The 57,671-nt window shown below is 69.5% G+C and carries 43 protein-coding genes, 3 tRNA genes and 1 pseudogene (2 of these 47 only partly in view); 21 read left to right on the plus strand and 26 right to left on the minus strand.

Going from position 1 to position 57,671, the window contains the following annotated elements:
* From OHA11_RS32245 to OHA11_RS32255, 3 genes are all read left to right on the plus strand, one after another.
* Nucleotides 1-15, plus strand: a tRNA-Asn gene (locus tag OHA11_RS32245); it begins 58 nt to the left of the window's first position.
* Nucleotides 16-21: 6 nt separating this feature from the next.
* A tRNA-Asn gene (locus OHA11_RS32250) sits at nt 22-97 on the plus strand.
* A 174-nt stretch (nt 98-271) separates the two neighbouring features.
* A tRNA-Ile gene (locus OHA11_RS32255) sits at nt 272-345 on the plus strand.
* A gap of 518 nt (nt 346-863) precedes the next feature.
* Here the strand turns inward: OHA11_RS32255 and OHA11_RS32260 are convergent.
* Genes OHA11_RS32260 through OHA11_RS32275 form a run of 4 tightly spaced genes read right to left on the minus strand, consistent with a single transcriptional unit; the run spans nt 864 to nt 5,733 of the window.
* A complete protein-coding gene (locus OHA11_RS32260; protein ID WP_266502384.1) occupies nt 864-2,525 on the minus strand; it encodes a glycoside hydrolase family 13 protein in 1,662 nt (553 codons plus the stop codon).
* A 38-nt stretch (nt 2,526-2,563) separates the two neighbouring features.
* On the minus strand, nt 2,564-3,406 hold the full coding sequence (locus OHA11_RS32265) for a carbohydrate ABC transporter permease (protein WP_266502386.1): 843 nt from the start codon (nt 3,404-3,406) through the stop codon (nt 2,564-2,566).
* Between the two features lie 3 nt (nt 3,407-3,409).
* Nucleotides 3,410-4,327, minus strand: a complete 918-nt coding sequence (locus tag OHA11_RS32270) for a carbohydrate ABC transporter permease (protein WP_266502387.1) — start codon at nt 4,325-4,327, stop codon at nt 3,410-3,412.
* Between the two features lie 5 nt (nt 4,328-4,332).
* Entirely contained in the window at nt 4,333-5,733 is a 1,401-nt protein-coding gene (locus OHA11_RS32275) for an ABC transporter substrate-binding protein (protein WP_266502389.1), read from the minus strand.
* A gap of 282 nt (nt 5,734-6,015) precedes the next feature.
* On the opposite strand from OHA11_RS32275, the gene OHA11_RS32280 reads away from it, so the two are divergent.
* Entirely contained in the window at nt 6,016-7,035 is a 1,020-nt protein-coding gene (locus OHA11_RS32280) for a LacI family DNA-binding transcriptional regulator (protein ID WP_266502391.1), read from the plus strand.
* Nucleotides 7,036-7,604: 569 nt separating this feature from the next.
* Here OHA11_RS32280 and OHA11_RS32285 read toward each other — a convergent pair.
* The gene (locus OHA11_RS32285) at nt 7,605-8,489 is read right to left on the minus strand and encodes a hypothetical protein (RefSeq protein WP_266502393.1); all 885 of its coding nucleotides are present in this window, start codon (nt 8,487-8,489) and stop codon (nt 7,605-7,607) included.
* Between the two features lie 990 nt (nt 8,490-9,479).
* Between OHA11_RS32285 and OHA11_RS32290 the strand changes: the two genes are divergently transcribed.
* The 3 genes from OHA11_RS32290 to OHA11_RS32300 all read left to right on the plus strand — a co-directional run bounded on the left by OHA11_RS32290 (nt 9,480) and on the right by OHA11_RS32300 (nt 13,424).
* Nucleotides 9,480-11,648, plus strand: a complete 2,169-nt coding sequence (locus OHA11_RS32290) for a xanthine dehydrogenase family protein molybdopterin-binding subunit (RefSeq protein ID WP_266507611.1) — start codon at nt 9,480-9,482, stop codon at nt 11,646-11,648.
* A gap of 30 nt (nt 11,649-11,678) precedes the next feature.
* A complete protein-coding gene (locus tag OHA11_RS32295; RefSeq protein WP_266502395.1) occupies nt 11,679-12,134 on the plus strand; it encodes a (2Fe-2S)-binding protein in 456 nt (151 codons plus the stop codon).
* A gap of 132 nt (nt 12,135-12,266) precedes the next feature.
* Complete coding sequence (locus OHA11_RS32300) at nt 12,267-13,424, plus strand: helix-turn-helix domain-containing protein (RefSeq protein WP_266502397.1); 1,158 nt, start codon at nt 12,267-12,269, stop codon at nt 13,422-13,424.
* 68 nt (nt 13,425-13,492) lie between these two features.
* Here the strand turns inward: OHA11_RS32300 and OHA11_RS48425 are convergent, their stop codons facing one another.
* The 5 genes from OHA11_RS48425 to OHA11_RS32330 all read right to left on the minus strand — a co-directional run bounded on the left by OHA11_RS48425 (nt 13,493) and on the right by OHA11_RS32330 (nt 17,518).
* Nucleotides 13,493-14,221: a D-Ala-D-Ala carboxypeptidase family metallohydrolase gene (locus tag OHA11_RS48425; protein WP_323186717.1), complete on the minus strand. Its 729-nt coding sequence runs from the start codon at nt 14,219-14,221 to the stop codon at nt 13,493-13,495.
* Nucleotides 14,222-14,278: 57 nt separating this feature from the next.
* Nucleotides 14,279-14,695 (minus strand): hypothetical protein, encoded by a 417-nt coding sequence (locus OHA11_RS32315; RefSeq protein ID WP_266502399.1) that lies wholly within the window; start codon nt 14,693-14,695, stop codon nt 14,279-14,281.
* 32 nt (nt 14,696-14,727) lie between these two features.
* Nucleotides 14,728-15,144 (minus strand): hypothetical protein, encoded by a 417-nt coding sequence (locus OHA11_RS32320; protein ID WP_266502401.1) that lies wholly within the window; start codon nt 15,142-15,144, stop codon nt 14,728-14,730.
* 61 nt (nt 15,145-15,205) lie between these two features.
* On the minus strand, nt 15,206-16,555 hold the full coding sequence (locus tag OHA11_RS32325; RefSeq protein ID WP_266502403.1) for a GH25 family lysozyme: 1,350 nt from the start codon (nt 16,553-16,555) through the stop codon (nt 15,206-15,208).
* 288 nt (nt 16,556-16,843) lie between these two features.
* Complete coding sequence (locus OHA11_RS32330; protein ID WP_266502405.1) at nt 16,844-17,518, minus strand: helix-turn-helix domain-containing protein; 675 nt, start codon at nt 17,516-17,518, stop codon at nt 16,844-16,846.
* 50 nt (nt 17,519-17,568) lie between these two features.
* On the opposite strand from OHA11_RS32330, the gene OHA11_RS32335 reads away from it, so the two are divergent.
* Entirely contained in the window at nt 17,569-17,850 is a 282-nt protein-coding gene (locus OHA11_RS32335; protein WP_266507613.1) for a hypothetical protein, read from the plus strand.
* A gap of 22 nt (nt 17,851-17,872) precedes the next feature.
* Here the strand turns inward: OHA11_RS32335 and OHA11_RS32340 are convergent, their stop codons facing one another.
* From OHA11_RS32340 to OHA11_RS32385, 10 genes are all read right to left on the minus strand, one after another.
* A complete protein-coding gene (locus OHA11_RS32340) occupies nt 17,873-19,342 on the minus strand; it encodes an aldehyde dehydrogenase family protein (RefSeq protein WP_266502407.1) in 1,470 nt (489 codons plus the stop codon).
* 30 nt (nt 19,343-19,372) lie between these two features.
* Nucleotides 19,373-20,383, minus strand: coding sequence for an ABC transporter ATP-binding protein (locus OHA11_RS32345; RefSeq protein WP_266502409.1), 1,011 nt, complete (start codon nt 20,381-20,383; stop codon nt 19,373-19,375).
* Entirely contained in the window at nt 20,380-21,432 is a 1,053-nt protein-coding gene (locus OHA11_RS32350; RefSeq protein WP_266502411.1) for an ABC transporter ATP-binding protein, read from the minus strand. Before OHA11_RS32350 ends, OHA11_RS32345 begins: the two co-directional genes overlap by 4 nt.
* 67 nt (nt 21,433-21,499) lie before the next feature.
* The gene (locus OHA11_RS32355) at nt 21,500-22,192 is read right to left on the minus strand and encodes a GntR family transcriptional regulator (RefSeq protein ID WP_266502413.1); all 693 of its coding nucleotides are present in this window, start codon (nt 22,190-22,192) and stop codon (nt 21,500-21,502) included.
* Nucleotides 22,182-23,087 (minus strand): ABC transporter permease, encoded by a 906-nt coding sequence (locus OHA11_RS32360; protein ID WP_266502416.1) that lies wholly within the window; start codon nt 23,085-23,087, stop codon nt 22,182-22,184. The genes OHA11_RS32355 and OHA11_RS32360 overlap by 11 nt, the downstream gene beginning before the upstream one ends.
* Nucleotides 23,074-24,021 (minus strand): ABC transporter permease, encoded by a 948-nt coding sequence (locus tag OHA11_RS32365; RefSeq protein WP_266502418.1) that lies wholly within the window; start codon nt 24,019-24,021, stop codon nt 23,074-23,076. Before OHA11_RS32365 ends, OHA11_RS32360 begins: the two co-directional genes overlap by 14 nt.
* 38 nt (nt 24,022-24,059) lie before the next feature.
* Nucleotides 24,060-25,346 (minus strand): FAD-binding oxidoreductase, encoded by a 1,287-nt coding sequence (locus OHA11_RS32370; protein WP_323186718.1) that lies wholly within the window; start codon nt 25,344-25,346, stop codon nt 24,060-24,062.
* Nucleotides 25,343-26,011 carry a haloacid dehalogenase type II gene (locus OHA11_RS32375; RefSeq protein WP_266502420.1) on the minus strand — a complete coding sequence of 223 codons (669 nt, stop codon included), beginning with the start codon at nt 26,009-26,011 and terminating at the stop codon, nt 25,343-25,345. Before OHA11_RS32375 ends, OHA11_RS32370 begins: the two co-directional genes overlap by 4 nt.
* 27 nt (nt 26,012-26,038) lie before the next feature.
* Nucleotides 26,039-27,556, minus strand: a complete 1,518-nt coding sequence (locus OHA11_RS32380; protein ID WP_266502422.1) for an ABC transporter substrate-binding protein — start codon at nt 27,554-27,556, stop codon at nt 26,039-26,041.
* 434 nt (nt 27,557-27,990) lie between these two features.
* Nucleotides 27,991-28,950, minus strand: a complete 960-nt coding sequence (locus OHA11_RS32385; RefSeq protein WP_266502424.1) for a cation diffusion facilitator family transporter — start codon at nt 28,948-28,950, stop codon at nt 27,991-27,993.
* 532 nt (nt 28,951-29,482) lie between these two features.
* On the opposite strand from OHA11_RS32385, the gene OHA11_RS32390 reads away from it, so the two are divergent.
* From OHA11_RS32390 to OHA11_RS32415, 6 genes are all read left to right on the plus strand, one after another.
* On the plus strand, nt 29,483-29,848 hold the full coding sequence (locus OHA11_RS32390; protein WP_266502426.1) for a metalloregulator ArsR/SmtB family transcription factor: 366 nt from the start codon (nt 29,483-29,485) through the stop codon (nt 29,846-29,848).
* A gap of 192 nt (nt 29,849-30,040) precedes the next feature.
* Complete coding sequence (locus tag OHA11_RS32395) at nt 30,041-31,657, plus strand: MFS transporter (RefSeq protein ID WP_266507616.1); 1,617 nt, start codon at nt 30,041-30,043, stop codon at nt 31,655-31,657.
* Between the two features lie 343 nt (nt 31,658-32,000).
* On the plus strand, nt 32,001-32,837 hold the full coding sequence (locus OHA11_RS32400; protein ID WP_266507617.1) for an SDR family oxidoreductase: 837 nt from the start codon (nt 32,001-32,003) through the stop codon (nt 32,835-32,837).
* A 6-nt stretch (nt 32,838-32,843) separates the two neighbouring features.
* Nucleotides 32,844-34,184: an NAD(P)/FAD-dependent oxidoreductase gene (locus tag OHA11_RS32405; RefSeq protein WP_266502428.1), complete on the plus strand. Its 1,341-nt coding sequence runs from the start codon at nt 32,844-32,846 to the stop codon at nt 34,182-34,184.
* Between the two features lie 94 nt (nt 34,185-34,278).
* Nucleotides 34,279-35,760 (plus strand): cytochrome ubiquinol oxidase subunit I, encoded by a 1,482-nt coding sequence (locus tag OHA11_RS32410; protein WP_266502430.1) that lies wholly within the window; start codon nt 34,279-34,281, stop codon nt 35,758-35,760.
* Nucleotides 35,761-35,762: 2 nt separating this feature from the next.
* Nucleotides 35,763-36,803, plus strand: coding sequence for a cytochrome d ubiquinol oxidase subunit II (locus OHA11_RS32415; protein ID WP_266502432.1), 1,041 nt, complete (start codon nt 35,763-35,765; stop codon nt 36,801-36,803).
* Between the two features lie 49 nt (nt 36,804-36,852).
* Here OHA11_RS32415 and OHA11_RS32420 read toward each other — a convergent pair whose 3' ends face one another.
* From OHA11_RS32420 to OHA11_RS32435, 4 genes are all read right to left on the minus strand, one after another.
* Nucleotides 36,853-38,433: a GMC oxidoreductase gene (locus OHA11_RS32420; protein ID WP_266502434.1), complete on the minus strand. Its 1,581-nt coding sequence runs from the start codon at nt 38,431-38,433 to the stop codon at nt 36,853-36,855.
* A 109-nt stretch (nt 38,434-38,542) separates the two neighbouring features.
* The gene (locus OHA11_RS32425; protein WP_266502436.1) at nt 38,543-39,058 is read right to left on the minus strand and encodes a gluconokinase; all 516 of its coding nucleotides are present in this window, start codon (nt 39,056-39,058) and stop codon (nt 38,543-38,545) included.
* The gene (locus OHA11_RS32430) at nt 39,055-39,999 is read right to left on the minus strand and encodes a cyclase family protein (RefSeq protein WP_266502438.1); all 945 of its coding nucleotides are present in this window, start codon (nt 39,997-39,999) and stop codon (nt 39,055-39,057) included. The genes OHA11_RS32425 and OHA11_RS32430 overlap by 4 nt, the downstream gene beginning before the upstream one ends.
* A 3-nt stretch (nt 40,000-40,002) precedes the next feature.
* Complete coding sequence (locus OHA11_RS32435; protein ID WP_266502440.1) at nt 40,003-41,823, minus strand: glycoside hydrolase family 15 protein; 1,821 nt, start codon at nt 41,821-41,823, stop codon at nt 40,003-40,005.
* Between the two features lie 197 nt (nt 41,824-42,020).
* On the opposite strand from OHA11_RS32435, the gene OHA11_RS32440 reads away from it, so the two are divergent.
* Both OHA11_RS32440 and OHA11_RS32445 read left to right on the plus strand, forming a co-directional pair.
* Nucleotides 42,021-42,974 carry a DUF389 domain-containing protein gene (locus OHA11_RS32440; protein ID WP_266502442.1) on the plus strand — a complete coding sequence of 318 codons (954 nt, stop codon included), beginning with the start codon at nt 42,021-42,023 and terminating at the stop codon, nt 42,972-42,974.
* A 135-nt stretch (nt 42,975-43,109) separates the two neighbouring features.
* Nucleotides 43,110-43,497: pseudogene (locus OHA11_RS32445) on the plus strand ((2Fe-2S)-binding protein).
* 115 nt (nt 43,498-43,612) lie between these two features.
* Here the strand turns inward: OHA11_RS32445 and OHA11_RS32450 are convergent.
* On the minus strand, nt 43,613-48,127 hold the full coding sequence (locus tag OHA11_RS32450; RefSeq protein ID WP_266502444.1) for a glycoside hydrolase family 2 TIM barrel-domain containing protein: 4,515 nt from the start codon (nt 48,125-48,127) through the stop codon (nt 43,613-43,615).
* Nucleotides 48,128-48,507: 380 nt separating this feature from the next.
* Between OHA11_RS32450 and OHA11_RS32455 the strand changes: the two genes are divergently transcribed.
* The 4 genes from OHA11_RS32455 to OHA11_RS32470 all read left to right on the plus strand — a co-directional run bounded on the left by OHA11_RS32455 (nt 48,508) and on the right by OHA11_RS32470 (nt 56,168).
* Nucleotides 48,508-51,369, plus strand: coding sequence for an AAA family ATPase (locus OHA11_RS32455; RefSeq protein ID WP_266502446.1), 2,862 nt, complete (start codon nt 48,508-48,510; stop codon nt 51,367-51,369).
* A gap of 192 nt (nt 51,370-51,561) precedes the next feature.
* Nucleotides 51,562-54,393 carry a LuxR family transcriptional regulator gene (locus OHA11_RS32460; protein WP_266507618.1) on the plus strand — a complete coding sequence of 944 codons (2,832 nt, stop codon included), beginning with the start codon at nt 51,562-51,564 and terminating at the stop codon, nt 54,391-54,393.
* 89 nt (nt 54,394-54,482) lie between these two features.
* Complete coding sequence (locus tag OHA11_RS32465; RefSeq protein WP_266507620.1) at nt 54,483-55,175, plus strand: alpha/beta fold hydrolase; 693 nt, start codon at nt 54,483-54,485, stop codon at nt 55,173-55,175.
* A gap of 150 nt (nt 55,176-55,325) precedes the next feature.
* Nucleotides 55,326-56,168 carry an alpha/beta fold hydrolase gene (locus OHA11_RS32470; RefSeq protein WP_266502448.1) on the plus strand — a complete coding sequence of 281 codons (843 nt, stop codon included), beginning with the start codon at nt 55,326-55,328 and terminating at the stop codon, nt 56,166-56,168.
* 124 nt (nt 56,169-56,292) lie between these two features.
* Here OHA11_RS32470 and OHA11_RS32475 read toward each other — a convergent pair whose 3' ends face one another.
* Nucleotides 56,293-56,436 (minus strand): hypothetical protein, encoded by a 144-nt coding sequence (locus OHA11_RS32475; RefSeq protein WP_266502450.1) that lies wholly within the window; start codon nt 56,434-56,436, stop codon nt 56,293-56,295.
* Between the two features lie 560 nt (nt 56,437-56,996).
* On the opposite strand from OHA11_RS32475, the gene OHA11_RS32480 reads away from it, so the two are divergent.
* Nucleotides 56,997-57,671: the 5' portion of a sensor histidine kinase gene (locus tag OHA11_RS32480; RefSeq protein ID WP_266502451.1), read on the plus strand. Its footprint extends 525 nt past the window's final position; 675 of the gene's 1,200 nt are visible here — the first part of the coding sequence; its start codon is at nt 56,997-56,999; its stop codon lies beyond the right edge, outside the window.

Consider the following 57,671-nt stretch of genomic DNA (forward strand, 5'->3'; position numbering starts at 1 on the left):
GTCCAGTCGGGGGAGCTTCGATCTTCCGTAGCTCAATTGGCAGAGCAGCCGGCTGTTAACCGGCAGGTTACTGGTTCGAGTCCAGTCGGGAGAGCCACCTGGAGCACCTGGACGAGGACCCCGTTGGGGTCCTTTTTCATGTCCCCGGGAACCGCTGCGCCCCAGGTGAGGTCCTTGAGGGCAGGCGAAGTCGACCATCCGAAGCAGGAGATCGTATGAGCGGCTATGCTGCGGCAGACGGCGCGCACAAATGTGCGCGACGCGCCGTAATGGGGCGGTAGCTCAGCCGGTTAGAGCAGCGGACTCATAATCCGTCGGCCGTGGGTTCGAGTCCCACCCGCCCCACTTCGCGCTACGCGGAGAGAATCGATCTGACCTGCGGCTTTTTCGTGTCCCGCGCTTGGATCCGATGGTGGCGCAGCGGCCTTCAAGGTGTGTATGCCGTCCCAGGGGCCAAGCCAGGGGCCAACTGATGTCAGATATCTACTGATTTCCATGCGGCCTTGTCAGGTCCGTGTCAGTGCCTTCACGGGTGTTCTGAAAGGCCTTGCCGGTGAGCTGCTCGCCAGGATGGCTGGCTTGCCTGACGGAAGTCGGCGGCGCGCGATGGGGTGTCTGTGCACTGGACCTGGTCACAGCAAGCCGGGCAGGGTGCGTGTCGGTCCGGCCCTGAAACGGCCCGAACTGAAAACGGTCCGGCGGGTACGCCGGACACGGCTTCAGATGTCAAGGACCGTTCGATCACCCCGCTGATGGACCAGGGCCTGTCCGGTCGGCGGGGAGGAACACCGGACAGGCCCTGGTGGATTCGGGCGGGAAGGGGCGTAGGAGGACGCCGGCGGGGATGGTCCCGTAGCCGTCCGTCAGTCCCGGTTCAGCAAGACCGTCGTGTCGGGCAGAAGCATGCCGTCCTTGCTGAGTGGTCCTGAGGCGAGGAGGGGGCTGGCGTCGGGAAGAGGGGTCGGCTGGTCGGAGAGGTTGACCGCGCAGAGCAGGCCGTTGCCTCGTTCGAAGAGGAGCGTGCCGTCCGGGCTGTCCAGCCAGCGGAAGTCCTCGCCCCGCAGGTTGGGGTTCGTGCGGCGCAGGCGCAGGGCGGAGCGGTAGAGCTGGAGCATGGAGGCGCGGTCGGCCTGGTTGGCTTCGGCGGTGTAGGACTTCCACTCCTCGGGCTGGGGCAGCCAGGGGGTGGCGGACACGGAGGTGCTGAAGCCGAAGGGCGGGGTGTCGCCGGTCCAGGGGAGGGGGACACGGCAGCCGTCGCGGCCTCGGATCGTGTGGCCGGAGCGTTCCCAGGTGGGGTCCTGGAGGGCCGACTCGGGGAGGTCTTCGACCTCGTAGAGGCCCAGTTCCTCGCCCTGGTAGATGTACGCGCTTCCCGGCAGGGCCAACATCAGCAGGGCCGCCGCTCGGGCACGGCGGGTGCCGAGAGCGAGGTCGCTGGGGTGGCCCTGGTCGCGCATCGGGGTGGTGACGCCGGTGTGGGCGCGGCCGTAGCGGGTGACGTGGCGGGTTTCGTCGTGGTTGGACAGGACCCAGGTGGCGGGGGCGCCGACGGTGGCGAGGTCGGTGATGGTGCGGTCAATGACCTCACGCAGCTTGTCGGCTTCCAGGGCGCACTTGAGGAAGTCGAAGTTGAAGGCGGTGTGGAGTTCGTCGGGGCGGAGGTAGTCGGGCATGCGGCCGGGGCGCACGTGGGCCTCGGCGACGAAGACACGGCGGTCCTCGTAACTGTCGGCGATCGCACGCCAGTTACGGAAGATGTCGTGGATTTCGGCGCGGTCCCAGTGGGGGTGGTTCTCCTGGCCTTCCGCCGCCAGGACCGAGAACTCCATCAGGCCCTGGTCCGGTAGGGCCGGGTCCTTGACCATGCCGTGGGCGACGTCGATGCGGAAGCCGTCGACGCCCAGGTCGAACCAGAAGCGCAGGACCGACTCGAACTCTGCCCGGACCTCGGGGTTGTCCCAGTTGAGGTCGGGCTGTTCGGGGGCGAAGAGGTGGAGGTACCACTGGCCGTCGGCGGTGCGGGTCCAGGTGGGGCCGCCGAAGGCGGCGTGCCAGTCGTTGGGGGGTAGGGATCCGTCCTCGCCCTTGCCGTCGCGGAAGATGAACCGCTCCCGCTCCGGGGAACCGGGCGCCGCCGCCAATGCCTCCTGGAACCAGGCGTGTTGGTCGGAGGTGTGGTTGGGGACGATGTCCAGGATCACCCGCAGGCCCAGCTCGTGGGCCTCGGTGATCAGCTTCCGGGCCTCGTCGAGGGTGCCGTATGTGGGGTGGATGCCTCGGTAGTCGGAGACGTCGTAGCCGCCGTCGGCCAGCGGGGACGGGTACCAGGGGTTGATCCAGATCGCGTCGATGCCGAGGTAGGCCAGGTACTGCAGGCGGGAGCGGAGACCGGCGATGTCGCCGGTTCCGTCGCCGTCGCCGTCGGCGAAGCTGCGTATGTAGACCTGGTAGATGGCGGCGGAGCGCCACCAGGAGTCACCGGCGGAGGTCGCGGTGTCGTTCGTGGGGGTCGGGTTGCTCATAACGCTCGGTCCTGACTGTTCTGGAGGTGGTGGGGGTGTCAGCCCTTGACCGAGCCCTGGAGCAGCGCCTTGACGAAGTGGCGTTGCAGGAACAGGAACACGAGGATCGTGGGGGCCATGATGAGCAGGGCGCCGGCGTTCAACAGGACTTGGTCGGTGCTGTATTTGGTGGTGAACGCCTGGAGGGCGCCGGCCATCGTTCGCTTGTTGGGGTCGTCGATCAGCACCAGGGCGAGCAGGAACTGGTTCCAGGTGGACAGGAACATCAGCAGCGCCAGCGAGGCGATCGCGGGGCGGGCGAGTGGCAGGTGGATGTGGAGCAGGGCCCGCCAGGGGCCGGCGCCGTCCATGCCCGCCGCTTCGGATAGCTCTCGGGGTACGCCGGCGAAGTGCGCCCGCATCCAGAACACCGCGAACGGCATGTTCATCCCGATGAGGGGGAGGACCAGCGCCCACTGGGTGCCCAACAGGCCCATGGCCCTGGTCTGTTCGTAGAGGGGGACGATCACGATCTCGTACGGCAGCGTCAGCGTCATGACCAGGACGATGTAGAAGACGCGGCCCAGCGGGATCTCCAGGACGGCGATCGCGTACGCGGCCATCGTGGAAATCAGGACCGCCACCGGGACCACGCCGAGCACGATGAGCGTGCTGGACTTCAGCAGCGTGGTGATGTTGGCGACGTTCCAGGCGTCGACGAAGTTGTGCCAGTGCGGGTCGGACGGCCAGCTCAGACCGGAGGGGAAGGATCCCTGGGGTGCGAGGGCCGCGCTGACCATGCTCAGCAGCGGTACGACCGAGTAGAGCGCGGCTGCTGTGATCAGTACGAGTCCGGGGGCGCGGCGGCGCAAAGTCCGTACGGTCTGCGTTCGTTCGGGCATAGGTCACTTCTCCCGGAACAGCCGCTGGAGCGGTACGACGACGGCGATCACGATCAGGGCGAGGACGACGGCGAGGGCGGAGGCCGCGCCGAGGCGGGCGTCGTTGAAGGCCAGGTTGTAGACGGCGACTCCCGGGACCATCGTCTGGGTTCCGGGGCCGCCCTGGGTGGAGAGGTAGACGACGTCGAAGCTGGCGAGCGCGGCGATGATCGTGATGGTGACGCAGACGCCGATCTCGTTGCGCAGGCCGGGCAGGGTCACGGCCAGGAACTGGCGGACCGGTCCGGCGCCGTCGATGCGGGCCGCCTCGTACAGGCTGTTGTCGATCTTTCCGATGCCGGACAGGAGCAGCATCGTGCACAGCCCGGTGGACAGCCAGGTGCCGATGAAGCCGACGGCAGTCAGGGCCCAGGTGAAGTCGGCGAGCCAGGGGCGGGCGAGGTCGTCGAGGCCGACGGCGCGCAGGAGCTGGTTGACCACGCCGTTGTCGGAGTACATCCAGGTCCAGGCGACGCCGGCGGCGGCTCCGGGGATGATCTGCGGGAGGAAGAGGAGGGTGCGGGCCAGGGCTCCGGTGAAGCGGCCCTGGAGCTGGCGTAGTACGGAGGCGGTGATCAGGGCGAGGGTCACCGGCAGAACGGTGAAGAAGAGGATCAGGTAGAAGGCGTGGAGCAGGGTGGTGAACTGCTCGGAGTCGGTGAAGACCGCCGTGTAGTTCTTCAGGCCCACCCAGGTGGAGGCGCCGATGCCGTCCCAGTCGTAGAAGGAGTACTGGATCGACAGCAGGACCGGGTAAAAGTTGAAGACGCCGTAGAAGGTGAGGGCGGGGAGGGCGAAGAGCCAGCCGGCCCACCGGTGCGCCCGGAGCCTGCGGCGGCCCCGGGCGGCGGCGCCCTTCCTGGTCGGTCGGGTCGAAGGCATGGTGCTCAGCTGCTCTTGAGGGCGTCGGCGTAGGCGGTCTGGAGGGTCTTCACCATCGCGGCCGGCTCGACCTTGCCGGAGACCAGGAGCTGGAGCTGCTGGGTCACCTTGGTGCCGACGGCGGGGGCGGAGTTCTGCAGCCAGCTGTCGAAGCCGTTGTCGGCGGCGATGGCTGCGTAGCCGGTCTGGATCTGCTCGGTCAGGGTGCCGGACAGGGACAGCTTGGCCGGGGCGGCCGTACCGGAGGTCAGCGCCGCGTACCCGTTGGCGACGGCGACCTTCGCTGCTTCGGGGGTGGTGAGGAAGTCGAGGAACAGGGCGGCGGCGTCCTTGTTCTTGGAGCGGGCTGCGATAGAGAAGGCGAGGGTGTTGCTGGTCATGCCGGCGTACTGGCCGCCCTCGGTGGCCGGGGGCATCGGGAAGACGCCGTACTTGCCCTTGAAGTTCTTGTCGATGGTCTGGGTGATCCAGCTGCCCTGGAAGAAGAACAGGCCCTTGCCGCCGGTGAACTGGCCGTACGACGCTTCCTGGTTGATGGCGTTGACGTCGGAGGCGAAGTAGCCGGCTTTGATCCACTTCTGCAGGGTCTCGGTGGCCTTGACCGCGGCCGGGGTGTCCAGGGTGGCGCCGGGCTTGTGGTAGACGATGTCGCTGAGCTTCTGGGCGCCCATGTAGTCGCCGAGCAGCAGGTTGTAGAGGTGGCCGATCAGACCGTCCTGGTTGGAGGCCACGATCGGGGTGATCCCGGCCTTCTTCGCCTTGGCCAGGTCCGCTTCGAGCTCGGCGACGGTCGAAGGCACGGTCTTCACGCCGATCTTGGCCGCCAGTTCCTTGTTGTAGAAGACGCCGACCAGGGGCCCGGCCGAGCCGCCCGCCTGATACAACGACCCGCCGCCGATCACGCCCATTGCCACCCGTCCCGGGGCCAGCGCGGAGGCGGGGACCTTCTCGCTCCAGCCGTACGCCTTGTCGTAGGCGTCGAGGTTGGTGAGCAGGTTGTCCTTGACGCCGCCGAGGAGGTCGTACGGCTGGACGATGTCGGGCGTGGAATCGGAAGCGAGGAGCCTCGGCAGGACCGTGTTGTAGTTGTTGTCCGCCTCGACGCGCAGCTTGACCTTGATCTTCGGGTACTCGGCCTGGAAGGCGTCCGCGAGGCCCTGCTCGTACGACTCCAGGCCGGCCGCGGAGAACAGCGTCAGGGTCGCCGGGGTGTCCGCGACCGCGGTGTTCACTGCGGTCGGGGTCGCGTTGGCCGGTGAGTCGGAGCCCGAGTCCGATCCGGGGGCGCTGCACGCCGCCAGTGTGACCAGCGCGGACGCGGCGGCGATGGCTGCCAGCGGGGTGCGCAGACGGGCAACGGCGCGGGTGCCCGGTCTGGCGGGGGAGGTGGGGTGCTGCTCAGGCATGATGCCTCCTCGCATTCATGCGTCTGCCGCTCACGGTCGGCAGACAGAGGTCGGTGCGCATTCCGGACCGGACCGCAGGAGGTGCGAAGGTTTCGGAAGCGTTTCCGTTGCCGAAAGACTGAGGTTGCCAAGCCGCCCTGTCAAGTAACGAAACCGCAACATGCATGTGACGTGCTGAAACGATCAGATGCACGGACGGGGCAGCATTCGGCACCGGTTGAGCCCTTGAAAACCCTTCCGGGAAACATGGAAGCGTTTCCGAAAGTGGGTTAGCCTTCCGGCATGCCGCAGAGCTCCCGAAAGATCAACATGGCGGACGTGGCCCGTGCGGCCGGCGTTTCGATGGCCACCGCCTCGCGCGCGCTCAACAACGAGAACGGCGTCGCCGAGGCCACCCGCCGCCGCGTCCTCGCGGTCGCAGATGAGCTCTCCTATGTCGTCTCCCCCGAGGCGTCCCGCCTGGCCGGAGGCGACACCGGCCGGATCGCGGTGGTGGTGCCGCACATCTCCCGCTGGTTCTTCGCGACCCTCCTGGAGGGGCTGGAGTCAGTGCTGCGCGCCGCCGACCTGGACGTGCTGCTCTACCACGTCGACGACATCGAGGACCGGCACGACTTCTTCCACCGGCTGCCCGCGCGGCGCAAAGTCGACGCGGTCGTCGTCCTGGCCTTCCCCGTCGGCGAGGAGGAGCAACGGCGCCTGGAGCTGATGAGCGTCACCGTCATCGCCGCAGGCGGCCAGCACGCGCCCTACCCCAACGTCTCCATCGACGACGAGACCGCCGGCCGCCAGGCCATGGACCACCTGCTCTTCCTCGGCCACCGACGCATCGCCATGATCGCCGCCGTCGACCCCGACCAGCCGGACGAGGTACAGCCGTCGGGCCGCTCGAACGCGTACCACGCCGCCCTGCGCGACGCAGGCATCCCCGTCGACGAACGACTCATCGTCACCGTCGACTGGGGCGGCGCCCAGGGAGCCGACGCCATGGCCAAACTCCTCAGCCAGCCCAAACCCCCCACCGCCGTCTACGCCCACTCCGACGAAGTCGCCCTCGGCGCGATCCGCACGCTCCGACGCGCCGGCCTGCGCATCCCCGACGACATGTCCGTCATCGGCATCGACGACCACCCCGTCGCCGAACTCACCGACCTCACCACTGTCCGCCAACCCGTCCGGGAGCAAGGTGAACTTGCCGGACGCATGCTCCTGAAGATCCTGCGCGGCGAAGAGACCGACCACGACGTCGTCGTTCCCACTCAGCTCGTCATCCGTGGGAGCACCGCGCCACCGCGTGGGTGACCGCAAACCGCGCTGGGAGAAGTGGACCTGAACCGGCGGCCGGATGGCTGTACCCCTGTGCCAGGAAGCGAGGCTGATGCGCGTTGGAAAGGCAATCCGCTGCACGAAGGTTCCGGCCCTCTTGCCGAGCTGGGCGGACGCCGGTTGCTGCAACTTCTGAGTGCCCTTCAAGGATGCTCAGGGGCCATCCAGGGGCCGCAAGGGCAGGAACGGATCGACAAGGACCGTGCGGGGCTGACATTGATCAACCCGTTTGACCTGCGAAAACGCCAAGGATCAGCATTGATCGGCAAGGACCGCCAAGATCCCCAATGGACTCATAATCCGTCGGCCGTGGGTTCGAGTCCCACCCGCCCCACTTGAGACGTGGCCTGACCTGCGGAAACGTTCCTCGTGAGGTGTTGGAGCGTCAACTTTCACTCAACGGACGCAATCCGCTGCCGACGTGGCCGTGCCGACGGTGTTCCCGGGCCGGTTCGTTGTCCCATGTGCTGGTCTGTGGGCATGGGGCTGTCATCCACTGGAGTTTGCTGAGCGCCGTCATGCCGTAGATCTCGCCGGTTCCTGGCCTATCGCACACCGGGCTGGAGCTCGATGCGCATGTCGTCGGCTTCCCGGAGGACGTAGACATGATCGGTTTTCGCCCTCCAACCGGTATGCACGACGTAGTAGCGGCCCTCGCGCGCCACGATGAGCCGGAGTCTTTCGTAGCGGTAGCGAAGGTAGACATCCTCGCCGAGGTCCGTAAATTTCGGAGCGCCTGGTTGTCGAGAGCTGAGGCCGAGCCGGTGGGCGCTGTAGACAACCAGGCCGGTCCGTGTCACTACCTCACGGCCGTCGTTCGTGGCATGTCGTTCTCCGAGCTGGCCGGCGGCCAGGGTGACAGTCCAGAGCAGGAAGAGTCCTGCGGCGAAGATCGGCACAGCTGTGTCGCGAAGTCCTCTGGGGCGATCCGCGTCGATGTGTCGCGCTTCACCGAGCAGCAGACCCATCGCGATGAGCAGCGGGCCGGCCCAGCGGTACGGCAGCAGCAACTGCCATTGCCACCAGAGGATGAGCAGGAGCAGACCTGCGGCCACGACGAGTAGGTAGCAGTCAGCCAGCATCGATGCGCCGTGCGCGGCGCCCCGCACAACGCCGTCCGGTAGCGCCTGTCGTGGTCGGCGCCCGCTGATGGCGACGACGATGAGTAGCACGACGGTTCCGACGAGGACCGGGAAGGTCATCAGGTGCAGGCTCTGCAGGACGAACTCGGCGAAGCCAAAGCCGAGAGAGAACGGGGAGAGGTGGAAGTGACCGTAGTACGCACTCGTGTAGATCACGCCCACGTAGAACATCAAGGCGGCGATGAACGACGCTTGAGCGACCACGATATTGATCAGCGTGGTCGAGGACGTCAGGTCCGGTCCCGTTCGCTTCGGCCACTGAGTGGGGCGAGACTCCGGTGTGCTCACGTACCGTCCGGCGCGGGCGGGGGAACCACGTCTCCGGGGGACGCTGGGCAATCGGGCCCGCCGGGACACTCCGGAGGAGTGAGCGTGGGTGTGACGCCCGTGCCCTCCTCGTTCGTGGGTCCTGTGTTGGACGGAACGGGCTCAGGCGGGGGGACTGGCTCGCCGCCGTAGGAAGGAGAGCCGTCGGACGGCGACGGATGCGGTGACGGTGACGAGTCGGTGGCGCTCGCTGTCGTCGCTGTGGGAGAGGGCGCGGAAGGGGATGCCTCGTCCCCGTCGGAGCCATCACCTGACCCGCAGGCTGCCACGAGTCCGAGGCAGGCGGCGAACACACCGATGCGGGCCATCCGGCTGAGGGCGTACCTCATGCGTGTTCTCCGTCTCTCCCGGGCGCGATCGGGGGAGAGCGTAACGACGTTCCTCCTGGTCACCGGGTGAACCTGACGGGAGTAGCTGCCTCGCACCACTCGATCGGATCAGTCCTGCGTGATGGCAAGCTCTCCCGGCAGCACAACGTCCGTCAGGGGGTGGTGGCCGGCAGTCGCGTGGGCACGGCGGGCAGCATGATGCCGTCGCCGATGGGCGCGGTGTGCGGCACGAGGGCCTGCGACCGGGCGGTGTGAAGCAGGTCCGGAAGCGCGTACGGTTCGGCGGCGTCGGGGCCGACCCGGGGCGGCCCTCGGCCTCACTGCTCGCCCGTGACGGTCAGCCCCGCCCGTCGCGCAGTCTCCCGGCGTGGACTTCATTCACCGACTCGGTAGAGCGCGACCGCGCTGTGGCCCCACGTTTCTGCCGCACAGACGCTCCGCATCGATGAGATGAGGGGCGACACCACCCGGGCTCGCCTCGGCACGCGATCCGGCAACTCGGCTCCCGCACGCAACCCCGAAGGGCGGTGACCCCTCATAGGAGTCGAAGCACAGGAGTCGAACCACCGGGATACTCGGAGAGGAACGTCCGTTGGCCCGTCAGTTGTCTCGCCGGAAGTTCGTGGTCTACTCGCTCGCGGCATCCACGTTGACCCTCGCCGCGCCGCTCGGCTGTGACGCGGCGCCGGCGGAAGGCGCCGAGCCCGGCGCGGCCGCGCCGCGCCGTCCGTCCGACGTCCTGGTGACCGGCACCGACGACGAGATGCTGGTCCTCGAAGTCACCGCGGCCAACAAGGTTGTCGTACGACTGCCGCGCGTCGAGGTCGGTCAGGGCGTCACCACCGCGGTCGCCATGATGATCGCCGAGGAGCTGGATGCACGGCTCGTCGACGTCGACATCCCGCTCGCCGACGCCCGTACCAAGGGCAACCAGTTCACCGGGGGTTCGAGCTCGGTGAGGTCGCTGTACGGTCCGGCCCGGAAGCTGGCCGCCCTGGCGCGTGCCAAGTTGGTGACCGCGGCGGCCAGGCGCTGGAACCTCCCCGCGCGGTCCCTGCGTACCCGGAACACGAAGGTGATCGCACCGGACGGGCGTTCGGCCACCTTCGGGTCGCTGACCGCGAGCGCCGCCGGGATCCGCCGGCCGGCCGTGTCGAGCAAACCCAAGCCGGCGGTCCGGCACCGGGTGATCGGGCGGCCGACGACCCGGATCGACGCCCGGGACATCGTCACCGGCAAGGCCAAGTACGCCGGGGACCTGGCGGTGGCCGGAGCGAAGCCGACCGTGGTGGCCCGGCCGCCGACGCTCGGCGGGAAGCTCGTCTCGGTCGACTCCCGGGTCGCGCGTGCGATGCCGGGCGTGCACGCCGTCGTCAAGGTCGCCGGTGGGGTCGCCGTGGTGGCGGAGTCCTTCCACCATGCCTTCAAGGCGAGGGACGCTCTGCGGATCACCTGGGCACCGGGCCCGATGGTGGCGCTGTCCGACACGGCGATCCGCTCGCGGCTGCGGGCCGCCGTGCCACGGCTGGGCAATCCGCCGCGCGGATCGACGCAGACGGAGGGTGAGTTCGAGTTCGCCTTCGTCAGCCACGCCCCGATGGAAGTGCTGACCGCGGTGGCGGACGTTCGTGCGAACGGTGCCGAGATCTGGTTCTCCTCCCAGGGGCCGATGGGCGCCCGGGAGGACATCGCCTCGGCGGTCGGGCTGCCCGGGGCGAAGGTAAAGGTCCATGTCGTGCGAGGCGGCGGCTCCTTCGGCCGGCGGCTGAACCACGACGCCGCGATCGAGGCGGCCCTCATCTCGAAGGCGGCACGCCTGCCGGTCAAACTGATGTGGAGCCGCGCCGACGACATCCGGCACGGCCGGATGCGCCCGGCCAGCCACCACCGCATCCGGGCCAGCCACGCACGGGGCAGGGTGGTGGCGTTCGCCCACGCGATGGCTTCGGTGAGCGAGTCGTACGAGGGCCAGGGTCTTTCCGCTCAGGGGTCTGCGCAGGGATCCGCTCTGGGGCCCGCTCTCGGATCCGCGCTGGGATCCGCGCTGGGATCCGCTCAGGGCGGGGTGACCCCGGCCGTCGCACGTGCTCCCGGCCCGCTGCCCAGCGACAGCGGCCTGTACAACTTCGGCCCTCTGTCCGGGAATTCGGGCTCGGTCGAACTGGCGATCCCCCTCGGTGCCTGGCGGTCGGTGGACTCCGGGACCATGCGGACCGCGGAGGAGATCGTCGTCGACGAGGTCGCGAGGAGCCTGGGCAAGGACCCGGTCGCCTTCCGGCGCACCACACTCAGGAGCAAGGCCGTCAAAGCCGTGCTCAACAAGGTCGCGGACGCCGGTCACTGGGGCCGGACCCTGCCGACCGGCCAGGCGCAGGGTGTCGCCGTCCACGAGGAGTACGGCTCGTGCGTGGCGTGCCTGGTCGAGATCGACGTCACCGATCCGAAGAACCCCCGGGTGACCAAGGTGGTGATGGCGGCCGACGTCGGAATGGCCGTCAACCCGCGTGGTCTTCAGGCCCAGCTCATGGGCACCGCGGTCGACGGCATCTCCACCGTTCTCCAGGCCGGCCTGCACATCGACCGGGGCGCCGTACGCGAGAGCAGCTACGCCGACTTCCACTATGCCCGCCAGCGGCACGCCCCGCTGCGGTTCGAGGCGCACATCATGCCCTCCCGGCGGGAACCGGGCGGGGCGGGCGAACTCGGCGTCCCGGCCGCGGCCGGCGCCGTCGCCAACGCCTATGCCCGTGCGACGGGTTCCAAGCCCCGCCGCTTTCCCCTCAACTTCTGAAACCTCTGACCCGACCCCGAGAAGGTGCCGATGCCCTCCTACTCCTTCGTCCTCAACGGGAAGCCGGTCACTGTCGAGGCCCCGTCCGACATGCCACTGCTGTGGGTCCTGCGGGATGTGCTGAACGTGACCGGTCCCAAGTACGGCTGTGGCGTCGGCGTCTGCCGTGCCTGTACGAGCCATCTCGACGGTGGGGAGATCCAGCCCTGTGTCGTGCCGGTCGCGGACTGCGCGGACCGCGAGGTCACCACGATCGAGGGCCTGGCCGACGGCGACAGGCTGCACCCCGTGCAACAGGCGTGGATCGACCGTGATGTCGCCCAGTGCGGCTTCTGCCAGCCGGGCCAGATCATGGCCGCGGCGGCCCTGCTGAAGAAGACGTCCCACCCGACCGACGCCGACATCGACCGCATCGAGAACGTCTGCCGCTGCGGTACGTACTCCCGGATCCGCGAAGCGATCAAGAAGGCCGCGGCGAACGACTGACAGCTGTCGGTGACCCTTTGTCAGAAAGCGTCGTCAGAAAGGCCGTTGATGGTCGCATTACGGTAGTGAAAGGGCGCACGCACTCCTTTCGTGGGGTGTAACTTCTACCCGTCAGTAGAGGCTTGAGCAAGGGTGGATCTTTTGGTTGCCTCTCCGCATACCGAAAGGTTCGCCGCGTACCTTCGGATGCTGAAGGACCGCAGTCGCCGGGGTTACGACCGCCTCGGCAAGGAGGCGGGCGTCAGTGGTTCCAGCCTGCATCGGTACTGCTCCGGCCTCAGCGTCCCCGTGGACTACCGGGTGGTGCACACCTTCGCCAAGGTGTGCGGCGCCAGTGCGGAGGAGCTCCGCGAACTCCACCGGCTGTGGGCGCTCGCGGACATCGACCGGGATCGGGATGTGTCGGCCGAGACGGCAGCCAAGGGCAACCCGGAACCGGAACTGGAACCGGAACTGGAACCGGAACCGGAACTGGAACCGGACGAACCCGCTGTGCCCGCGCAGGCGAGTCCCGGGCCCGACGGGTCTGCCGTGTCCGCCCAGGGGAGCCCCGGATCCGACGACGTCACCCCGTCGGAGATCACCCCCGACGAGACCGGGAAGCCGCGACGGTTCCGGGTGCCCGAGAAATTGTCCCCCCGTTTCGCGATACTGGCCGCCGTGGTCGCGGTGGTGCTGGTGGCCGGCTTCGTGTGGATGCCCGGCGGCAGCCTCGGCGGTGCCTCATCCGCGGCCGGCGACAGGCTGCTGTACTCCTCCGCATGCCAGTCGGTGAGGATGGGGCAGCACGACGAGTGCGTGCGCGAGGTCCAGAGGCTGTTGGTGCGGGCACAGGGCAAGCTCGCCGTCGACGGGGACTTCGGGCCGGAGACCCTGCGCCGACTGACCGCGTTCCAGGTGCTGGCGGGTGTGCCTGCCAGCAGCGTGGTCGACGAGGCCACCAGGAAGGCGCTCTACGCGCAGAAGGTGAGCATGTCGACCTGGTCGCCGGCCAAGGTGGCGAAGCGGATCCGTGAGGTGTTCGTCGAGGATCCCGACGCCGCCGTGGCCATCGCCCGCTGTGCGTCGTTCCTCGACCCGCTGTGGGTGCTGCCCAACACCAACGGCAGTCGCAACTGGGGCGTGTTCCAGATCTCCGACGCCCGCCTGCAGGAACTCGGTGGCACGCCGCTGATGGCGTTCGATCCGGTGTGGAACATCAGGGCGGCCCACCAACTGTGGAGCGCCGGGCACGACTTCCACGACTGGCCCTCCTGCGAGGCGGCGTTGAAGGGCAAACCGAAGAGCTAAGGGCAAACCGAAGAGCTAGGGGCAAACCGAATAGCTGAAGCCCGGAGCTCCGCTCCCCCGAAGCGGCGTCAGATCGTGCCGCTCTCCCACCACCAGGCGCGGCCGAGGTCGGCCCTGCTGTCGACGTGCTGGTGGTCGACGGTGTACCTCTCCAGCCCGGAGAACCCGCAGGTCTCCGCCTTCTGGTAGACGGTCTTGTTGGCCACGCCGGGCACGTCGAGGTCGGCCGCGGTGCCGTACAGGTGCATGCTGTCGCTGGCCCCGCCGATCTCGGCGTTGTGCGCGATGCTGCGGAAGCCGGAGTTGACCGTGATCGGCTTGTCGCCCAGCTTCTTGCGCAGCGCCTCCAGCTTGTACATGCAGCGCCGGACGTTCTCCTTCACCTGCGACGCGCTCACCTTGCCGCCGTTGAAGTTGCCGGCCGCCTGGTCCATGAACTCGGCCCAGTTGAAATGGAGCGTGGAACCGTCCGACTGCTCCAGCGCGTTGAGCTTCGCCTGGGTGTTGGGTCCGACGCTGGCGTCGGCGGTGAGCCCGTACGCCGTCTGGAACCGGCGTACGGCCGCGGCCGTACCGGGGCCGAAGTCCCCGTCGATGCCGACCCGGGTCTGGCTGGCGCTGTCCGCCGCCCAGCCCGCGACCCTGATCTGCAGTTCGGTCACGTCGGCGCCGGTGGCGCCCTCATTCAGGGTGCGCGACCACGAATAGGCCTGTGCGACGCCCGAGAACAGCAGCTGACCGAACGCGACGCCGGCGCCGGCGGCCAACGTGCCACGCAGCATGGCCCGGCGGTTCATGGGACGGAAGGAGGAAGTCATCATCGCCCTTTCGGGGAACGCTGGTACGGGAAGAGGTCAGTAGGCGAGCTGGAAGGTGACGTTCTGCGCGTCGGTGTCATAGGGGCCCACCCGCAGAACGAAGTGGGTGCCGTCCTTCACGTCGGTGGCGACGGTCAGCCATTCGGTGCCGTGGAGGGAGTACGTGTTGTCGTGGTTGCACTTGGTGGTGTGGTCGACGAACACCGCACAGGCGTACAGGAACACCCCGGGCTCGTCCGTGATGAGCCGCATGTTGATGTCGTTGCACCGCGAGGACGTGGTGTAGGTGCCGTACGACACGGGGGACGTGGAGTAGCGGTACGTCAGGGTCTTCGCGCCGCCGTAGCAGCTGACCGCGGCGGCCGAGGACTGCGCGGAGGCGGGCGCGACGCCCACTCCCAGCAGCGCGGCCGTGGTGAGCAGAGCCGAGGCGAGCGCCTTGTTCCGGACCATGGTGGTCTCCGTTCGGTGAGGGGGCAGAGTGGTCAGAAAGCGAGCTGCACGACGGCGTCGTCGCCCTCCAGGGGGATGCCGTTGGGCACCGTGAACTTGGTGCCGTCCAGGACGTCGGTGGCGATGGTCGTCCAGCTCCGGCCGACCTTGGTCCAGCGGTTGCAGGTGCCGGTCCTCGCGAACTTCACGCAGGCGTTCACGTACTCCGCGGTACCGCTGATGACGCGCATGTTGATGTCCTGGCAGCGGCTCGTGGTCCAGTAGGGGCCGAAATCGACCACGTCCCCGTAGCGCACCGTGACCGCTCCGCCGTAGCAACTCGTGGCGGCGGCAGTGGTGGTGGCAGTCGTGGTGGCAGTGGTGGTGGCGGCCGAGGCGTGCATCGGAGCGGTGAAGCCGAGGGTGGCGAGCAGCGCGACGAGGGACGCGCGTGCGAACCGGGTGGTCATGGGGTTCTCCTTGGTCTGGCCGGTCCGGCCGGTCTGGCTGGTCCGGCCGGTTCGGCCGGGATCAGCGGTTGGCCAGACGGTCCAGGTCGGCCTGGGTGCCGTTGAACACGTCCCCGGTCGCCGGTGCCCGGACGCCCGGGACGAGCGCGGCGTCGGTGTACTGCCACATCGCCCAGGCCGTCGAGCCGGTCGGCAGCGGCGGCTGGGTGATCGACGTGCGGTAGTCCGCGAGTTGGAGCGGATACCGGGCGAAGGCGGTGGTCGAACCCATGCAGTCGTCCAGGAAGGACTTCTGGGTGTAGATGATCGGCGTGCGGCCGAAGGCCGCCTCCACCTTGTCGAGCCAGGCCTTGGCGTCGTTCACCGTGCCGTAGGCGGGGCAGCGTCCGCTGCCGTCGTCCATGCGTTCCAGGTCGAAGACCGGCGGCAGGTCGCCCGCGCGCTTCCCGGTGTAGCCGGTCGCCCGCACGGCGGCGATGAACCGGTCGGCCTGCGCGGCACCCGTGTCGGCCGCCGTGCCCGTGTAGAAGTGGTAGGGCGCGACGGCCAGTCCCGCCGCCCTGGCGGCCACGAGGTCGGTGGCGAGGTATTCGTCGGTGACGTTCAGACCCCGGGTGGCCTTGACCGTCGCGAACTCGACACCCGAGGCGCGTACGGCCTTCCAGTCGATCGGCGCGCCGCCGGGGTGCTGGTACTTGGCGGTATCCAGTCCGTCGATCGGGTAGCCGGCGGGGCGCGGTGGCGTGCAGTACGTGTTACGGCTGGACCAATCCACCAGCTTCGCCCAGGTGCTGGGACCCACGACGCCGTCGGCACCGAGGTTGGCGCAGTGCTGGAGCTCGATGACCCGGGACTCGGTCCCGCCCCCGAAGTCGCCGTCGATCGTCAGCGGCGGATAGTGGAGCGGCTCCATGGCCAGGTTCAGCCGGCACTGGAGCTCCTTGACCTCAGTGCCGTTCGCGCCCTGTTGCAGTGTCGGCCGCGTGGAGGTGTGGCCGCACACGGTCGTCTGCGCCGTGGTCGACGTGCCCTGGGTCGCGCAGGTGCGCGGCCCGGCGGCCCAGGTGTTCAACGCCGCCCAGGTCTGCGGGCCGAGCACACCGTCCACGCCCAGCCCGGCACACCGCTGGAACTCCTTGACGCGCGCCGCCGACGCCGGCCCGAACGAGCCGTCCGCCGCGATCGGTGTGTACTTGCTCGGCTTCGTCGCCAGATTGAGCTGGCACTGCGCCTCGACAGCCGCGTCCCCCGTCGATCCCTGCTGCAGCGTGGGCTGTGCGCTCGTATGCCCGCAGACCGCGACCGCGGCGGTGGCCGCGGACTCCGCGGCCTGCACCACCGTGGGCCCGTACAGGGGCAGGACCGCTGCCACGGCGAGGGTCAGACCCCGCAGAAGCGTCCTTCGTCCCATCTGGTGTTCCCCCTCTTGTGAGTCGCCGGGAGGTCCCGGCAGGGAGATGCTGGCAGCGGCTGCACCGAAGGCCGGATCCTCTTGCCCGGGTTGGGACGCCGGGACAGTCACGCGCCTGTGACCTGCGAGGACGGATCACCGCTGGGATGAACACGGGATACGGGCGGCGGAGGCGGAGCTTGCCGGGGAGGTGCCACGGGGCGCAGCCGCGGGTAACCCAGCCACCCGGTTGCCTGTCAGGAGGCAGGCGAATACCTCAGGATTTCCGGATCACCGGGGAGGAAGCCCTCACACAGACCCGCGGTTCTCATCCGCCAAGGCCTGCCATTCGCGTGGCGACATGCCGTACAAGGCGCGGAACGCCCGACTGAAGTGGGCGGGGCTGACGAAGCCCCACCGCTGGGCCACGGCGGCCACGGCCGGCCTGGTCCGGCGGGGACGGCCGAGCTCCCGGCGGCACGCCTCAAGACGGCGGAAGCGGATCCATTCGCTCACCGTCGTCCCCTCCGCCTGGAAGAGGCGCTGCAGGTGGCGTACGGAGATGTGGTGGGCGGCGGCGACCGTCTCCGCCGACAGGGCCGGATCCGCCAGGCGGGCATCGATGAATGCCCGGGTCCGCAGCAGCAGGGTCTGCCGCGCGGCGTCCAGCGACGCGGTGTCCTTGCCGAGGCGCTCGGTGAGGAGGGTGGTGAGCAGGTCCGACACGTTTCGGGCGAGCAGTTCGCCGATGTCGGGACGGTACGTACCGGCTTCGGCTGCCAGCTTGGACAGCAAAGGCACCACGATGCCGACCAGTCCCTGTTCCGGACCGATCGTCACACCGGTGATGTGCCGGAGCTCGGATTCGGCCAGTCCGAGCGACTGCCGCGGCATCTGGAAGACCACCGTCTCGAAACGGTCCGGGAAGTCGAGCGTGTACGGGCGGGTCGTGTCGTACAGGGCGAACTCCCCGGGCCTCAGCACCGCGGTCCGGCTTCGAACTGTTCTGTGACACCCCTGTCAAGCAGCAACTGCTGCAGCGCGGCGGTGGTTTCGCCCGGATCTACGGCCCCGACGGCCGCCCGTTGGCCGAGCCGCTGCCCGAGGACGCCGAAGGCATCCTCTACGCCGACATCGACCTGTCCGCCATCCCCATCGCCAAGGCGGCCGCCGATCCGGTCGGACACTACTCCCGCCCCGACGTCACCCGGCTCCTGCTCGACCCGGCACCGCGCCGACCTGTCGAGTACACCGTCACCGGCGTCGAGGACTTCGACGAGCTGACGGTTCCGGAACCGGAGACGGCGCAGGCTTGAGGAATGGGGACGAGGGCCGCCCTCACGCTCCCCGGCGCACAGCGATGACCTTCGGCTCGGTCATGGCCTCTACGGCGTAGCGCACTCCCTCGCGGCCGACGCCCGATCGCCGGGGTCCGCCGAACGGCATCGCGTCGATCCTGAAGTCGCTGCTGTCGTTGACCATCACCGCGCCGACGCGCAGCCGTTCGGCGACGGTCAGGGCCGTGTCCAGGCCAGTGGTGAACACGCCTGCCTGGAGGCCGTAATGCGTGTCGTTGGCCCGAGCCACGGCTTCGTCCACCGTGTCGAACGGCTCGATCGTCAGGACCGGTCCGAAGACCTCGTCGGTCATCACCCGGGCATCGGCGGGTACCCCGGTGAGCACGGTCGGCCAGTGGAACGCGCCTTCTCGGCGGCCTCCCGCGAGCAACTCGGCGCCGTGGTCGAGGGCTTCCCGTACCCATTCCTCGACCCGGCGCGCTTCGCGCTCGTTGATGAGGGGGCCGATGTCGGTGCGCGGATCGGCTTTGCCGCCGACCGTCAGCGCCTCGGTGGCCTTCACCACGTCCTGGGTGAACCGGGCGGCGATGCGGGCGTCGACGAAGACCCGTTGTACGGACAGGCAGTTCTGCCCGGCCACCCCGAACGCGCCGTCCACGACTGCCTGTGCCGCCAACTCCCGGTCCGCGTCGGCGAGTACGAGTACGGCGTTGTTTCCGCCCAGTTCCATGAGGGTCTTCTTGGCCCCGGCGGTGCGTGCCACCTCGTTGCCGGTCCGGTAGCCGCCGGTGAAGGAGACGAGGTCCACCAGGTGGTGCCCGACGAGTGCGCGCCCCGCGCCGCTGCCGGTTCCGGGGACGATCGCGAAGCGGTCGGCGGGCACCCCGGCGTCCAGCAGTATCCGGGCGAAGGCCAGTGCGGTGAGCGGTGTGGCCTCGGCCGGTTTGAGGACGATGCCGTTGCCGCCGGCGAGTGCGGGGCCCATCTTGTGCGCGACCAGGTTGAGCGGGTCGTTGAACGGAGTGATGGCGGCGACCACCCCGACGGGTTCACGGGTGTACCAGCCGAGGCGGTCGTGTCCGCGGGGAGTGTCGGAGAAGGGCAGGGTTTCGCCGGTGAGGCAGCCTGCCTGCTGGGCCGAGAGCCTCAGGGTTTCGGCGGCGCGCGCCACCTCTCCGCCCGCCTCCTGTACGGTCTTGCAGCCTTCCCGGGAGATCACTTGCGTCAGCAACTCTCGCCGTTTCAGGACCAGTTGGGCTGCGGCGTCCAGTACCTCGCGGCGGCGCCACGCGGGCCAGTTCTCCCCGGAGGCGACGGCCGCGGCCACGCCGGTGACGGCTTCGTCGACCTCGGCGGGGGAGGCGTCGGTCACGCGGCCGAGGAGGCTGCCGTCCTCCGGATCGTGCACGGGCATGGACGACGCGCCGTCCACCCAGCGGCCGGACCACAGGGCTCCGGCGGGCGGTTGCCAGGTCAACGGCGCGGCGGCTTGGGGCTCGGCTGCGGGCATCGGCTCGCTCCTCTGGTCGGTCGGCGCGTTCTACGCGTCGGGGTAGTGGCACGAGACGAGGTGTCCTTGGCTGCCGGAAGCCGGCGTGGGCGGCTCGATGCCGCACCGCTCACGGGCCTGGGGGCAGCGCGGGTGGAACCGGCAGCCGGCAGGCGGGTTCACGGGGCTGGGCGGCTCACCGCGCGGGGCGGGGAACGCGCTGTCCGCACCGGGCTGCTCGGGCAGCGAAGCGGCCAGCAGCGCCTGGGTATAGGGGTGCGCGGGGCGCTCGAACAGATCCTCCCGGGACGCCACCTCGACGATCTCGCCCAGGTACATGACCGCCACCCGGTCGCAGATGTGGCGTACGACCCGCAGATCGTGGGAGATCATCAGCAGGGTGAGGTCCAGCTCGTTCTTCAGCTCGATCAGCAGGTTGAGGATCTGGGCGCGGATCGAGGCGTCGAGCGCGGAGGTGGGTTCGTCGCAGATCAGCAGGCGCGGGTTCAGCAGCAGGGCGCGGGCCACCACGACCCGCTGGAGCTGACCGCCCGAGCACTCCCCGGGGCGTCGGCCGAGGAACGACTCGTCCAGCCCGACCCGGTTGAGCGCCTGGATGACGCGGAGGTGCCGTTCTTCCCGGGTGCCCAGGCCGTGTTGGGCCAGCGGTGCGTCGAGGCCGGCTCCCAGCCGCATCCGCGGGTCGAGTGCGGCGTACGGGTCCTGGAAGACCAGCTGCATGGAGCGGCGCAACGCCTTGCGTGCGGCGCCCCTGGTCGCGGCGACGTGGGTGCCGTCGAAGAGTACGCGTCCGGAGTCGACCGGCGTCAGCCCGAGCATGGCTCTGGCCAGGGTGCTCTTGCCGCAGCCGGACTCGCCCACCAGGCCCAGCACTTCGCCGGGCGCGATCGTGAACGACACCCCGTCGACCGAGTGGACGTATCGCTTGCGTCCGAAGGCGCGGCCCTTCAGCGGGAAGTGTTTGACCAGGTCCTCGACGACGACGAGGGGCTCTCGTGCCTCCGCGGACGTTGCGGAGGCCGCTGTTTCGAGTGCCGTCATGCCTTCACCGCCTGGGCGGGGGGACCGGCGTCGTGCTTCGACGCCCAGCAGCGGCAACGGCGCTCGCCGCCGCAGACATGCAGCGGAGGCTCCTTGTTCGCACACTCCCCGGTGATGCCGAGGTCCTGCGAGACCGGACACCGCGGCTGGAACCTGCAGCCGTGGTCGAGGCTGCGGGACTGGGTCGCGCTGCCCGGTATGGCGAACAGCCTGCCCTGCTCGGACTGGAGCAGCGACGCCTTCAACAGGGCCCGGGTGTAGGGGTGTTCGGGGGCGTGGAAGACATCGCGCACCGCGCCCTCCTCGACGACGCGCCCCGCGTACATGACGGCGACGCGGTCCGCGATGGAGGTGACGATGCCGAGGTCGTGCGTGATGAGCAGGATGGACATGCCGGATTCCCGCTGCTTGCGGCGGAGCAGCTGCAGGATCTGGGCCTGGACCGTCGCGTCGAGGGCCGTCGTCGGCTCGTCGGCGATCAGCAGTGCGGGATCGCCTGCCAGGGCCGCCGCGATCATCACTCGTTGTGCCATGCCGCCCGAGAGCTGATGCGCGTACGCCGAGGCGCGCCGTTCCGGTTCGGGAATGCCGACGTCGCGCAGGAGCTCCACGACGCGGGCCTTCGCCTGGCGGCGGCTGAGCCCCTGGTGGAGGCGGAGCGGTTCGGCGACCTGGCTGCGTACGGTGGCCGTGGGGTCGAGCATCGCCTTGGGCTGCTGGAAGAGCATCGCCATCCGGTGCCCACGAACGCGGTCCATCTGTTTCGGGGTCAGACTCGCCAGGTCCTCGCCGCCGAGGGTGATCAGGCCGGCGGTGACCCGGGCGCCCGGCGGGAGCAGCCCCATGACGCTCGACGCCGTGACGGTCTTCCCCGATCCCGACTCACCGACCAGAGCGACGATCTCGCCGCGTCGGACGGACAGGTCGAGACCGTCGACCGCGGGGGTGGTGGAGCCGGAGCCGGAGAACTCCACTCGGAGGCCACGGATGTCGAGAGCGGTGTCGGAGGTACTGCCAGCAGCAGGCGCGGGAGGACTGTGTGTGCGCATATCCGGGATCCCTTTACGAGGAGGATGTTCCCTGTACGAGGGCGACGCCGGGGAACGGGCGTGGCGGTCAGCGTTGCGTGGCGCGAAGGCGGTTCCGCACTGTCACGGTGGCTTCCGCGAAGTGCTTGTCGAGGGTGGCGAGCGCGGCGTCGACGTCGTCTCCCGCAACCAGCCGCGCCAGTTCACGGTGCTCGTCGATGAGGTCGAGCCGTGCCGGGTCGACGTCGGTGAGCAGGTTCAGGCACAGCCGGGTCTCGGAGATCACCGTGTCGTACATGCGACTGAGACGGGGACTGCCGGCTGCCTCGATCACGAGGGAGTGGAAACGCAGATCGAGATCGCCCACCTGCGACCAGTCGCCGGAGTCCGCGGCGCGGGCGATCGCGTCCACCGCCTCGTCCAGCGAGCGCAGCAGGGCGGGGGGTTTCGGGGAGGTGATGACGCGGCGGAAGGCGGCGGCTTCGAGCGCCTCTCGCGCGTAGAAGATGTCGAGGATGTCGGTTTCGTCGAGCAGGGGGACGAAGACTCCGCGGTGGGGCTGGCTCAGCAGCAGTCCCTCGTGGACCAGCCGGGCGAGAGTGTCGCGGACAGGCCCTCGGCTGACGCCCAGCGAGGCGGCGAGTTCTGCCTCGTTGAGCTGGGAGCCGGGCGGGAACTTGCCCTTGAGGAGGTCGCGCCGGATCTGCTCGCCCACCTGGGCGGCGAGCGTCCTGCGGGTGACCGGTGCAAGGGACGGTGCCTGTGCCGTCTTATCCGACATCGATGCTCTTCTTCCGCTTGAGTTCCAGACCATGGCCTATCAGGGTGACGCTGAGCGCGGTCAGGAAGATGACCAGGCCGGGCGCGATCACCAGCAGAGGGACGCGCTCCATGTACGGCTGGGCGTCCAGCAGCATGGCCCCCCAGTCGGAGTCGGGAGGCCGCACGCCCAGCCCCAGGTATGACAGTCCTCCTACGGTGATGAGTTTGTGCCCGAAACGCAGGAAGCCCAGGGCCATTACCGGGCGCAGTGCGTTCGGGATGACGTGGCGGAAGACAATGAAGGAGCGGGAGCAGCCCAGGGCCTCGGCGGCCTCGATGTACTCCCGGCTGTTGATCTCCAGGGCCAGCCCCCGCATGAGGCGTGCGAAGGGTGTCCAGCCCACGATCGTCAGAGCGGCGATCAACATGCTGTAGCCGGTGCCGAAGGCCGCGATCAGGAACAGCGCGACGACGACGTCGGGGATCGCGATCAGCAGGTCGGTGGTGCGCATGACGGTCTCGTCGACGATGCCGCCGCGCCGGGCGCTGAACGCTCCGACGACCGTGCCGGCGACCGCGGAGAGCACGAGGGTGATCGCCGCGATGGAGACCGAGAAGCGGCCTCCGTACATCAGTCGGCTCAGCACGTCCCGGCCCAAGTGGTCGGTGCCGAGCCAGTGCTGTGCACTGGGTGCGGCCAGCCGCTGGGCGAGGTCCTGGTGCGCCGGGTCGTAGGGGGCGATCCACGGAGTGAGCAGCAGGACCACCAGCACGGCGGCCAGTGTCACGGCGCCGGCGCGCAGCGTCCAGTGCCGGTCGAGGGCCGCGCGCAGACCGGCGGCCGCCCGATGTGCGACGTGGCGTGCCGTGCCGCGCCGGCCCGGGCTGTGCGGAACAGGGCTAGACAGCGCCATCGCGTACCCTCACGGCCGGGTTGATCAGGGCGTACAGGAGGTCGGTGGCCGTGGTGACGATGACCGCCAGCGCCACGATGCTCAGGATTCCGCCCTGGATCAGCGGGACATCGTGGTTGACCACCGCGTTGTAGACGAGCCGGCCCATTCCGGGGATGGAGAAGATGACCTCCACCACCACCGAACCTCCGAGCAGGCCCGCGAACCATAGGGAGAACAGCGTCATCACGGGCAGCAGAGCGTTGCGCAGCCCGTGCCGCAGCAGGGTCTGGGACTGGCTCAGACCCCGGCTGCGGGCGGCGACGATGTACGGCGCCGCCAGGACGTCGGTCATCGCGGCCCTGGTGACCTGGGTGAAGTAGGCCATGGGCCGCAGTGCCAGGACGAGCGCGGGCATGACCAGGGAAGTGGGGTCGCGCCAGCCCGCTGACGGCAGCCAGCCGAGGTAGCGGCTGAAGAGCAGGACCAGGATCGGTGCGAGCCAGTACTCGGGGATGGCGACGAAGCTCTGTGTCAGCAGCGTCACTCCGTTGTCCACCCGCTTTCCGGGCCGGGTCGCGGCGAGCGTGCCCAGCGGAAGGGCGGCCACGAACGCCAGCCCGATGGCGGTGACGGCGAGCGTGCCGGACACCCCCAGCGCACTGCCGAGCAGCTGGTCGACCGGCGTCCGGCTGGTGAAGGACACCCCGAAGTCCCCGTGTGCCGCCCGGCCGAGCCAGCTCAGGTACTGCGCGACGATCGGCTGGTCAAGCCCGAGCTCGGTGCGCAGGGACGCGATCGCCGCGGGGTCCAGAGCCTGGTCGGAGACCCTGGAGCGCAGGATCGTCCGCACCGGGTCGCCGTCCGAGGCGTACGGGATGGCGAAGGTGGCGGCCGACACGGCGAGCAGGGTGACCAGCAGGACCACGAGCCGCCGCACTACGAATCTGACCATCGTGCATCCCTCCTTTCGGGATCGTCGCCGGGCGGCGGCTACTTGATCACATCGAGGGTTCGGTAGTACGCCCCGGCGAACGGCAGGAACCAGGGCGGTCCGAAGTGACCGGGCACGCGGGGGAACTTGAGGCCCCGCCAGATGTTCGCCGCGGGCCTGCCGTCCATGACGTCGGCCATCTGACGGCCCATGTGGGTGGCCATCTGGACGCCGTGGCCCGAGTAGCCCACGGAGTAGAACAGCCCGTCCTGCTCGCCGGCGTGGACCATCTGGTCCAGGCTCAGGTCGACCAGGCCGCCCCAGCAGTAGTCGATGCGTACGCCGTCGAGCTGCGGGAACACCGAGAGCATGCCCTTGCGCAGGATGCGGCCGCTCTTCGCGTCGGACTCCGGACTGGACATCGCGAACCGGGCCCGCCCGCCGAACAGCAGCCGGTTGTCCGGCGTGATGCGGAAGTAGTACAGGAGGTTCTTGGAGTCGGACGCCATGCGGCGGGTGGGCATCAGTTCGTCGACGACCTCCTGCCGCAGCGGCTCGGTCACGATGATGAAGCTGCCGACCGGGACGATGCGGTTCCGCAGCCAGCGGAACGGAGAGCCGGTGTAGCCGCTGGTGGCGACCAGCACCTTGTCGGCGCGCAGGGTGCCGGCGGGTGTGGTCAGCTCGTGCACGGTGCCGCTGATCCGGCGGGCTTTCGTCACCGGGGCCTTCTCGTGGATGGTCACACCGAGACCGGCGGCGGCCTCGCCCAGGCCGCGCACGAACTTGCCGACATGCAGACCGGCGCCCTGGGGATCGGCCATGGCTCCGTGGTAGTAGTCGGATCCGATCTCGGACCTGAGGTCCTTCTTCGGGACCAACTGGGTCTCGTAGCCGATGAGTTCGGCCAGCGCGTCGTGGGTGCGCGCCAGCCGCTCGAAGTGCGCGGGCTTGGCGGCGAGATTCAGCTTTCCGGTCCGCGCGAAGTCGCAGTCGATGCCTTCCTCGACCACCAGCTTCTCGACGGTGTCGATCGCGTCGTTGTACGCCAGATAGAGCGCCTTGGCGGTCGGGATGCCGTAGCGGGCCACGGCCGTGAGGAATCCGATGGCCAGCCCCGTGGTGCACATGCCGCCGTTGCGTCCTGAGGCGCCCCAGCCGACGGTCTGCTGCTCCAGCACGGTGACCTGGGCCCCTTTGCGGGCCAGGTGGACGGCGGCCGACAGGCCGGTCAGCCCGGCGCCGACGATCGCCACGTCCGTACGGCCGCCGACCTCCACCGCCGTACGGTCCGGGCCGGCCGGGGCGGTGTCCAGCCAGTAGGGAACGGGCTTCACGGCGCTCACAGCCCGAGCAGGGCGGGGAGTTCGGACAGGAACTTGACCTCGTGGTAGCCGTAGTACGGCACGCTCGGCTCGTAACCCCGGTTGACGTAGACCTTGTTGAGGATCCGCAGGTCGTGCGCGGGGATGAGGTCGTAGCGCAGACTTGAGGAGACGTGCAGGATCTCGTCGGGGCCGCAGCCGAGTCGGCCGAGCATGTACTCGAACGCCTGGAGACGCGGCTTGTACGCCCGTGCCTGTTCGGCGGTGTACACCGCGTGGAACGGTGCGCCCAGCTTCTCGACGTTGCCGCCGATCTGGTCGTCGGCGGCGTTGGAGAGGATGACGAGCGGGTAGCTCTCGGCGAGCGTGCGCAGCGCGTCCGGGACGTCGGGGTGCGGGCCCCAGGTGGGTACGGCGGCGACGATCTGCTCGCCGTCCGTGTCGCGGTACTCCACCTTCCACAGGGCACACGCCCGCCGCAGGGCGCTCTTGATGACGTCGGGGTAGAACTGGTAGGCGCCCAGCACCTCGTCGATGCGGTATGCCTCGAAGTCGTCGAGGAAGTCCTCCATGCGGTCCGCGTCGACGCGGTCGGCGAACAGAGTGCGGGTGAGGGCGGACATCCCGAAGGCGGTCAGCGTGCCGTAGCAGTCGAAGGTGATGTACTTGGGCTGGAAGTCGATCACGACGAACTCCTTTGCGTCAGCGGGGGGTTACTTGCCGACGGACAGGCCGGCGGTGAGCGAGTAGTACGGGTGGACCGCGTAGCCCTTGACTCCGGAGGCGACGGCGACCGACTCCGTCTCATGGACGAGGAAGACGTCCACGGCGCGAGCCTGGAGTGCGGCGGCGACCTGCGCGTAGTCGGCGTACCGGGCCTTGGCGTCCTTGGTGGAGGCCGCCTTCCGGATGAGGGCGTCGATCTTCGGGTCGCAGAAGTGCGAGAGGTTGTAGCCGCCCTTGCACGTGTAGTCCGCGGTCAGGTAGCCGAGCGGGTCGGGCATGTCACCGAGGTGGTTGCGGGAGAGCAGAGTTGCCTGGAAGTCGCCGGAGAGGAGGTCCGGTTCCACCGAGGCGTAGTCGGCGGTCTTGATCGTCACCCGCACGCCTATGGCCTTGAGCTGCTGCTGGATGACGGCGGCGAGGTCGGCGAAGCCGGGCCCCTCGTTGTAGGCGATCAGCTGCATCTTGACGGACGCCGGGTCGACCCCGGCCTTGGCCAGCAGCGACTTGGCTTTCGCCACATCGGCCCGCACGGCGTCCGAGCCGTCGGGGGTGTAGGGCTCGCCGGGGGCGAAGGGGCCGACCGCCGGTCGTGCCGCTCCCGGGTAGACGGCGTCGGTGATCGCCTTGGTGTCGATCGCCGCCTGGATCGCCTGCCGTACCTCCGTCCTGTCGAACGGCGCCTTCTTGTTGTTGAGGACCAACTCGGTGGTCCGGGGCAGCTCCTGTGTCCGCACCGACGCACCGCTGCCGCCCTTGAGATCCTGGACGCTCGCGACGGGAATCTTCCTGGCGATCTGAGCCTCGCCGGTCTGCACCTGCGTGGCGCGCTTGGCGCCGTCGGCGATGAACCGCACTTCGGCGGAGGCCAGTTTCACCGAGCCGCCCCAGTAGGACGTGTTGCGCTTGAGGTCGACCGCCTGCTGGGGGATCACCTTGGTGATCCGGAAGGGGCCGGTACAGGTCCCCTTGGGATCGATCGACGAGCCGGTGTACGCCTTCGGAGCCAGGATCCCGGTGTTGGGGGCGGCGAGGCGGTAGGGCAGGAGGGCGTCCGGGGCGACGGTCGTGATCTTCACCGTCGAGTCGCCAACCGCTTCGACCCCGGCGATCGCCTCGGGCGAGAACGCGGATACGGGTGCCTTCGCGCCGAGTCCGTGCTTCAGGGCGCCGGCGACAGCTGAGGCGTTGAGGGGGGTGCCGTCCTGGAACTTCACATCCTGTCGAAGCGTGATGTCCCAGGTCTTCGGTGCGGACTGGGTCCATGACTCGGCGAGCATCGGCTTCAGCGAGCCGCTCGTGTCGTACTTCGCCAAGGTCTCCAGGCAGCCCAACTTGCTGAGTACGAAGGCGTCGTCCGTCTCCAGGGCCCAGTTGGCCACCGGCCCGAACGGTTCGTCGATCACGATGCTCCGGGCACCGGTGCTGCCGCTGCCGCCGGTCGAATTCCCACCCCCCATGCCGCAGGCCGCGAGGGACAGGGTCAGGGCCGTCAATTCACAGGTCAAGCGAAGTCTCTTCATGAATCTCACTCATCCGATTGGGATGGAACGGGATTCCCCCACCTGCTGGGCACCCGGACCGGTGGTCGTTGCTTCATGGCCCGGGTGATGGCTCTTGGTGTTCGAAGGTACGGAGACCTCTGCGGGTTGTCGATATGTTGTTGACGATATTTTGTAAACAACGCATTGCCTGGAGTTGTCCGGCGAATCCTTACGCTCCGGCACCGGAGGAGAGGGTAAAAGGGCAGCTCAGAAGCTGCGTTGCTCGTCAACTGCCCGTTGAATGCGGGCAATTGACGAAAGCGGCGCACGGCTGGCCCGAAGCGCGTTGGGGTGCAAGGAAGCGCACGCCGAAAGCGCCCGGGGCCACTGCTCCGTGCGGCCGGGATGAACTCTTGCTGATGCGGTTAAATGCTGCCGATGCTCCTAGTTCGGATAATTCAGATGTGCGCGAGCTTGGAGAGAGGGTTCTCCGGTTCGGTCTTGGCGGAGGGGTCCGTGTGCACCAAGGCCGCAGTCAGACGGGGCACGGCGTTGATGAGGGCGTGCTCGACCTCGGCGGCCACTTCGTGTGCCTCGTGCAGGTTCAGGTCGCCGTCCACTTCGATGGTGACCTCCGCCCGTAGCTGGTGCCCGATCCAGCGCATCCGCAACTCCGTCACGGCGTGCACTCCGGGTACGTCGTTCACGGCGGCCTCGCCCGTGTCGATCAGTGCCGGGTCGACGGAGTCCATCAGCCGGCGGAAGACCTCGCGCGCGGCGTCCTTGAGGACCAGCAGGATGGCGGCGGTGATGGCCAGGCCGACGATCGGGTCGGCCAGTCGCCAGCCGAGCGCCGCTCCGCCCGCCCCGATCAGAACGGCCAGCGAGGTGAAGCCGTCGGTCCGTGCGTGCAGACCGTCGGCGACCAGTGCGGCCGAACCGATCTTCCGGCCGATGCGGATGCGGTACCGGGCCACCCACTCGTTGCCGATGAACCCGACAACCGCCGCGACCGCGACGACGGACAGGTGCGAGATGTCCTGGGGGTTCAACAGCCGTTCGATGGCCTGATAGGCGGCCAGGGCCGCCGAGGCGGCGATGGTCAGGACGATGGCGATGCCCGCCAGGTCCTCCGCGCGGCCGTAACCGTAGGTGAACCGGCGGTTCGCCGCCCGTCGGCCGAGGATGAAGGCCACCCCCAGCGGCAGTGCGGTCAGCGCGTCGGCGGCGTTGTGAATGGTGTCGCCGAGCAGTGCCACCGACCCGGACAGGGCGACGACCACTACCTGGAAGAGCGCGGTCGCGCCCAGGACGCCGAGGGAGATCCACAGCGCGCGCATCCCCTCGGCCGATGACTCCATCGCGGAGTCGAGCTTGTCGGCCGCCTCGTGCGAGTGCGGCTTCACCATGTGCGCCATCTGGTGCTTCCACTGAGACCAGCGGCCCGTGCCGTGGTCATGGCTGTGGTCATGGTCATGGTCATGGCCGCGATCGTGGCTGTGGTTGCCGCTCTCGGGGTCATGATCGTGCCCCGCGTGGCTGTGATCGTGGCCATCGTGATCGTGGTCGTGTCCGACTTCATGACCCGACTCGTGGGCATCCGCGCGGCCTTGCGTCGAGGCAGGAGGGTGGGGGTGCTCATGGCGGGCGTTCACGTATGGCTCACCTCTCAGGAGTGTCGCGACAGGGTGGGCGCCGGAAGCACCCAACTATCATTATGTGCATACTCTTGCACCAATGCACCTGTTGGATCGCACGAACAACCTCCGCCGTCTGCTCAACGGCGCGCCCGAGTTGTCGCGAGCAGGCGACCGACCAGCGTCTCTTCGCTGAAGGTGGGCGTCATTCCGATCCGGCTCGGGCGCTGAATCGGTTCGTATGTGCGCGCTCGCATCGCAGCAACCGGGACGGATCGGCCCGCCCGCCGACGTGGCGCTCTACGATGGGTCCATGTCGGCGAGCAAAGAGTCATCCACTGCAACTGCGTCCGAATTGCAGGCGCACCGCGGTGGCGCCGCGCAGTTCGCCGCGGCGGCCAACGTTTTCGCTCTGCTCTCCGACCCCACCAGGCTGCATCTGGTCTGGACCCTCGCCAAAGGCGAGGCCGACGTCAACACACTCACCGAGGCCAGCGGAGCGGCCCGTCCGGCGGTGAGCCAGCATCTGGCCAAGCTCCGCCTCTCCGGTCTGGTCGAGATGCGCAAGGTCGGGCGCCGCTCCGTCTACGCCCTGCGCGACGGGCACGTGCGCCGCCTCGTCGTCGAGGCCATCAGCCATGCGGACCACATGGTCACCGGAGCGCCGCCGCACGACTGAGGATCCAGCCTTGGTCGCGAGGTCGTACCTGTGCTGCGGGATGCCGGGGAGTTGCTGGAACGGCGGGTGGCGGCCTTGGCCGCTCCGGAGCCGGAAGCCGAGGAGGCCGGTGCGGCCGTCGGCTCCGCCAATCAGTTGATCTCTGTGCGGGGCGCGGATCCGTCCTCCGGGGCCGCTGGGACGATTCCGCCCATGGCTCCCGAGGCAGGCACTGCTGAGAGTTCGGCAACGGCTCGAATCGTTCTGCTGACACTCTCGGCCGGTCAGTTCCTGATGGCGCTCGACAGCTCGGTCATGAACGTCTCGATCGCGACGGTGGCCGAAGACGTGGGCACGACGGTGACGGGTATCCAAGGCGCCATCACGGCCTACACCCTCGTGATGGCGATGTTCATGATCCCCGGCGGCAAGGTCGGCGCGCTGATCGGCCGCAAACGCGCGTTCACGATCGGCTGCGTCATCTACGGCTGCGGCTCCCTCACCACGGCGCTGGCACCGAACCTGCCCGTGCTGCTGCTCGGCTGGTCGTTCCTCGAAGGGATCGGAGCGGCACTCATCCTGCCCGCGATCGTGGCGCTCGTGGCCGGCAACTTCGCCACCGAACGCCGTCCCGCCGCCTACGGACTCGTCGCGGCCGCAGGGGCCGTGGCGATCGCGGTCGGACCGCTCATCGGGGGTGTCGCGACGACGTACTTCTCCTGGCGATGGGTCTTCGCCGGTGAGGTCCTGCTCGTGCTCGGCATCCTGGTGCTCGCCCGCCGCATCGCCGACGTGCCGAGCGACGAACGTCCGCGCATCGATCTCGTCGGCGTGGTGCTCTCCGCCGCGGGGCTCGGGATCTTCGTCTACGGCGTGCTCCGCTCGGACGAATGGGGCTGGTTCCGGCCGAAGCCCGACGCGCCTTCATGGCTCGGGGTCTCGCTGGTCGTGTGGCTGATGCTGGCAGGTCTGCTTCTGATCTGGCTCTTCCTGCGCTGGGAGGCCCGCATGGTGAAGCGGCACAGGGAACCACTCATCGACCCGGCCATGCTGCACAACAAGCAGCTCAGCGGCGGACTCACGATGTTCTTCTTCCAGTACCTCGTGCAAATGGGCGTCTTCTTCGTCGTACCGCTCTATCTGTCGGTGGCGCTGGGCCTGTCCGCACTCAAGACCGGTGCCCACATCCTGCCGCTCTCCGTGACACTGCTGGCGGCCGCGATCCTGATCCCGCGCTTCTTGCCGAATGTCTCGCCGCGGCGGGTGGTACGGCTGGGGATCCTCGCGATGCTCGCGGGCGCGGTGGCCCTGATGGCCGCGCTCGACGCGGACGCCGGCGCGGAAATCGTCACCATCCCCCTGCTGTTGATCGGGCTCGGCATGGGCGCGCTGGCGTCCCAGCTCGGTTCGGTCACCGTGTCCGCGGTGCCTGAGGCACAGAGCGCGGAAGTCGGCGGCGTCCAGAACGCCGCCACCAACCTCGGCGCCTCGATCGGTACGGCACTCGCCGGGTCGATCATGATCGCCGCGCTCACGTCTTCGTTCCTGACCAGCGTGGAGCAGAATCCGGCAGTCCCGGCCGAGGTCAAGAGCCAGGCGACCGTCGAACTCGAAAGCGGCGTACCGTTCTTGTCCGACGCCCAGCTCAAGACCGCCCTCGACGAGGCGGGCACGAGCACGGAGGTGACTCAGGCGGCACTCGACGCGAACGCCGCCGCCAGACTCGACGGTCTGCGCGCCGCACTCGCCATCCTCGCCTTCACCGCTCTCCTCGCACTGTTCTTCACCCACAGGATCCCGAAGACCCAGCCCCGGTCGACGGAGCCATAGCGGCGGCGTACGGCGTTCTTCGCGGCCGGGGACCCGTCGGCCGATGCTCCGCCCATACCGGCACGCAGGTACTCCGCGCTCACCCGGCATCCCCACAAGCGCAGCCGGATGAACGGCGGGAACGCCGGCGGCCCGTAGCCCGACTGTGTGACGTGCCGCGCCGAAATAGGCGGCACCGCGTGCCGGTTGGTCTCGCCCGCGCGGCAGGGTGCTTTCGTCTGGTGGCCGAGTGTGCGATGGCTCCTGTGTCTGTCCTGGCGGGCCGGCCGAGCCCCGGCCTATCTCATGCGCGTCGCCCCTTTCCTGAGGGCGTACCGTCCGAATCGCCCAAGGAGAGATCGTGGTGGCAGCGAAAGTCGAGAACCGCGGGACGGCGTCCGCGCAGCTTCTCAGGGGCCAGAAGGCGCTGGTGACCGGTGCCAACTCGGGCATCGGCCTGGCGACCGCCGTTGCCCTGGGCCGGGCCGGGGCGGACGTCGTGGTGAACTACGTCGTCGGTGCGCACGAGGCAGAGAACGTCGTGAAGGAGATCGAGGGCTTCGGGGTCCGCGCCTACGCCCACGAGGCCGACGTGTCCGACGAGGACCAGGTGACCGCCATGGTCGCGCGGATGGTCGAGGAGTTCGGCACCATCGACATCATGGTGGCCAACGCGGGCCTCCAGCGGGACGCGGCCCTGACGGAGATGACACTCGCCCAGTGGCAGAAGGTCATCGACGTCAACCTGACCGGCCAGTTCCTGTGCGCGCGGGAGGCCGCCAAGGAGTTCATGCGGCGCGGCGTGGTGGAGGAGGTCTCCCGGTCGGCGGGAAAGATCATCTGCATGAGCTCGGTCCACCAGATCGTCCCGTGGGCGGGGCACGTGAACTACGCCTCCTCCAAGGGCGGTGTGGGCATGCTGATGCAGACACTCGCCCAGGAGCTGGCCCCCCAGCGGATCAGGGTCAACGCGGTCGCGCCCGGCGCCATCCGCACGCCGATCAACCGCGACGCCTGGTCCACCCCCGAGGCCGAGGCCGAGCTCCTCAAGCTGATCCCGTACCGCCGCGTGGGCGACCCGGACGACATCGCCAACGCCGTCGTCGCCATGGCGTCCGACCTGCTCGACTACGTCGTCGGCGCCACCCTCTACGTCGACGGCGGAATGACGCTCTTCCCCGGCTTCGCCACCGGAGGCTGATCTCCGATGCAGGATCACATCACGCCCCGCCGGGTGGTGATCCTGGGCGGGGGGTTCGCCGGACTGTTCGCCGCCCGTGCCCTGCGGAAGTCACCGGTCGCGGTGACCGTGGTCGACCGCCGCGCCCACCACCTCTTCCAGCCGCTGCTGTACCAGTGCGCCTCCGGAATCCTGTCCGAGGGGCAGATCGCCCAACCGCTGCGCGGGGTCCTGCGGCGCCACCACAATGTGCGCTGCGTGCTGGCCGAAGCCACCGACGTGGATGCCGGCGCCCGGCTGGTCCACGCCCGGCGACCCGAGGGCGGAGCCGTCGAGCTGCCGTACGACGATCTGATCGTCGCGGTCGGCATGCGCCAGTCCTACTTCGGGCACGACGAGTTCGCCACGTACGCCCCCGGCATGAAGACCCTGAACGACGCCCTCGACATCCGCCGACGGATCTACCGGGCGTTCGAGATGGCCGAAACGGCAGCGGACGACGGCGAACGGCAACAGTGGCTCACCTTCGCGCTCGTCGGCGGCGGCCCGACCGGTGTCGAACTCGCGGGACAGATCCGGGAGATCGCCGGCCACACGCTCGACCGGGAGTTCCAGAGGATCGATTCCGCCAAGGCCCGGGTGCTGCTTTTCGAGGGGTCCGACGCGGTGCTGGGCGCGTTCGGCCCTCCGCTGGCCCACCGTGCGGCCCGAACCCTGCGGCACCTCGGCGTCGAGCTCCACCTGGGCACGATGGTCACCGACATCGACGCGCACGGCCTGACGGTACGAGACCACGACGGCAGGACGACCCGGTTCGACGCACGCACCGTGCTGTGGACGGCGGGCGTCGAGGCGCCGCCGATCGCCGCCGCGCTGGCCCGGGCAACCGGTGCCGAACAGGACCGGGCCGGACGCATCCTCGTCGGACCCGACCTCACCGTCCCCGGCCATCCGGAGATCCGCGTCACGGGCGACGTGATGAGCCTGAACCGGCTGCCGGGCCTGGCCGAGGTCGCCATGCAGTCGGGTGCGTACGCGGGCCGGAGTGTGCGCCACGCCGTCGAAGGCAGGACGAAGAAGCCGAAGCCCTTCACGTACGTGGATCTCGGCAGCGCCGCCTACATCGCCCGCGGCCGGGCCGTCGTCAAGGCCGGCCCGCTGCATCTGTCGGGCTTCACCGGCTGGCTCGCCTGGCTCTTCATCCACCTGGCCTTCCTCACCGGCTTCCGCAGCAGGCTGGGAGCGGTGCTCAGCTGGTCCGTCGCCTTCGCCACCAGCTCGCGCCGCGAACGCGCCTTCACCCTGCCCGACACCGACGCGCCGGCCGCCGGGCCGCCCGAGTCGAAGGCGCCCCCGCCACATTCCTGACGCCGTCCTCGGCCGGCCTTGCCGGGCCGTCCCCTCCACAACCCGTCCTTCCTCAGCCCCGCCTCCTCATGCGGGGCAGACCCCCGAGGCGCACATGTTCAGCACCGCGGCCCATCTCGCGAACACACCGGACCAACTCCTGCCGGCTCGGGAGCTGATGGCCTTCACCCTGGCCTCACACATCCTGCTGGTCCCGTTCGGGGTGGCACTGCCGTTCATCACTCTGCTGATGCACCACCGGGCGCTCCGCCAGGGCGACCCCGTCGCCCTCACACTCGCCCGGCGCTGGTCGGCGGTGATGGCCGTCCAGTTCGCCATCGGCATCATCACCGGCACCGTGCTGTCCTTCGAGTTCGGACTGCTGTGGCCCGGCATGATGGGGCGCTGGGGAGACGTGTTCGGCCTCGGGTTCGGCATCGAGGCATGGGCGTTCTTCCTGGAGGCCGTCCTGATCGCCATCTACCTCTACGGCTGGCGCCGCCTCAAGCCCTGGACCCACTTCTGGCTCGCCGTACCGCTGCCGCTGACCGCCCTGATGGGGACGTTCGGCATCATCGCGGCCAACTCCTGGATGAACACCCCACAGGGGTTCCGCCTGGACGCCCAGGGCAATCCCGTCGACGTCAACGTGCAGCAGGCGATCTTCACACCGATGTTCGGCCCCGAGTACTGGCACTTCGTGGTCGCGATGCTCCTGACCGCCGGTTACGTGGTCGCCGGCGTGTACGCGGTCGGCTGGCTGCGCGGGCGCCGCGACCGATACCACCGGCTCGGCTTCACCGTGCCCTTCACGGTTGCCGCGATTCTCACTCCGGTCCAGTTCATGCTCGGCGACTCCGCCGCTCGCGCCGTCTTCCACAAGCAGCCGATCAAGTTCGCCGCCACGGAGATCGTCTGGAAGACCGACACCCACGTACCGGAGTACATGTTCGGGCGTCTGCATCCCGACGGAACGATCTCCGGCGGTCTCAAGATCCCCCAGCTGGACTCGATCCTCGCCGGATTCAGCCCGGACACCAAGGTGACGGGCCTGTCGTCGGTCCCCGCGAGCGACCGCCCGACGGCGACTCAGGCCACCATCGCCCACTGGGCCTTCGACATCATGGTCACCGTCGGCAGCGTGCTGATCCTGCTCGCGCTCTGGTACGCCTGGTCCTGGTGGCGGCATCGGGACAACCCCCGCAGCCGCTGGTTCTACCGCTGCGCCGCGATCGCGGGAGTCGCCTGCCTGGTCACCGTGGAGTGCGGCTGGATCACCACGGAGGTCGGCCGCCAGCCCTGGATCGTCTACAACCACATGAGGGTCTCGGAGGCGGTGACCAGCACGCGCGCCGGATCGCTGTGGGCGATGCTCGGCATCGTCATGGCCGTGTACGTAGCTGTTTTCGGCGCGTTCCTCGCCGTCATCCTGAAGATGCGCACTCGCTGGCGCATCGCCGACGAAGGCTCGGCCGACGTGCGCGCCGCACTGCCGCCGGAGACCGACACCCCCTACGGGCCCCGGAGCGAGCCCGAGCCCGCAGCCGCCGGGGCCGCGCCCGGTGGCGGGTCCGACCACACCTCCGGCGGTGCGTAGGAGTGGCCGAATTCATCGCATGGGTGCTGGTGCTCGCGATCGCCGCCTACGCCTGCGCCGGAGGCACCGACTACGGCGCGGGCTTCTGGGACCTCATGGCCGGCGGCGCGGAGCGCGGCAAACGGCCCCGCTGGCTCATCGACCACGCCATGGCCCCGGTCTGGGAGGCCAACAACGTCTGGCTGATCTTCGTTCTGGTCATCATGTGGACCGGCTTCCCGACGATGTTCCAGGCCGTGTTCTCCGCGATGTGGCTGCCGCTCGCCCTCGCCGCCGTCGGCCTGGTGCTCCGCGGTGCCGGGTTCGCCCTGCGCAAGCCGTCCCGCCGCCTGGCCCAACGACGGATCTACGGCGCGGTGTTCGCCGTCTCGTCACTGGTGACGCCGTTCTTCCTCGGGGCGGTCCTCGGCGGCATCGCCTCCGGCCGGGTCAAGGTCGGCACGAACGCCTCCGCGGACGCCTGGGCCAATGGAACCTCCGTCCTCGTGGGTCTGCTGGCCATCGCGGCCACCGCCTTTCTCGGGGCGGTCTTCCTCTGCTCCGACGCCCTGCGGTTCGGCGCGCACGATCTCGTCGACTACTTCCGCCTGCGGGCGCTGATCGCCTTCGGCGCCGTTGTGGTCCTCGCGCTCATCGCCCTGCCCGTCACCCACGACGACGCACGGTACGTCTGGGACGGCCTCACCGGAGGCTGGGGGCTGGTGCTGATCATCCTGGCCGCGGTCTGCGGTCTGGCCACGGTGGTGCTTCTGCTGCGCCGGTCCCACGGCTGGTCCCGCTACACCTCGGTGGCGAGTGTCGCCCTGGTCGTCGGTGCCTGGGGCTTCGCACAGCGGCCCTACGTGCTGCCCACCTCGCTGACGGTGGCCGAGGCGGCCGGTGCCGCTCACACCCTGCGCTGGCTGGTGATCGTCACGGGCATCGCGATCGTGCTGGTCGGCCCGGCGCTGGTGCTGCTGTACCGGCTCGACACGATGGGCGAGCTGGAGGAGCTCACCGACGCCGACACCGGTGCCGCCAGAACACCGGGGGACAACCTTTAGGGCCTGTCCGACCCTGATCCGCCGGACAGGCCCTAGTGGCGCGCCCCCGTCAGCTCAGCCGGGCGGCGATGTGGTCGCCGACCCGCAGGGCGTTGGCGATGGCGGTCAGGGACGGGTTCACCGCGCCGATGCTGGGGAAGAAGCTGGTGTCCACGACGTAGAGGTTGTCGAGGTCGTGGGCCTTGCAGTTGACGTCGAGGGCCGAACTCTTCGGGTCGTCGCCGAACCGCACGGTGCCGGCCTGGTGCGCGGTGGCGCCGATCGGCATTCCCTTGTGCAGGTAGATGCTGTGCGACAGCAGATGGTGCTCGTGCATGCCCAGGTGCCCGAGCATGCCCCGCAGCTTGTGCTGGAGGCGCTTCAGCCCGGCCACGTTGTTCTTCTCGTCGAGCGCCAGGTGGATGGCGTCGTCCTTGTCGAGGGTGACCCGGCTCTCGGCCAGCGGAAGGTCCTCTCCGCACAGCCAGAAGTCGACGGCATGGTGCGCCAGTACCTCGAAGGGCATGTCGGGCGTGACGGCACCGGCCCAGCGCGGCGCCTCGCCGTGGATCTGGTCGGCGTCCGACTTGCCGAGCATCTGGATGCCGCCGAGCGGATACTCCCAGTCGTCCGCGCCCAGGTACCAGTCGTTCAGCGCCAGGGTCTTCTGGAATCTGGTGGGGTTCGGTTCCTTCGAGACCGCCATGAGCGCGAGGTTGTTGTGCCGCATGTAGTGGCGTCCCACCACGTCCGAGCTGTTGGCCAGGCCGCCGGGATGCTTGTCGCCCGCTGAACGGAGCAGCAGGACGGCGGAGTTGACCGCGCCGGCGGCGACCACCACGATGTCGGCGCTGAATCCCTCGGTCACTCCGTTCTCGAGGCCGGCGACGACTCTGGTGACGGTGCGTCCGGTGGGGTCGGTCTCCAGGCGCCGCACATCGGCGTTGGTCACCATCGTGACGTTGTCGTTTTCGAGCGCCGGGTCGACGCAGATCACCTGTGCGTCGGACTTCGCGCCCACCAGGCAGGGGAAGCCGTCGACCCGGTCGCAGCGGATGCAGACGCTGTCATGGGTGGCCCGGCCGTTCTCGTCCTGGGTGAGGTTCACGCCGATGGGCAGGTGGAAGGGGTGCAGGCCGGCCTTGCCGAGGTCGTCGCTGAGCTGCTGGATGCGCGCCTCGTGCTCGACCGGCGGGTAGGCGTACTGCGCGCTGGTCGGCCCTCCGGTGGGGTCCTCGCCGTGCCGGCCGTGCACCAGGTAGAGGTGCTCGGCCTGGGTGTAGTACGGCTCCAGGTCCTCGTAACGGATCGGCCAGGCAGGCGAGATGCCGTCGTGGTGGCGCAGTTCGCCGAAGTCCTCGGGCCGGAGCCGGAAGAGCGCGGCTCCGTAGAACTTGGTGTTGCCCCCGACGTAGTAATTGACCTCTGGGGGGAACTGGTTGCCGTGCTTGTCGTACCAGAACTCGGGGGCACGGTACTTGCCCTTGACGAAGACGGCGGTGGAGTCCCAGTTGTCCCGCTCCCGCGGAAGGTAGTCGCCGCGCTCCAGGATCAGGACCCGCTTGCCGGTGGGGGCCAGCCGGTGCGCGAGCGTACCGCCGCCCGCTCCCGAACCGATGATGATGACGTCGTAGTGCTGATCGTCGGCCATGAGAGGGTCCCGTTTCTAGGAGTCATACGTTCGGGACATTTGGCATCAAATTCCAAACTATCGGGTGAGTCGGGTAGTGGCGACCCGACGGAGTCGAACAGGTGCGCGCTTATTTCCTTGCCCGGACGGCGCGCACCGCCTGGTCGACGATGGTCTGTGGGTCGGCCACCGCGGCGACGGTCAGACCGTGCTCGTCCGGCCGCAGCGGTTCGAGGGCGGCGTACTGGGAGTCCACCAGCCGGGCGGGCATGAAATGGCCCACGCGGCCGGCGACCCGTCGGTCGGCGGCCCCTCGGTCGAGCGCCAGACAGAGGAACCACACGCCTGCGCCCGCTCTACGGAACAGATCCCGGTACGTGTGCTTGAGGGCCGAGCACGCCACCACCCCGCCCTGACCGGCGTCGGTCACCTCCCGGATCCATTCGGCGATGGACAGCAGCCAGGGCCGGCGATCCTCGTCGTCGAGTGGGCGGCCGGCGGCCATCTTGGCGCGGTTCGCGGCCGGGTGGACGTCGTCCGCCTCCAGGAAGGGCACCATGAGCCGCCGCGCGAGCAGAAGCCCCACGGTGGACTTGCCCGATCCCGAGACACCCATGACCACCACGACCGTGGGCGCCGGAGTCACAGGACGGCGATCGGGTTGACCGGCGAGCCGGTGGCGTCCGGCAGCCTCAGCGGGGCGATCACGCAGAGGAACGACCAGCGCCCCGCCGCCTCGCAGACCGGTGCCAGGTCCTCGAACTGCAGGTAGTCCAGCAGGTGAAGGCCCATGGCGTGGATCGCCAGGACGTGCACGGGGAAGTCGACGCCCTCGGTGGAACTCGGGGCGGTGTCGTTGTTCCCGTCACCGCCGAGCACGGCGACCCGCCGGTCCGCGAGAAACTCCAGTGCGGACGGGTGGAGCCCCGCGCGCGCGTCCGCCGCGTGCCAGGCCCCCAGTTCGGCGCGGCGTCGGCGGTGGCCGACCCGGACGAACAGGAGGTCGCCCTCGCTCACGCGGACACGCTGGGCCGTCTCGGCCGCGGTGAGGTCGTCGGCGGTCACGTGATCACCCGGTTCGAGCCAGGGCACACCACGCAGCCGGGGGATGTCCAGCAGCACGCCGCGTCCGACGATCCCGTCGCGCGCCGCCTCGACGGAGAGTGCCGTGGCCGCGTCCGCCGTGACGGTGCTCGCGGACACGCCGCCGTGCAGTGTGCCGTCGTAGATCACGTGGCAGAGGGCGTCGAGGTGGCTGTCGGCGTCGCCGTGCACGTTCATCGCGAAGCTGTCCCTCGCGAAGTGGAGCCCGCCCGGGGGGTCTTCGTCCGGCTGTCCGCTCATCCAGTGCTTCGCGGGCTCCGGATTGTCCGGGCCGGGCAGTGTTTCCACCGGCGCGGCGAGCGTCACCGTCCGGCCGGTCCGCACCTCGCGGGCGGCGGCCACCACCCGGGCGGGAGTGAGCGCGTCCAGAGCGCCCCGGTCCCCCGAGGCCCAGGCGGTACGCGAGCGCAGGTGCCGGTACAGCACGGCGAACTCGTCCTCGGTCAGCCGAGGCGGTCCTGCCGGACGGGCATGGGTGACCATGGGTCAGCGCCCTTGCTCCGCGTCGAGCGCACTGTCGAGGGTGATGGCCGCCATGATGAGCGAGAGATGGGTGAACGCCTGGGGGAAGTTGCCCAGTTGCTCCCCGCTCGGACCGATCTCCTCGGCGAAGAGCCCGACGTGGTTGGCGTGGGTCTGCATCTTCTCGAAGGTGTAGCGGGCCTGCGGCAGCCGCCCCGCCCGGGCCAGCGCGTCGACGTAGAGGAAGGTGCACAGACTGAAGGTGCCCTCCGAGCCGCGCAGCCCGTCCGGTGATGCGGCAGGGTCGTAGCGGTAGACGAGGCTGTCGGAGACGAGCTTGCGGTCCATCGCGTCGAGGGTGGCGAGCCAGGCAGGGTCCCTCGGGGCGATGAACCGGACCCTCGGCATGAGCAGCAGGGAGGCGTCCAGGACGTCGCCGCCGTAGTGCTGGACGAAGGCGCCCTCCTGCTCGCTCCAGCCGCGTTCCATGACCTGCTCGAAAATGGCGTCCCTGGCGCTGCGCCACTTCTCCATGTCGGCGGGCCTGCGGAAGTGCTCGGCCAGGCTCAGCCCGTGGTCGAAGGCGACCCAGCACATCACGCGGCTGTAGGTGAAGTCCTGGCGGCCGCCGCGGGTCTCCCAGATGCCCTCGTCCGGCCGGTCCCAGTGCTCGGCGAGCCAGTCCAACGTCTCGGCCACCGCCTTCCATCCCCGGTACGTGGTCTGTTGCGCGATCCCGAGGCCCTGGGACACCGCGTAGAGGGCCTCCCCGTAGATGTCGAGCTGGAGCTGGTCGGCGGCGCCGTTGCCGATGCGGACGGGGGAGGAGCCGCGATAACCCTCGAAGTGCTCGAGCGTCTCCTCCGGCAGGTCGGGATTGCCGTCGATCCGGTACATCGTCTGGAGCGGCTCATCCTCCTTGCCCTCGCGCTCGTACAGCCGGTCGACGATCCAGTGGACGAAGGCGGTGGCCTCCTCGACGAAGCCGAGGTCCAGCATGGCCCGCACGGACAGCGCGCCGTCGCGCACCCAGGTGAACCGGTAGTCCCAGTTGCGCTCTCCACCGACCTGCTCGGGCAGGCCCATGGTGGCCGCCGCGACGAGGGCGCCGGTGGGGGCGTAGGTGAGGAGCTTGAGGGTGATGACCGAACGGTGCACCAGCTCGGGCCAGCGGCCCCGGTAGCGGGACTGGTGCAGCCAGTCCTGCCAGAAGCGGCCGGTGTCCTCGACCTGGGCGGTGATCCCGTCGACCGTGGGGGGTGCGGGCGCCTCGCCGCCGGACGCGCAGACGGTGAACACGGCGCCGCCCGCCTCGCCGGCGCTCAGCGTCACCCTGCCGCGTACGTCCTGGCCGTCCCGCTCCAGGGGGAAGGATGTCTGCAGGTGCGCGTCCATCCCCGGGGACCGGAACAGGCCGGTGTTCTCGCCGAGCTCCAGCTGGTGCTCGGCGCGGCCGTAGTCGAAGCGCGGCCGGCATTCGAGCGTGAAGTCGACGGTCCCCCGCACGCAACGCACGACGCGTATCAGGGTGTGACGGTCGGTGGCGGTGTGGGTCCGGTCCGGAGGCATGCAGTCGACCACCTCGCCCACTCCGTCCGGCGACATGAACCGGGTCACCAGAATGGCCGTGTCGGGGTAGTAGAGCTGCTTGCAGGTCGCCTCGGGGTGCTCGGGGGCCAGCCGCATGTACCCGCCGCCGTCGTGATCGAGGAGGGCGGCGAAAATGCTGGGCGAGTCGAACCGGGGAGCGGCGAACCAGTCCACGACACCCTGCGACGAGACGAGCGCGGCGGTCTGCAGGTCGCCCACCAGGCCATGTTCGGCGATGGGAGGGTAGCGGTCCATGGCTGCTCCGAGTTCTCGGAAAGAGCCCCCTACGTCCACTATCGGCCACTCGGGTGGCCCCTGCGCGTCGGAAGCGGTCCCCGATCGGTCGCTCACCGCACCCGGCTTGCCGACCCCGGCTCATCGGGTGTTACTGGCCGGAGTCGGTCACAGACGGTGCCTCGGTGGGTCCGTCGGACGAGCGATGGAGATGGTGCATGGAGATGATCCACGTCCGGCTGGTGAGCCCTCCTGATCTCACCCCCCGGGCGGTCGCGCTGCTGACCGACGACCGTTATGTCTTCAACCTGGTCGTCCTCGCCGAACTGGCGCACAACCCCGACGGCGACGCGATCGAGTGCGACATCCTGGCGGGCGCCGCCAACGCCGTCCTGCGCGGTCTGCGCGAGCTGGAAGTCGACCGCCGCGGATCCATCGTCATCGAGCCGGTCGAGATGGCCTTCTCCGGCACCGCCGCCGCGGCGGAGCGGCAGCAGCTCGGGGCACTCGCGCACGCGCCGGTCTGGGAGGAGGTGGAAGCACGCATTCGCGCCGAGGGCACCTATCTGCCGAGCTTCTACGTCTACCTGGTCATCGCAGGCGTCATCGGGGCGGTGGGAATCATCACCAACTCCCAGATCCTGATCGTCGCGGCGATGGTCGTAGGACCGGAGTACGGAGCCATCACCAGCGTCGCGCTGGGCATCGACCGCGGCAACGGCACCAGGATCCGGCAGGGCCTGTTCGCCCTGACCGTGGGATTCCTGCTGGCCGTCCTGGTGACCTTCCTGTTCTCGTGGGCGATCCGGGGTCTCGACTTTCAACCCAAGGCATTCGACCTGGGCTTCAGGCCGGTCGCCACGCTGATCGACGCCCCCAGCTTCTTCTCCGTCGTCGTCGCGGTGCTGGCCGGCATCGTCGGGATCATGTCCCTGACCCAGGCCAGGACGAGCGCGCTGCTCGGCGTCTTCATCTCCGTCACCACCATCCCGGCCGCCGCCGACATCGGCGTCTCCTGCGCGTTCTCCAGCTGGAGCGAGGCGCGCGGATCCCTGATCCAGCTCCTGCTCAACATCGTGCTGCTGATCGTGGTGGGCGTGCTGATGCTCAGATTCCAACGGGCTGTCTGGCGGCGTATCGGCCTGCGCAGCGGGCGCACGGGCAGCGGGTGACGCCGTCGCCCCCGCCCTCATCGTCCTGCTGCCGGTCGGCTTCGCCGCCGGCGCGCTGATCGACGACGTAGACCCCGAGCGGACGCTGGGGGCAGCGTTCTCACCGCTGGTGTCGCTGGCCGTCGCCGTGATCCTCTGCTGTGGGTCCTGCGGGATGTGCTGAACGTGACCGGTCCCAAGTACGGCTGTGGCGTCGGCGTCTGCCGTGCCTGTACGAGCCACCTCGACGGCGGGGAGATCCAGCCCTGTCGTGCCGGTCGCGGACTGCGCGGACCGCGAGGTCACCACGATCGAGGGCCTGGCCGACGGCGACAGGCTGCACCCCGTGCAACAGGCGTGGATCGACCGTGATGTCGCCCAGTGCGGCTTCTGCCAGCCGGGCCAGATCATGGCCGCGGCGGCCCTGCTGAAGAAGACGTCCCATCCGACCGACGCCGACATCGACCGCATCGAGAACGTCTGCCGCTGCGGTACGTACTCCCGGATCCGCGAAGCGATCAAGAAGGCCGCGGCGAACGACTGACGGCCACCGCCGTGGCCTCGGCGGCAAACGGGTGGCTGTCTCACCGGCCGGAGCAGGCGGGCCGGAGCAGGCGCGTGGCATGCGCCTGCCCCGGCCCCCGGTCACACAGTGGATGTCATGAGCCGGATCCTCCCGTCCTGCAGTGCAGCGTTGCCGCTCCCCAGTCCGCGTGGTCGTGTGCGTTTCCGTCGCCGCCGTCGGTGACCCGCAGTGTGAGACGCTCCGCGCCGGCGACCGGGGCCCGGACGGACACGGCCGCGTCCTTGCCGGTGAGGACCTCGCTGCCGTAGACCTTCTTTCCGTCGGCGAGGACCTCGAAGGCGGTGCTTCCGCCGTCGCCCACCTCGTCGTCCAGGCCGATCTCCGCGGTGAAGGCCGAGCACGCCCCGCCGAGGTACACCGTCACGACCGAGTCGGCATGCACGCCGATCCCCTTGTCGTAGGACGTGCCGCCGATGGTGAGGGGTTTGCCGTCACCGGGGGCGGACTCGCCGTTACTCGTGTCCTTCTCCACCGGGCCCCAGCCGTTGTCCGCCGTGATGAAGTCCAGGTCGGACACGGGTGCGTCCCCGCGCGGCGGGGGCGGTGTGCCCTCGACGACGACCGTCGCCTCGTGGCGCACCCGCGCGCCGCCGGTGGAGGCCGCGGAGACCGCGGCCACGGTCGGTCGCCGGCCGTCCGGGGCGTCGTCTCCACGGGTGATCACGACGTCGACGGACGCGGACTCGCCCGCCGCCAGATCACCGATGTCCGGGGAGGCGCCCGGGTCGACGCTCCAGCCGGCCGGCGCGTCGAAGGCCGCTGAGACATCGGTCAGCGGCCTGTCACAGGGGTTGGTGACGGTCAGCTTGCCCGGGGTGGACTCGCCCGCCGGCAGGCCGGTGTCCTCCGCGGTCAGCTTCGCGCTCGGGGTGCACACGACGGGACCCCGGGGAGTGCCGCCGCGCGCCTCGTCGCCGGTGAGCGGACGCAGCCGCAGCGTGTACGCGTACTCCTGGTCGGGCCGCACCTGGTACTCGGGCAGCACGGTGTGGAAGGTCTCGCTGACTCCACTGACCGCGTGGTCCAGGTGCAGGGTGTTGCCCTGGGGGTCGCGCTTCAGGGCGAACGGGTAGGCGGCGCGGTCGAGATCCTCGTACGGCGTGACACCTGCGGAGAAGGTCTGAGAGGTTCCGGAGACCAGAAGCCCGCTCCGGCCGTCGGAGAGGGACGCCCAGCGGACGTCCTCGTGGTTTCCGTAGTCCTGTGGCCGGGTGTATTCGGAGAACTGCTCGTCGGCGTCGGTCGAGTACACGCCGACGGGTGAGCCGTCCTCGCGGTCGTTGTAGTTCTCCTGGGGGCCGCGGCCGTACCAGGTGAACTCGTCGTAGCGGTCGGGGAGTTGCAGTGTCAGGCCGATGCGCGGCAGGTACGGCACCTTACGCGCCGCGCCATGCGCCTCGGCCCGGTGGTCGATGCGCACCTCACCGGTTCCGGTCACGGTGTACCGGATGGTCTGGGTGAAGGAGGAGTCCTTGACTCCCGGGGCGGCGACGGTGCTGGGCACGGTCACCGTGACCGACCCGTCCCGTTCGGCCACCTCCACCTTCCCTGGATCGGTCCGCAGCCGGTCGAGGCCCGCCGCGCGCCATGGCCCGTCCTCGGAGCTGATCTCGTTGCTGACCGGAGCCCGCCAGGCGTCCAACTCGGGACCACCGCTGAGCAGTTCGCGCCCGCCCGCCTTCATGGAGGTCAGCTCGCCGCTCTTGCGGTCGAAGGCGTACGTGAAGCCCCTGCCGGACACGGTGATCCGGTCCGGCGTCTCGGTGGCCGTCACCTTGCCGGGCGATCGGGCGGGCAGTACTCCGGCGAGTTGCCGGCCGCCGATGCCGAACTGCTCGACGGCGACGGTGTGCCCGGCCCTGGCCCACGCCGTGTCCTTCACCTGCACGGCTTCGACGGTCAGTTGCCGGTCGGCGTCCTTCGGGTTGGCCGGGGGCGTGGTCAGGCGGATGTCCGTCCGTTCGCCGGGCGTGAGGGAGAGCGGGCGCGTCCCCCGGTCGATCACCCGGGCGCCCTCGGTGATCTCCCACCGCAGCCGCAGATCGCGGGTGCCGGTGAAGGAGCGCTCGTTGAGCACCGTGACCTTGCCGTCCGTCGCGTCCGCGTCGGTGATCCGGATGGGTGCGTGCACCGCCGCCATGGCCCGTGCCTCGGGCTGCACCGTGCGGTCGCTGGAGACCACACCGTCGACGCCGCCGGTGCCGGAGCCGTAGGAGTCGTACTCGCCCTTCTTGGTGAGCCGGTCGAAGTCCAGGGCCAGGACGGCCTGGGAGGCGGGGTCGGCGTCCAGTTGCGCCGGGGTGAGCGCCTGGTGGTAGACGCGGACCTGGTCGATGGTGCCGTGGGCCATACGGGTGCTGATGTTCTCCTGGCCGGTCTCCGGGTCCCGTCCGATGTTCACCGGCTGGGCGGAGTAGGCGACCGTACCGGCCCAGTCGGTGGCCGCCACCTGCTTACCGTCGACGAACAGCTTGACCGAGGTCCCGTCGAAGGTGCCGGAGACGCGGTGCCACGAGCCGTACCAGTCGGCGGGGACGTCCGCCGACGCCGTGTGCCACCCGCCGTCTCCGTAGACGAAGAACTCCAGCGTGTCCTTGTCCCCCATCTTGAGGGCGTAGCTGTGGTTCCCCTTGGCGATGACGGTGAAGTCACCTGTCCAGTCGGCGGGTTTCACCCAGGCGTCGAGGGTGAGGGCGTCGGAGACCTGGTCGAGGTCCGGGTCCCGGTAGACCTCCACGAAGTCGTCGAGACCGGAGAGTTCGAGCGCCTTGCCGCTCTTGCCCGTGACGTGGTCGGGCTTGCCCGTGATGTAGGACAGGATGTCGTTGCCGGAGGAGTCGGGGGTGGTGATCAGGGGCTGGGTGATGTTCTGCTCGGCCCAGTCCCAGATGAAGCCGCCCTGGACCTGGGGATATCGGCGCACGACGTCCCAGAACTCGCGGAAGTTGCCGAGGGAGTTGCCCATGGCGTGCGCGTACTCGCCCATGATGATGGGTTTGGTGGTGGACGCCGCCTTGGCTGCCAGGCCCGACGGCGAGGGATAGCGCGTACCCCAGACATCGGCGAACGGGGCGTCGCCGTCGGGTGAGTTGGACTGGTGGTACAGGGGGCGGCTCGGGTCGTTCTCGCCCAGGAAGTCGGCCATGGCGTAGTGCGCCTTGCCGAGTCCGGCCTCGTTGCCCGTGTCCCACATCAGCACGCTGGGGTGGTTCTTGTCCCGCTCGTACATCGCCGTGAGGCGGTCCATGAACGCCTTCTGCCACTCGGGCCGTTCGGCCAGGCAGTTGGTCGGGCAGTTGTCGTGGTGGTGGGTCTCGATGTCCACCTCGTCGGCGATCCACAGGCCCTGAGTGTCGGCCAGTTCATACAGGTACGGGTCCGACGGGTAGTGCGAGGTGCGTACGGCGTTGATGTTGAGCCGCTTCATCAGGGAGACGTCGGACGCGGTGCGCTCGCGGGTCGCGTGGCGGCCGGTCTTCGCGTCGGTCTCGGCGCGGTTGGTGCCCTTCACCAGGATGCGCTCGCCGTTGACCAGGAGCTGTCTGTCCTTGATCTCGATGTCCCGGAAGCCGACCGGCTGGGTGGTGGTGTGGGTGACTCTGCCGTCGGGACCGGCGAGTTGGACGACCAGCGTGTAGAGGCTCGGGGTCTCGTCGGTCCACTTGGCCGGGGCCGTGACGTCCGCGCGGAGGGTGGCGGAGGCGGCACCGTTCCGCGGGTCCACCGTGCCGGACATCGTTGTCACCTCGCGGCCGCGCGGGTCGTACAGCGTGCCGGTGACCTTCCGCGTGCCGGAGGTCTCCTTCGCCGCGACGTCCACCTGGGCCGTGAGCCGCGCATCGCGGTATTGCGCGTCCAGGTCGGTGCCGATCGTGACGTCCCGCAGATAGGTCCTGGGCGTCGAGTACAGGTCGACCGAGCGGAAGATGCCCGCGAACCTCCACTGGTCGACGTCCTCCAGATGGGCCCCTGAACCCCAGCGGTGGACCTGGAGGGCGATGGTGTTCTTCCCTGCGTGCAGCCGTTTGCTGATGTCGAACTCGGCCGGGGTGTAGCCGCCCTGGTCATAGCCCACGTACGTGCCGTTGACCCAGAGCAGGTAGCCGCTCGTCACACCCTCGAAGCGGAGGAAGGTCTCACGGTCCTTCCAGTTCGTGGGCAGCTCGAACGTGCGCACATAGGCGCCGGTCGGGTTGATGTCGTGCGGCACCTTCGGCGGGTCGTCCGGGTACATCTCGGTCGGGATGTTGCGGAACACCGGATGATCGAGACCGTCCGTCTGCCACGTGTGCGGGACGCGAACGCTGCGCCAGCCGCTGCCGGCGGTGTTGTAACCCTCCTTGGAGAAGTCCTCGGGGACGTCCTCGGGACGGTCCGACATGTGCAGCTTCCACGTCCCGTCGAGGGACTTGGTCCAGGGTCCGTCCGACTCTGCCGCCAGTGCGCTGCGGGTGTCGGCGTACGGGGTCAGCTCGGCGTGCGCCGGCTCCTGTCCTACGCCGGTCACCTCCGGATTCTCCAGCAGGGTGTAGACGTTCGACGGGGGAGTGGGGTCATCGGCGGCAATGGCGGACGTAACGGACGTCACCAACGTCCCTGCCAGTGCCAGAGCGGCGAGTCCTCGAAGTCTTCGTACGGTTCGGCGGAGTGGGGGCATCCGGCGTACCGCCCTTCTGAGTGAGGCGAAACTGCTCCGAATCAAACAGAAGCGCACGCTACCGAGCAGCCTGAGGGGTGCCAAGAGGTACGACACGAACACTTTCCCCCGTCGGCAGCGCGGGCGGCGCCGGCGGAAACGGTCACTCCCGTAAGGGAGTTCACCTCCTTCTCCTCCGCCGCGGGGTCTGCATCACGCGCTCCGGTCACAGAGCTCCGACCTATCGGAAAACGGGCTCCCACAGCGACCTGACCGACCGGTCGAGTCGCGTTAGGGTTGGCCGCGGGGGAGAACGACAGGTAGGGGGCCCGATGCCGCCGATTCGGACAAGGCTGCTTGGCCGGGATCAGACCTTGAACGCCATCGACACCCTTCTTGATCGCCTGCGCGGAGAGTTGTCGACCGATACGTCAGGACCCGAAGCCGGGGCGGCCGAGCGCACCCTGCTGGTGCTGGGCGAGCCGGGAATCGGCAAGACCTCGCTCCTGGAGGTCGCGGCCAAGCGCATCAACGACCAAGGCGGGCAGGCCCGTTGGGTTGTCGGCCGCTCCGAGGAGACCGGTCTCGCCTTCAGCGGACTCGACGCGCTTCTGCACCCGTGGCGCAGCAGCCTGGCCGACATCGACGCCGAGGACCGGCCGGTCCTCGAAGCCGCCCTGCGCGGGGGAGAGGCGGCCGGTGGCGGGACTCTCGCTCTGGCCGGAGCCCTGCTGCGCGTCCTGTCCCGGTGGGCCGACTCAGGGCCGCTCCTCGTGATCATCGATGACCTGCAGTGGCTCGACCGGTCGACCCAGGACCTCCTGAGCCTGTGCGCCCGACGCCTCCAAGGTGAGCCTGTCGGCTTCCTCCTCGCGTCCCGCCCGGCAGGACTGCCGCCCGGCTGGATGCGCCAGAGCACACTTCATCGGCTGGAAAACCTCGACGACGTACAGGCCGCACGCCTGCTCGACTCTCTTGCGGTGCCACCGCAAGGCCGCACCCGCCGACAGGTGATGCGGCAGGCCGGGGGCAACCCGCTCGCCCTGGTCGAGTTCACGCGCGCGGCAGCCACCCGCCCGGCCGGCGAGGAGCCGGCAGGCCTGGAACTCCCGCTCACCGAGCGCCTGGAGCAGCTCTTCGCCGCGGACCTCGATGCCCTGCCGGAGCCCGCACGCCGTCTGCTCCTGCTCGCCGCCGTCGCCGACCTGCCCGACATGGCCGCCATGGCGGAGATCCTCGGCGACGTCCGCCTGCCCGACCCTCAGGACGCGCACGAGAGCTCGGACGATTCGCCCCCGCCTGCCCCGGGAACAGCTCTCGTCCTCGCCGGCCGGACGCAGGTCGCACGGGCCGCGGACGAAGCCTGGTCCGCGGCAGAGAAAGCCGGACTGCTCGCCCTGCACCAGGGAGTGATCAGGTTCCGGCACCCCTTGGTCCGCTCAGCTGTGCTGGCCGCCGCACCGTTCGACCAGCGGTGCCAGGCGCACCGGCTGATCGCGTCCGTGCCCGACCTCGACGAGGACCGCCGGGCCTGGCACCGCGCCGCCGCCACGGTCACCGCGGACGAAGCCGTTGCCGACGCCCTTGAGGCCACCGCGGAGCGCGCACGCGCCCGGGGCGGCTACGCGGCAGCCGCGACGACCCTGGAGCGGGCCGCCCAACTCAGCCCTCGCAAGGACGACCGGGTACGCCGCCTCAACGCTGCCGCCGAGTTCGCGATGCACGCCGGCCATCCGCGCTGGGTGGCGGAACTGACTTCCTTGGTGGCCGCCGACGCCGACACGGCCGAAGCCCGTGCGGAGGCCGACCAGTACGCCGGCTGGGCCTCGGCCCTGACCAGCCGGCACGTCGAGGCGATGGACCGGCTGATGGCAGCAGCCGACGGCTGGGCGCCCGCCCACCCCGAACGGGTCGTCGAAGCGCTCGGAACCGCGGCAACGGTCGCCTACATCAGCGGCGACCCACGCTTCCGCGAAGCCATCCTCGGCCGCTACCGGCGTCTCTCCCTCCGAGGCCCCGACCACTGCACGGCGTGGATCCTCGGCGGCTGCGATCCGCTCGGTTCGCGCGACGAAGCACTCGCTCATCTGCGCCACGCAGCCGCCCAGGACGACAAGCCGCTCGGGGCGTACCCGATGCTCGGTGCCGCCGCGTGGGCCCTGGACGAGACCGAGATGGCCGTGCAACTGCTCGGCACCCACCTCGAGATCCAGCGCCAGGCGGCCACCGCGGGATCGAACGCCACCGTGGCCTCCGCTCACGCGATAGCCCTGTTCGAGGCCGGCCGCTGGGCCGCCGCCCTCGCGGGGGTGGGCGAGGCCGATCGCGCAGCCGCCGTCGGCGGGCTGGAGCTCGCCACAGTCAGCAGCCATATTCTCGCCGCTGCGCTCGCCGCCGTTCGCGGGGACAGCCGGCGCGCCAAGCAGACGCTCGCCGACGCCACCCACGACTTCGACCTGCGAGGAACACGTGTCTTCGAGGCGCGCACCCGCCAGGCGAGCGCGCTGGCCGCACTCGCCGAAGGCGATCACCACGCCGCCTACTTCCACCTCAGCCGGCTCTTCCACCGCGACGGCAGCCCCGTACACTTCCACAGCTCCTTCCACGGACTCGCCGACCTGGCGGCGAGCGCCGTGCGTATCGGCCGGTCCAAGGAGGCGCAGGCCACCCTGGACGCAGCGATGGGGCAACTGCCCGCCAACACCTCGTTGAGACTGCGTCTCATCCTGTGCCGAGCCCGGGGCATTCTGGCCGACGAGGCCGCCCATGCCGAAGATCTTCTCCGTGAGGCGGCGTTCGACCCGGGCGGCGACCAGTGGCCCTTCGAGCGCGCCCTCGCTCTCGCCGACCTGGGTGAGTGGCTGCGCCGCCGTCAGCGGCCGGTTGACGCCCGTGTTCCCCTGAGCGAGGCACTGGAGCTCTTCCAAGGCCTCGGGGCGACCCCCTGGGGTACCCGTACGGCCGCGGAGCTGCGGGCCACCGGTGTCGACACGGCCGAGGCGCGACAGCGGGACGCGACCATGGAACTCACCCCTCAGCAACTGGCCATCGTCCAGCTCGCCGCTCAAGGGTTGTCCAACAAGGAGATCGCGGCCCGGCTGTTCCTGTCCCCCCGCACCGTCGGCTTCCACCTCAATCGGGTGTTCCCCAAGCTCGGTGTCACCTCACGCTTCCAGCTACGGGACTTCGTCTAGCCCGGTGGGCGCCCCAGGTCAGGTCTTCTGACAGAAGCGGTCGGCGCCCCCGTCGTCACAAGCTGATCGCATCCCTTCCACCGGAGGCCGGAAGCCCGAGCGGCGTGACGGCCCAGCCCTGGCGTGTCCGCACGGACAGCCCGGGACGGTGGAGCACGACAGCTTCGCAGAAGTGGGGGGCAGGGCGTGGCCATGCACCTGACGACGGAGACTGGAGAACAGGAACCTCCAGGGGACGAGCAGTATGCGATCGCTCGCGACGATCCCGGTGAGGCGTTGGTCGGCCGTGAGGCCGACCTGCGGCGTATTGACTCCTTCCTCAAAGGCGTTTCGGCCGTCGGCGGCACGTTGCTGATCTCCGGGGAGCCGGGGGTGGGGAAGACCGCGCTGCTCGCCGCGGCCGTGTCCCGAGCGGCGGACGCCGCCGTCCCCGCCTTGCACGCGACAGGAGTGCAGTTCGAAGCCCACATCGGTTTCAGCGGTCTCCAGCAACTCCTCCAGCCGGTGATGAGCGAGGTCGACGCACTCGGCCAGGTGCACAAAGAGGCCCTGACGGTCGCCCTGGGGCAGGGCAGCGGTCCGGCGCCCGCACACCTGCGCGTGGCTCGGGCGCTTCTCGCGCTCCTGAGACAACTGACGTGCGAGCAGCCGTTGTTGCTGATCCTCGACGATCTGCAGTGGATGGATCCCGCCAGCACGGTGGTCCTGGGACTGGTGGCCCGTCGACTGCTGGGTACGAAGGTCGGCCTGCTGTGTGCGGAGCGACCGGGGGCGGACAGCTTCTTCGACCACGCGGGCCTTCCCGTTCACATCCTTGAGCCGCTCGACGACCAGGCCGCCGACACGCTGCTGGTCAGCCGCTACCCGGCGCTGGCTCCCCGGGTCCGGCAGCGCCTGATGGCCCAGGCACAGGGCAACCCCCTGGCCCTGCTCGAACTGCCCGTGTGCCTGAGCGATTCCCAGCGCAGGGCGTCGGAGGCACTCCCCGGGCACCTTCCCATGAGCAGCCGTCTGCAGGCGGCGTTCGCCTCACGCGTCAGCGCCCTTCCGGCGGTCACGCGGTACCTTCTGCTGCTCGCCGCCCTTGAGGGCACCGGAGATCTGCACGTTCTGCACGCCGCCGTGGCGGGCCGGTGCGGCCTGAAGCAACTCGGGCCCGCCGAGCGCGCCCAGCTGATACGGGTCGACGACCGCGCCGGACATCTGACGTTCCGTCATCCACTGACCCGCGCGGCCGTGGTCGACCTGTCCACGAGCGATCAGCGCCGCAACGCGCACCTCGCTCTTGCCCGCCCCCTGTCCGCTCAGCCCGAGCGGCAGGCCTGGCACCTCGGTCAGGCCACCGTGGTTCCCGACGAGGAGGTGGCCGCGCTGCTGGAGCGGGCCGCGCGCAGTATGAGCCGCCGTGGCGACGGCGCCGTCGCGATCGCTTCGCTGCTGCGTGCCGCGGACCTGAGCCCCGACGGTGCACAGCGTGCCCGCAGGCTGGCAGAGGCCGCATACCTCGGCGCCAACATCACGGGAGACCTCCACGAAGTCCCGCGGCTGCTCGACCACGCACACCGGGCGGCACCCGGCCCCGGGCCCCTGGCCGCTGCCGTCGCGAGCTCCGCCTATCTGCTCAACGAATCGGGCGACATCGACACCGCGCACCGACTGCTCAGTTCCGCCGTCGCCATGCAGCCCGCGCCGTACGAGCCCCGGGACTCAACCCTCGGCGAGGCACTCCACACGCTGCTCCTGGTCTGCTTCTTCGGCGGCCGGCCGGAGTTGTGGCAGCCGCTGGACGCCGCGCTGGAGAAGTTCGCCGCGGACCCGGGCATCCTGGCCGTCACGAGGGCGACCTTCGCCGACCCGGTCCGCTGCGGGCCGCACCACCTGGAGCAGCTCGACAGGGCCATCGCGGAGCTCGCCCACGAGTCCGACCCCATCAAGATCGTTCGGGTGGGCATCGCGTCCGCCTATGTCGACCGGCTCGGCGGCTGCACCGAGGCGCTCACGCGGGTGGCCGAGGCCGGGCGCAAAGGGGAGGCGGTCGCGGCGGCGATCGAGGCGCTCTTCCTGCTCGGCAACCACGCGCTGCACACCGGGCAGTGGGAGGAGCTGAACCGCCTGGCCAACGAGGGGCTGGCCTTGTGCCATGACTACGGCTACCCGATGCTGGCGTTGCCCGGGAGCTACCTTCGTGCTGCCTGGGCCGCGATCCGCGGCGACTACGCCGCCACCGACACCCTGACCGGCGAAATGGACCAGTGGGCCGGGCCGCGGCGTGCCGGTGTCGTGCGCTTCTACGTCGCACACGCCCGGACCCTGGCGGCGCTCGGCCGAGGAGCGTTCGAGGAGGCCTACCGGCAGGCAACGACTGTCGCGCCCGCAGGTGTCTTTCCGGCGTTCGTCCCGCACGCTCTGTGGCTGCTGATGGACCTCACGGAAGCCGCCGTGCGCACCGGCCGCCGCAGTGAGGCCCAGGCGCACGTCGCCGCCGCCCGCAAGGCCGGCCTCGACGCCATCTCACCGAGACTGAAGACGCTGCTGCTCGCCTCGGCCGGACTCTCCGCCGACAGTGGTGAGGGCGCCTTGTTCGAGCAGGCGCTGGCCGTGCCCGGGGCCGAGCGTTGGCCCTTCGACCTGGCCCGGGTCCACCTTTACTACGGGGAGCACCTGCGCCGCGTCAAAGCCACCACCGAGGCCCGGCTCCACCTGGCTGCCGCGGTGGACACGTTCCAGCGACTCGGCGCGGTCCCCTGGGCCGGTCGCGCAGCCCAGGAACTGCGCGCCACCGGTGGCCACCGAGAGGGCGGTTCGCCTTCCTCGGGAACCCCCCTGACGCCCCAGCAGGGGGAAATCGCGAAACTCGCGGCCGCCGGTTTCACCAACAAGGAGATCGGCGAGCGTCTGTTCCTCTCACCGCGCACCGTCTCCACCCATCTCTACCAGCTCTTCCCCAAGCTCGGAGTGACCTCCCGAGCAGCCCTGCGCGACGCGCTCGACCAGTTGGAGGACGTTGGTCCCGCTTCTTCCTGAACTACGTCACATGACGGAATCGGCGAGGTCGTCGTCACTTCTAGCGTCGTTCACGTGACGTCATCAGTCCGATGAATCCAGGAGAGATGATGAGTGAGAAGGCGCAGTCCAAGAACGTTGTCCTGGTCCACGGCGGTTTCGTGGACGGTTCCGGATGGCAGGGGGTGCACGAGGCGCTGAGCAGCGAAGGCTACCGCGTCAGCATCGTGCAGAACCCGACGCTGTCCCTCGACGGTGACGTCGCCGCGACGCACCAGGTCCTCGACGCCCTCGACGGGCCGGCCGTCCTGGTCGGGCACTCCTACGGCGGCGTCGTGATCACGGAGGCCGGCAACCACGAGAAGGTCTCCAGCCTCGTCTACATCGCGGCATTCGCCCCGGACAAGGGCGAGTCGGTGAGCAGCCTCATCGCCGACCCGCCGCCCGGAGCCCCGGTGCCGCCGATCCTGCCGCCGCGGGACGGCTTCCTGTTCCTGGACCGGGACAAGTTCGCCGCTTCATTCGCCGCGGACGTTCCGGCCGACCTGGCGGCCTTCATGGCCGATTCCCAGGTCCCCTGGGGCGTCGACGCTCTCAACGGGGCCGCGTCCCGGCCTGCCTGGCGGACCAAGCCCAGCTGGTACCTCGTGGCCACCGAGGACCGCATGATCCCGCCGCCGGCGCAGCGGGCGATGTCCGAGCGGCTCGGGGCGACGACCGTGGAGGTCCCCGGCAGCCACTCCGTGTATCTGTCCCAGCCCGACGCGGTCGCCGACCTGATCAGGCAGGCGTCCGGCGCGTAGCCGTGGGTCCGCGCCCGGTGGCCGACGCGTCGTCGGACACTCCCAGGGCAGCGCATGGCCCGCGACAACTCAGTAGCGCCGCGGCTGCGGGTCCCAGGGGGATCTGCGGCCGTACGCGCCGCCCAACCGGCAACAACCCAGGAGAACGAAATGACCACTCAGCGTAAGACGCGCCGCAGACTGCTCATAGGCGCTGGTGGCGCAGGGATTCTTGCGGCCGCACTGCTCATCCCCGCGGCACCGTCCGCCTTCGGGGGCGAGGACACCGCCACGCCTGCCGTCAAGCCGACCGTGGTGCTCGTGCACGGAGGATTCGCCGACGCGTCGAACTGGAACGGCGTGATCGGCCGTCTGCAGGGCAAGGGGTATCCGGTGATCGCACCGGCCAACCCGTTGCGCGGTCTGCCGACCGACTCCGCCTACATCGCCAGCGTCCTGAAGTCTGTCCAAGGGCCGATCGTCCTGGTCGGGCACTCCTACGGGGGCGCCGTGATCACCAACGCGGCGGCCGGCAACCCCAACGTCAAGGCCCTGGTCTACGTGGCCGCGTTCGTTCCGGACAAGGGCGAGAAGCTCGGCGAGCTCATCGCCAAGTATCCGGGCAGCGAGATCCAGGCCGCGCTCAATCCCGTGCCCTACCCCAATGCCGACGGCAGCACGGGCACCGACCTGTATCTCAAGGCCGACAAGTTCCGCAGCGTCTTCGCCGCGGACCTGCCCACTTCCACCACCCGGGTCATGCAGGCCGGACAGCGGCCGTTCAGTGCCTCCTCCTTCGAGGACGTGACGCAGGAAGCCGCCTGGCGCACCATCCCCTCCTGGGGCATCGTCGCGGGCGCCGACAAGGCGATTCCTCCGGCCCTGGAGCGGTTCGAGTACAAGCGTGCCGGCTCCTCCACCATCGAGATCCCCGGCGCATCCCACGTGGCCATGATCAGCCATCCGGGAGCCACCACCGATCTCATCGTCAAGGCCGCGCAGGCTACCGACTGACCGCCCCGATGGACGTCTGCGAGAGCAGCCGTCTCCGCGTCCCCTCTCCGGCCGGCCCACGCCGGTCCCCGCGGTCTGGAGCCGGCCGGAGAGGGGACGCGTCGGTGCCGCCGGGCCGCCGCGATCATCCTCCTTGCCGGGACGGCGACTTCGCCCAGGCCTCGGCGAACAGTTCGTGCAGTGGGCGCGGGGAGAGCAGGCGACAGAACGGGCCGAACAGGTGCTTGCCTTGCAGATGGTGGCCGTCGGCGGCCAGGGCGGTGAGCATGGCGGGCTGCGGCTGAGGTCTGGGGGCCCTGAACCCACCTGTCCCAGCGGGGACTCGGGGGCGCCCGTCGGCAGGGGCGCCAAGGAGAGGGTGTCCTTGAAAGCCGCCGTGCCCAGGGGCAGGGCGCCCGTGCCGGGGAAGTCCGGCAGGTCGGTGTCGTCGGTGCGGGCGCCGGTCGGCGGGTCGACGCGGGCCCACCCGTCCCCGAACACCTCCGCGCTCCACACCCGCTCGCCGTCCGAACATCTGCAGCTCGTGGGCGTCGATGCCCTCGCGGCCGCCGGGGGCGGAGCACCCTTTCACCGTCGTGCCGGCCGCCGCCGCGTCCCGCAGGGCATTGGACCCAATCGACGTACTGCACCAGGGAGTTGGGCCTCGGCGGCAGCACGACGGTCATGCGGACGATCCTGGCACACACCACTGACAGGCAGGCCCGATCCCTCGGGCCGAACTGCAGGTCAGCGACTCGGCGCACCTTCGGTGCGCGCCTGGTTCGTCGTCTCACCTGTTCTCGACGTATTCGACAAGTTCGTATGGCAGGGCCATGTACGCTGACCGCCATGATGCGCCGGAAGTGGTCGGAGCCGTGGGTGCACACGGTCTACGACCTGGTCCTCGCGCTGGTGGTGGCCTATTCGACGCCGTCCTACGGCCAGGGCTACGACACGCTCATAGGCTTCTCGATGGCGGCGGCCGTGGTGTTTCGCCGGCGCCGCCCCATGACGGTGATGGCGGTCGTTTCCGCCCTCGCGCTGGCGCAGTATCTGCTGGCGGCGTCTCCCGGGCCATTGGCGAGCGAGGGGGCCATGTACGACATGGCCGTCCTGATCGCGATGGTGACCGTGGTGAGCCATACCGAGCAGATCTGGAAGGCGTACGCCGCCGGTGGCATCTCCGTTCTGGGCATCGTGCTGGTGTTCGGTGGCATGGCCGATTTCACCACTGAGGCCGGCCGGGACGGTCTCGACGAGGCCCTGGCGGTCGCGGGCGCGTGCGCGGCGGTGTGGGTGACCTCGTACATGATGCGGACCCGCCGGCTGTACGTGGGTGTCCTTGAGGAACGCGCGGCCACCGCGGAGCGGGAGCGTACCCACCTCGCCCAGATCGCCGCCGCCGAGGAACGCGCGGAGATCGCGCGTGAGTTGCACGACGTGGTGGCACACAGCCTGGCCGTGATGATCGTGCAGGCCGACGGGGCAAGTTACGCGATCGTGGCGGATCAGGACAGGGCCCGC

Origin of the sequence: Streptomyces sp. NBC_00878, from assembly GCF_026341515.1 — a bacterium.
Lineage (GTDB): Bacteria > Actinomycetota > Actinomycetes > Streptomycetales > Streptomycetaceae > Streptomyces.

Excerpts from the sequence above, each read along its gene's own strand:
- OHA11_RS48425 (WP_323186717.1), bottom strand. The coding sequence starts at position 14,221 with ATGAACCGCCGGGCCATGCTGCGTGGCACGTTGGCCGCCGGCGCCGGC.
- OHA11_RS32410 (WP_266502430.1), top strand. The coding sequence starts at position 34,279 with ATGTTCAGCACCGCGGCCCATCTCGCGAACACACCGGACCAACTCCTG.
- OHA11_RS32420 (WP_266502434.1), bottom strand. The coding sequence starts at position 38,433 with ATGGCCGACGATCAGCACTACGACGTCATCATCATCGGTTCGGGAGCG.
- OHA11_RS32390 (WP_266502426.1), top strand. The coding sequence starts at position 29,483 with ATGTCGGCGAGCAAAGAGTCATCCACTGCAACTGCGTCCGAATTGCAG.
- OHA11_RS32435 (WP_266502440.1), bottom strand. The coding sequence starts at position 41,823 with ATGGACCGCTACCCTCCCATCGCCGAACATGGCCTGGTGGGCGACCTG.
- OHA11_RS32340 (WP_266502407.1), bottom strand. The coding sequence starts at position 19,342 with ATGCCCGCAGCCGAGCCCCAAGCCGCCGCGCCGTTGACCTGGCAACCG.
- OHA11_RS32430 (WP_266502438.1), bottom strand. The coding sequence starts at position 39,999 with ATGGTCACCCATGCCCGTCCGGCAGGACCGCCTCGGCTGACCGAGGAC.
- OHA11_RS32395 (WP_266507616.1), top strand. The coding sequence starts at position 30,041 with ATGGCTCCCGAGGCAGGCACTGCTGAGAGTTCGGCAACGGCTCGAATC.
- OHA11_RS32315 (WP_266502399.1), bottom strand. The coding sequence starts at position 14,695 with ATGGTCCGGAACAAGGCGCTCGCCTCGGCTCTGCTCACCACGGCCGCG.
- OHA11_RS32280 (WP_266502391.1), top strand. The coding sequence starts at position 6,016 with ATGCCGCAGAGCTCCCGAAAGATCAACATGGCGGACGTGGCCCGTGCG.
- OHA11_RS32270 (WP_266502387.1), bottom strand. The coding sequence starts at position 4,327 with ATGCCTTCGACCCGACCGACCAGGAAGGGCGCCGCCGCCCGGGGCCGC.
- OHA11_RS32475 (WP_266502450.1), bottom strand. The coding sequence starts at position 56,436 with ATGCTCACCGCCCTGGCCGCCGACGGCCACCATCTGCAAGGCAAGCAC.
- OHA11_RS32440 (WP_266502442.1), top strand. The coding sequence starts at position 42,021 with ATGGAGATGATCCACGTCCGGCTGGTGAGCCCTCCTGATCTCACCCCC.
- OHA11_RS32360 (WP_266502416.1), bottom strand. The coding sequence starts at position 23,087 with ATGGCGCTGTCTAGCCCTGTTCCGCACAGCCCGGGCCGGCGCGGCACG.
- OHA11_RS32465 (WP_266507620.1), top strand. The coding sequence starts at position 54,483 with ATGAGTGAGAAGGCGCAGTCCAAGAACGTTGTCCTGGTCCACGGCGGT.
- OHA11_RS32385 (WP_266502424.1), bottom strand. The coding sequence starts at position 28,950 with ATGGCGCACATGGTGAAGCCGCACTCGCACGAGGCGGCCGACAAGCTC.
- OHA11_RS32275 (WP_266502389.1), bottom strand. The coding sequence starts at position 5,733 with ATGCCTGAGCAGCACCCCACCTCCCCCGCCAGACCGGGCACCCGCGCC.
- OHA11_RS32345 (WP_266502409.1), bottom strand. The coding sequence starts at position 20,383 with ATGACGGCACTCGAAACAGCGGCCTCCGCAACGTCCGCGGAGGCACGA.
- OHA11_RS32265 (WP_266502386.1), bottom strand. The coding sequence starts at position 3,406 with ATGCCCGAACGAACGCAGACCGTACGGACTTTGCGCCGCCGCGCCCCC.
- OHA11_RS32455 (WP_266502446.1), top strand. The coding sequence starts at position 48,508 with ATGCCGCCGATTCGGACAAGGCTGCTTGGCCGGGATCAGACCTTGAAC.
- OHA11_RS32325 (WP_266502403.1), bottom strand. The coding sequence starts at position 16,555 with ATGGGACGAAGGACGCTTCTGCGGGGTCTGACCCTCGCCGTGGCAGCG.
- OHA11_RS32350 (WP_266502411.1), bottom strand. The coding sequence starts at position 21,432 with ATGCGCACACACAGTCCTCCCGCGCCTGCTGCTGGCAGTACCTCCGAC.
- OHA11_RS32470 (WP_266502448.1), top strand. The coding sequence starts at position 55,326 with ATGACCACTCAGCGTAAGACGCGCCGCAGACTGCTCATAGGCGCTGGT.
- OHA11_RS32295 (WP_266502395.1), top strand. The coding sequence starts at position 11,679 with ATGCCCTCCTACTCCTTCGTCCTCAACGGGAAGCCGGTCACTGTCGAG.
- OHA11_RS32320 (WP_266502401.1), bottom strand. The coding sequence starts at position 15,144 with ATGACCACCCGGTTCGCACGCGCGTCCCTCGTCGCGCTGCTCGCCACC.
- OHA11_RS32365 (WP_266502418.1), bottom strand. The coding sequence starts at position 24,021 with ATGGTCAGATTCGTAGTGCGGCGGCTCGTGGTCCTGCTGGTCACCCTG.
- OHA11_RS32460 (WP_266507618.1), top strand. The coding sequence starts at position 51,562 with ATGCACCTGACGACGGAGACTGGAGAACAGGAACCTCCAGGGGACGAG.
- OHA11_RS32260 (WP_266502384.1), bottom strand. The coding sequence starts at position 2,525 with ATGAGCAACCCGACCCCCACGAACGACACCGCGACCTCCGCCGGTGAC.
- OHA11_RS32355 (WP_266502413.1), bottom strand. The coding sequence starts at position 22,192 with ATGTCGGATAAGACGGCACAGGCACCGTCCCTTGCACCGGTCACCCGC.
- OHA11_RS32405 (WP_266502428.1), top strand. The coding sequence starts at position 32,844 with ATGCAGGATCACATCACGCCCCGCCGGGTGGTGATCCTGGGCGGGGGG.